The 57,671-nt window shown below is 68.2% G+C and carries 41 protein-coding genes, 2 tRNA genes and 2 pseudogenes (1 of these 45 running past the window's edge); 17 read left to right on the forward strand and 28 right to left on the reverse strand.

Annotated elements, in window-relative coordinates:
• From ABN028_RS04305 to ABN028_RS04330, 7 genes and pseudogenes are all read left to right on the forward strand, one after another.
• Positions 1-830: ABC transporter substrate-binding protein (locus ABN028_RS04305; RefSeq protein WP_349695699.1), on the forward strand; the 830-nt coding region annotated here is incomplete at its 5' end.
• A gap of 727 nt (positions 831-1,557) precedes the next feature.
• Positions 1,558-2,103, forward strand: a pseudogene (locus tag ABN028_RS35260) (SGNH/GDSL hydrolase family protein); the annotation flags it as partial.
• Between the two features lie 50 nt (positions 2,104-2,153).
• On the forward strand, positions 2,154-2,453 hold the full coding sequence (locus ABN028_RS04310) for an SGNH/GDSL hydrolase family protein (protein WP_349695700.1): 300 nt from the start codon (positions 2,154-2,156) through the stop codon (positions 2,451-2,453).
• A 697-nt stretch (positions 2,454-3,150) separates the two neighbouring features.
• Positions 3,151-5,445: a DUF4838 domain-containing protein gene (locus tag ABN028_RS04315; protein ID WP_349327752.1), complete on the forward strand. Its 2,295-nt coding sequence runs from the start codon at positions 3,151-3,153 to the stop codon at positions 5,443-5,445.
• Positions 5,446-5,733: 288 nt separating this feature from the next.
• The gene (locus ABN028_RS04320) at positions 5,734-8,520 is read left to right on the forward strand and encodes a discoidin domain-containing protein (RefSeq protein ID WP_349695701.1); all 2,787 of its coding nucleotides are present in this window, start codon (positions 5,734-5,736) and stop codon (positions 8,518-8,520) included.
• Positions 8,521-8,881: 361 nt separating this feature from the next.
• On the forward strand, positions 8,882-9,154 hold the full coding sequence (locus tag ABN028_RS04325) for a hypothetical protein (RefSeq protein ID WP_349327750.1): 273 nt from the start codon (positions 8,882-8,884) through the stop codon (positions 9,152-9,154).
• Positions 9,155-9,263: 109 nt separating this feature from the next.
• The gene (locus ABN028_RS04330) at positions 9,264-11,807 is read left to right on the forward strand and encodes an NHL repeat-containing protein (protein ID WP_349695702.1); all 2,544 of its coding nucleotides are present in this window, start codon (positions 9,264-9,266) and stop codon (positions 11,805-11,807) included.
• A gap of 643 nt (positions 11,808-12,450) precedes the next feature.
• On the opposite strand, the gene ABN028_RS04335 is transcribed toward ABN028_RS04330, so the two are convergent.
• The 3 genes from ABN028_RS04335 to ABN028_RS04340 form a co-directional block, all read right to left on the reverse strand.
• Positions 12,451-13,068 carry a site-specific integrase gene (locus ABN028_RS04335; RefSeq protein WP_349327748.1) on the reverse strand — a complete coding sequence of 206 codons (618 nt, stop codon included), beginning with the start codon at positions 13,066-13,068 and terminating at the stop codon, positions 12,451-12,453.
• A gap of 113 nt (positions 13,069-13,181) precedes the next feature.
• Positions 13,182-13,631, reverse strand: coding sequence for a tyrosine-type recombinase/integrase (locus ABN028_RS35265; protein ID WP_502879164.1), 450 nt, complete (start codon positions 13,629-13,631; stop codon positions 13,182-13,184).
• Positions 13,632-13,863: 232 nt separating this feature from the next.
• Positions 13,864-13,937: transfer RNA gene (locus ABN028_RS04340), tRNA-Ile, on the reverse strand.
• Positions 13,938-14,214: 277 nt separating this feature from the next.
• Between ABN028_RS04340 and ABN028_RS04345 the strand changes: the two genes are divergently transcribed.
• On the forward strand, positions 14,215-14,910 hold the full coding sequence (locus tag ABN028_RS04345; RefSeq protein ID WP_349327706.1) for a histidine phosphatase family protein: 696 nt from the start codon (positions 14,215-14,217) through the stop codon (positions 14,908-14,910).
• 36 nt (positions 14,911-14,946) lie between these two features.
• Here ABN028_RS04345 and ABN028_RS04350 read toward each other — a convergent pair whose 3' ends face one another.
• Entirely contained in the window at positions 14,947-15,903 is a 957-nt protein-coding gene (locus ABN028_RS04350; RefSeq protein ID WP_349327705.1) for an NYN domain-containing protein, read from the reverse strand.
• A 381-nt stretch (positions 15,904-16,284) separates the two neighbouring features.
• On the opposite strand from ABN028_RS04350, the gene ABN028_RS04355 reads away from it, so the two are divergent.
• Positions 16,285-16,443 (forward strand): hypothetical protein, encoded by a 159-nt coding sequence (locus ABN028_RS04355; RefSeq protein ID WP_349327704.1) that lies wholly within the window; start codon positions 16,285-16,287, stop codon positions 16,441-16,443.
• 50 nt (positions 16,444-16,493) lie between these two features.
• On the opposite strand, the gene ABN028_RS04360 is transcribed toward ABN028_RS04355, so the two are convergent.
• The 15 genes and pseudogenes from ABN028_RS04360 to ABN028_RS35270 all read right to left on the reverse strand — a co-directional run.
• Positions 16,494-17,168 (reverse strand): hypothetical protein, encoded by a 675-nt coding sequence (locus ABN028_RS04360; protein ID WP_349695703.1) that lies wholly within the window; start codon positions 17,166-17,168, stop codon positions 16,494-16,496.
• 334 nt (positions 17,169-17,502) lie between these two features.
• Positions 17,503-17,575: transfer RNA gene (locus ABN028_RS04365), tRNA-Asn, on the reverse strand.
• Positions 17,576-17,690: 115 nt separating this feature from the next.
• Positions 17,691-19,328 carry a M1 family aminopeptidase gene (locus tag ABN028_RS04370; RefSeq protein ID WP_349695704.1) on the reverse strand — a complete coding sequence of 546 codons (1,638 nt, stop codon included), beginning with the start codon at positions 19,326-19,328 and terminating at the stop codon, positions 17,691-17,693.
• Positions 19,325-19,894, reverse strand: a complete 570-nt coding sequence (locus ABN028_RS04375) for a hypothetical protein (protein ID WP_349327701.1) — start codon at positions 19,892-19,894, stop codon at positions 19,325-19,327. The genes ABN028_RS04370 and ABN028_RS04375 overlap by 4 nt, the downstream gene beginning before the upstream one ends.
• A 90-nt stretch (positions 19,895-19,984) precedes the next feature.
• Positions 19,985-21,055 carry an RNA polymerase sigma factor gene (locus ABN028_RS04380; protein ID WP_349695705.1) on the reverse strand — a complete coding sequence of 357 codons (1,071 nt, stop codon included), beginning with the start codon at positions 21,053-21,055 and terminating at the stop codon, positions 19,985-19,987.
• A 161-nt stretch (positions 21,056-21,216) separates the two neighbouring features.
• The gene (locus tag ABN028_RS04385; protein ID WP_349695706.1) at positions 21,217-22,833 is read right to left on the reverse strand and encodes a D-glucuronyl C5-epimerase family protein; all 1,617 of its coding nucleotides are present in this window, start codon (positions 22,831-22,833) and stop codon (positions 21,217-21,219) included.
• Positions 22,834-23,169: 336 nt separating this feature from the next.
• A complete protein-coding gene (locus tag ABN028_RS04390; protein ID WP_349695707.1) occupies positions 23,170-24,873 on the reverse strand; it encodes a D-glucuronyl C5-epimerase family protein in 1,704 nt (567 codons plus the stop codon).
• Positions 24,874-24,910: 37 nt separating this feature from the next.
• A complete protein-coding gene (locus ABN028_RS04395) occupies positions 24,911-25,921 on the reverse strand; it encodes a sugar phosphate isomerase/epimerase family protein (protein WP_349695708.1) in 1,011 nt (336 codons plus the stop codon).
• A gap of 21 nt (positions 25,922-25,942) precedes the next feature.
• Complete coding sequence (locus tag ABN028_RS04400; RefSeq protein ID WP_349695709.1) at positions 25,943-27,124, reverse strand: Gfo/Idh/MocA family protein; 1,182 nt, start codon at positions 27,122-27,124, stop codon at positions 25,943-25,945.
• 39 nt (positions 27,125-27,163) lie between these two features.
• A complete protein-coding gene (gene xylA / locus ABN028_RS04405) occupies positions 27,164-28,330 on the reverse strand; it encodes a xylose isomerase (protein WP_349327695.1) in 1,167 nt (388 codons plus the stop codon).
• On the reverse strand, positions 28,327-29,610 hold the full coding sequence (locus ABN028_RS04410) for an ROK family protein (protein WP_349327694.1): 1,284 nt from the start codon (positions 29,608-29,610) through the stop codon (positions 28,327-28,329). Before ABN028_RS04410 ends, xylA begins: the two co-directional genes overlap by 4 nt.
• Before the next feature lie 108 nt (positions 29,611-29,718).
• Positions 29,719-30,237 (reverse strand): hypothetical protein, encoded by a 519-nt coding sequence (locus ABN028_RS04415; RefSeq protein ID WP_349695710.1) that lies wholly within the window; start codon positions 30,235-30,237, stop codon positions 29,719-29,721.
• Positions 30,238-30,315: 78 nt separating this feature from the next.
• Positions 30,316-31,710, reverse strand: a complete 1,395-nt coding sequence (xylB, locus tag ABN028_RS04420; protein ID WP_349695711.1) for a xylulokinase — start codon at positions 31,708-31,710, stop codon at positions 30,316-30,318.
• Between the two features lie 53 nt (positions 31,711-31,763).
• Complete coding sequence (gene dnaG / locus ABN028_RS04425) at positions 31,764-34,046, reverse strand: DNA primase (RefSeq protein ID WP_502879165.1); 2,283 nt, start codon at positions 34,044-34,046, stop codon at positions 31,764-31,766.
• A gap of 384 nt (positions 34,047-34,430) precedes the next feature.
• A pseudogene (locus ABN028_RS35270) lies at positions 34,431-34,616 on the reverse strand (CHC2 zinc finger domain-containing protein); the annotation flags it as partial.
• 221 nt (positions 34,617-34,837) lie between these two features.
• Here ABN028_RS35270 and ABN028_RS04430 point away from each other — a divergent pair.
• The 7 genes from ABN028_RS04430 to ABN028_RS04460 all read left to right on the forward strand — a co-directional run bounded on the left by ABN028_RS04430 (position 34,838) and on the right by ABN028_RS04460 (position 44,210).
• The gene (locus ABN028_RS04430; protein WP_349695713.1) at positions 34,838-36,601 is read left to right on the forward strand and encodes an ABC transporter family substrate-binding protein; all 1,764 of its coding nucleotides are present in this window, start codon (positions 34,838-34,840) and stop codon (positions 36,599-36,601) included.
• A 146-nt stretch (positions 36,602-36,747) separates the two neighbouring features.
• Entirely contained in the window at positions 36,748-38,256 is a 1,509-nt protein-coding gene (locus ABN028_RS04435) for an ABC transporter permease (RefSeq protein ID WP_349327689.1), read from the forward strand.
• Positions 38,257-38,289: 33 nt separating this feature from the next.
• Positions 38,290-39,291 (forward strand): ABC transporter permease, encoded by a 1,002-nt coding sequence (locus ABN028_RS04440; RefSeq protein WP_349327688.1) that lies wholly within the window; start codon positions 38,290-38,292, stop codon positions 39,289-39,291.
• A complete protein-coding gene (locus ABN028_RS04445) occupies positions 39,292-40,428 on the forward strand; it encodes an ABC transporter ATP-binding protein (protein ID WP_349695714.1) in 1,137 nt (378 codons plus the stop codon).
• Positions 40,429-40,498: 70 nt separating this feature from the next.
• Positions 40,499-41,560 (forward strand): ABC transporter ATP-binding protein, encoded by a 1,062-nt coding sequence (locus tag ABN028_RS04450; RefSeq protein WP_349327686.1) that lies wholly within the window; start codon positions 40,499-40,501, stop codon positions 41,558-41,560.
• 82 nt (positions 41,561-41,642) lie between these two features.
• Complete coding sequence (locus ABN028_RS04455; protein ID WP_349695715.1) at positions 41,643-43,715, forward strand: beta-galactosidase trimerization domain-containing protein; 2,073 nt, start codon at positions 41,643-41,645, stop codon at positions 43,713-43,715.
• 111 nt (positions 43,716-43,826) lie between these two features.
• Entirely contained in the window at positions 43,827-44,210 is a 384-nt protein-coding gene (locus tag ABN028_RS04460; RefSeq protein ID WP_349695716.1) for a DoxX family protein, read from the forward strand.
• A 13-nt stretch (positions 44,211-44,223) separates the two neighbouring features.
• On the opposite strand, the gene ABN028_RS04465 is transcribed toward ABN028_RS04460, so the two are convergent.
• Positions 44,224-45,399: a M20 family metallopeptidase gene (locus tag ABN028_RS04465; RefSeq protein ID WP_349695717.1), complete on the reverse strand. Its 1,176-nt coding sequence runs from the start codon at positions 45,397-45,399 to the stop codon at positions 44,224-44,226.
• A 612-nt stretch (positions 45,400-46,011) separates the two neighbouring features.
• Entirely contained in the window at positions 46,012-46,149 is a 138-nt protein-coding gene (locus ABN028_RS04470; RefSeq protein ID WP_349327682.1) for a hypothetical protein, read from the reverse strand.
• Positions 46,150-46,409: 260 nt separating this feature from the next.
• On the opposite strand from ABN028_RS04470, the gene ABN028_RS04475 reads away from it, so the two are divergent.
• Positions 46,410-46,721: an HNH endonuclease signature motif containing protein gene (locus tag ABN028_RS04475; RefSeq protein ID WP_349695718.1), complete on the forward strand. Its 312-nt coding sequence runs from the start codon at positions 46,410-46,412 to the stop codon at positions 46,719-46,721.
• A 121-nt stretch (positions 46,722-46,842) separates the two neighbouring features.
• Here ABN028_RS04475 and ABN028_RS04480 read toward each other — a convergent pair whose 3' ends face one another.
• From ABN028_RS04480 to ABN028_RS04510, 7 genes are all read right to left on the reverse strand, one after another.
• Positions 46,843-47,850 (reverse strand): glyoxalase superfamily protein, encoded by a 1,008-nt coding sequence (locus ABN028_RS04480; RefSeq protein ID WP_349695719.1) that lies wholly within the window; start codon positions 47,848-47,850, stop codon positions 46,843-46,845.
• Positions 47,851-48,077: 227 nt separating this feature from the next.
• On the reverse strand, positions 48,078-49,325 hold the full coding sequence (locus tag ABN028_RS04485) for an NAD(P)/FAD-dependent oxidoreductase (RefSeq protein ID WP_349695720.1): 1,248 nt from the start codon (positions 49,323-49,325) through the stop codon (positions 48,078-48,080).
• A 10-nt stretch (positions 49,326-49,335) separates the two neighbouring features.
• A complete protein-coding gene (locus tag ABN028_RS04490) occupies positions 49,336-50,631 on the reverse strand; it encodes a deoxyguanosinetriphosphate triphosphohydrolase (protein WP_349327678.1) in 1,296 nt (431 codons plus the stop codon).
• A 97-nt stretch (positions 50,632-50,728) separates the two neighbouring features.
• A complete protein-coding gene (ppdK, locus tag ABN028_RS04495; RefSeq protein ID WP_502877568.1) occupies positions 50,729-53,449 on the reverse strand; it encodes a pyruvate, phosphate dikinase in 2,721 nt (906 codons plus the stop codon).
• A 138-nt stretch (positions 53,450-53,587) separates the two neighbouring features.
• Positions 53,588-54,385, reverse strand: a complete 798-nt coding sequence (locus ABN028_RS04500) for an oxygenase MpaB family protein (RefSeq protein ID WP_349695721.1) — start codon at positions 54,383-54,385, stop codon at positions 53,588-53,590.
• 150 nt (positions 54,386-54,535) lie between these two features.
• Positions 54,536-56,188: an alkaline phosphatase D family protein gene (locus tag ABN028_RS04505; RefSeq protein ID WP_349695722.1), complete on the reverse strand. Its 1,653-nt coding sequence runs from the start codon at positions 56,186-56,188 to the stop codon at positions 54,536-54,538.
• Between the two features lie 285 nt (positions 56,189-56,473).
• Positions 56,474-57,671 carry the 3' portion of an alkaline phosphatase D family protein gene (locus tag ABN028_RS04510; protein ID WP_349695723.1) on the reverse strand. 482 nt of this gene lie beyond the right edge of the window, so the window shows 1,198 of its 1,680 coding nt (coding positions 483-1,680); the start codon falls outside the window, past its right edge — the gene reads right to left on this strand; its stop codon occupies positions 56,474-56,476.

A 57,671-nucleotide genomic window follows, 5' to 3' on the forward strand; every position in this document is an offset into this window, starting at 1 on the left:
GGGAGATCATCAACAACAAGGACTTCCGCATCGGACTGTCGTACGCGATCAACCGAAAGGACATCATCAACGCGGTGATGCAGCGGCAGGCCGAACCGTGGCAGATCGCGCCGCGAAAGGAATCCACTTATTACGACGAACAGATGGCGACCCAGTACCTCGACTACGACGTGGACCAGGCGAACGAATACCTGGACAAGGCCTACCCGAAGAAAAGTGCAGACGGGATCCGGCTCGGCCCTGACGGCAAGCCGATCACCTTTCAGGTCGACGTACGCAGCGACATCACCGTCTGGGTCGACACGATGCAGCTTGTCGTCGGCAACTGGAAGGACGTTGGCATCGACGCCAAGGTCAACAGCGTCAGCGCCGAACTGGCCGTGACCCGCGGCGAAGCCAACAGCCATGACGCCGCGGTCTGGCAGGGCGAGGGTGGGCTGGACGCGGTCATCCTGGCCAACCCCTACAACTATCTGCCGACCAACCCGCCGTACTCGTTCTTCGGCGTGCCCTGGTGCACCTGGTACCGCAGCGGCGGCAAGGACGGTGAAGAGCCGCCAAAGGTGATACGAGACCAGCTGGCGATGTACGACCAGCTCAAGGCCGAGCCAGACGTTGACAGGCAGCATCAGCTGATGACGCAGATACTCGCCAGCGTCAGGGACCAGTTCCACGGCATCGGAATCGCCGCACCCACCACGTCCTACGGCATCGTCTCAACCCGAACCCAGAACTTCCCCAAGGACAACGTCATGTCCCACGGCACCGTGTGGGTCTACATGGACCCCGCCCCAACCAACCCGTGCCAATACTTCATCGAAGAGCAATAGGACTGCCTGGTGTCGAGCGGGAATGACCCGCCGCCGGGATAGTCCGGGTTGGAGTGAACACCTCGCCGTTGTCGACGCGGCAGGTGCTGTAATCGATCGGGTCGGTGTTCCAAGCGTGGAACTGGACGGGCTCGGTCGGAATGTACGAGGACTGGGCACGTGCCGGTACCCGGGCGGAGCCCGCTGATCAGAACGCCGGCGGTGCTGACCATCGCGGCCGAGATGAGTAATTGGCACCGAGCGCGGACGGCCGTTGCTTGATGGGATCGGTCGTTGGTATCCCTTCAACCCGCCGAGCGCGCACCATCGGTCGCGCACACGCCGCGAACTCCCGAGGCGACGGGCAGGCGGCGGTGAGGATTCGCAGTGGGGACGTTGAAGGGCTTTCATGGACACAGCTTGAAAGCGTGCGTCGAGTGCATATGAGGGAGGTGCATCGATGGATGCGCGGGCGCTCCGGGACCGGATCCGTGGGCAGATTCGTGGCGCTGAATGGCGTCGAGTTCGTGCGGAGGTCATCGAGCCGCCGGAAGGGCGGCCCGACCAGTGGCGTTATGGCGCCCAGCTACGCGGGATCGTTACCGAGTTCCGCGGCACCGACGATACCCCCGCGCCGGGAAGTCTGCGGCCCGGCTCGGTCCGGGTGGCTGGGCCCGCTGGCGAGCTCGCCATCGGCGAGGACGTCTTTGTCGACCAGGTGTGGGGCGCGGTGACGCGGGCCCCGGAGATGGCCGGCCCGTTCGTGGTCGACTATGACTATGGGCTGCTGCGGGTGGACGCGGTCGTCGATGCGGGTGATGGCCCCGAGGTGATTATTGGCAAGAGCCACCTCAGCAACCCGTTGCCGCCGCCGGTCCCCGCGGCGGCTAAGCACCTGGCAAACCTCTTCCTGCCCTACCACGCCAACCCGGCCGAGGCTGAGCTCCTCCCGGTTAGCCGATCGGCCGGTCTACGCTCACACCCCCAGTCGGCCCGGCTGCCCCGCTGGTCGGAATCGCTGCGCGGCGGCAGCGGCCGGATCACCTGCCTTGGTGACAGTGTGACGGTAGGCTACTCGGCCTCCTCTCCAGCCACCGCCTATCCCGCGCTGCTCGGCCGGATGTTGGCCGCGCACGGGCTGTCGGCCACGGTCACGGCGGTTGCCGTCGGTGGGTCGACGTCGACCCAGTGGCTCGGCCTCGACGACCCAATGCCCGGAACCGATTGGGATCGGGTTGCCACAAGCAAGCCCGACTTGGTCACGGTCGAGTTCGTCAACGACGCGCACCTGTCGATCCCCAGATCGAACGCTCCTACCAGCTACTGCTACGCCAGACCCACGCGTTGGGTGCAGATCTTCTGCTCGTGGAACCGCACTTCAGCCGTCCGGACTGGATGGGGGCGAGCACGATGGACCTGGTCGATGAGCGTCCCTACGTGGGATTCCTCCGGGAGTTCGCGCGGCGGCATGATGTCGCGCTCGCGTCGGTTTCGCCACGCTGGCAGGAGTTGTGGTCGCTGGGGATCCCGTACCTCACCATGCTGCGCAACGGCATCAACCACCCCGACGACCGGGGCCACGCGATCTTCGCCGAGGAGATCGCGGCCGGCCTGGGCGCCGCCCCGGCCGCCACCGGCAGCTAGGACTGGTGAATCCCTTCAAACCATCGGTGCCGAGGTCCCGACAACGGGCAACGAGTTTCGCGACGCCCTGCGGGACGGCTCCAGCCTCACCGGCGTGTGGGTGGACAACGGCAAGGTGGCGACCACCGTGAACGCCGACGCCTATGTGAGGCATCGCGTCGATGTTGCCACCGACCTCATAGCCGATCCTGCCCGAGCTCAAATACCGGCACTGGTCGCGGATCCCAGGGCCCCGCCCGAGCAAGGCGTTCCGCCGCTCGACGACGACGGTGAGCCGCGTTCCGCCGGCTCTGCACATGAGCCTTCTCTTGCTGGACGCGTTGCGAATGCTAACCGAGCAGGATGAAGCCTTGGCCATTTCTGAGACACTCCCGGACTTGAGCAGCCCGGTCGTTGTCCACAGGCCACGCACGGTGGCAGATCACGACCGGTAGTGCACCAGGGCGCTTGCGGTCGCAGTAGATGTGCTGGTCGCGTCCGTGGCAGGCGAGGGCGTTAGCCGCAGCCGCATTCTTGTCATCGGATCTGGGTTCACCCCGCCCTCCGCTTCACGGAAAGCACGCAGCTGTTGACGACCTCGCGAGCTGAGCCTACATTACTGGAGCGCTCCAATCGCGTCACCTGATGGCATGAACATCCCGGACTCGTGAGGGGTCAGACCATGTCAGATCTTGAGTGTGTGCAGTCGCCTCTATCCGTGTCACGTCGCTCCGTCCTGCGGTACGGGGCCGCAGGTGGTCTCGTCGCGGCCTTCGCTGGGATGGTCCCGCCGGGCATCTCTGCAGCTTCACCGCGAGAGGGTCTGAGCCTGGTTCACGGTGGCCGTTCGACGTACGCGGTGCTGGTGGCCAGCGACGAGCCGGCGATGGTACGGCGTGCCGCGCGTGAGCTGGCCGAGTACGCGCGCCGGGTCACCGGCGGGGCGTTCCCGCTCGTCGACGAGGACACGGCACACCCTGGCTTTCCCGACCTGTTGGTTGTCGGCGCCGGCAACTCGTACGCATCGCGCTTCGGCCCTGTCGACACGTCCCAGCTCGGCGACGACGGCTTCGCGGTGCGGACGGCCGGTAAGGACATCCTGATCACCGGCCCCGGGCAGCTCGGCACCCTCCACGGCGCCTACTGGTTCGTCGAGTCCCAGCTCGGCGTCCGGTGGTTCGCCGAGACCTCCGAGACCGTGCCGGAGACGGACGCGGTCGAGATGGACCTCGACGACCTGAACCGCGACTACGTGCCGCGATTCAGGTTCCGCCAGCTCCACTACGGCGAGACGTTCAGCGGCGAGCACCGCCACCACCTGCGACTTAACGGCCGCCGTGACATGTACGAGGTGAAGATGCCGGCGGACCTCAACGTATGGTCCGGGTACTGGCCGGAAGACCGGCCGACCTTCTTCCGCGACCTAGTGACAGACCGCTCCCTTATCTACAACGAGAACCTGCTGTTCATGAGCCCCGCCGCGCGGGAACAGGCGACCGCGACGATCACTCGGCTGATCAACGAGCGCATCGCACGTGGCGAGGACGCCTCCCTCGGCATCATCCAGTGGGACAGCGCCACGTGGCAGGCCGACCCGGACAGCCAGGCGTTCAACGACGCGCACGGCGGGGCACAGGGGGCGGCCATGTTTGACTTCGTCAACGACCTGGCGCGACGGATCCGCCGGGTGATCCCTAACGCCCGACTGGAGACCGAGGCGTACTGGTGGTCGATCAAGCCGCCGGCGGGCATGACGATCGAGGACAACGTGGTGATCACGATGTGCCCGATCATCGCCAACCGCGGGAAGCCCATCATGGATGCGGCAAACCAGCAATGGGGCGACTACCTGCAGGGCTGGTCAAAGATCTGCAAGAACATCGTGCTGTGGGACTACCAGACAATGTTTTCCAGCTACTTGATGCCGTTCCCGCAGTGGTTCGACGGCTTCGAGACGATCCGCCAGGTGGCTCGTATCCCGCAGGTGCAGGGACTGTTCATCCAGGGTGTCTGGAACACCCGGGGCGGCGACATGTCCGCCATGCGCACCTGGGTGCACTCGCGGCTCGCCTGGGATCCGACGCTGGACGTCCGGGCGACCGTGCGGAAGTTCCTCAAGGGCTACTACGGCGCCGCCGCGCCGCACATCGAGGCCTACCTGCAGACGCTGTGGGAGTCCAAGGAGGCGAACGGCGCACTGACCGAGGCTTCCAATTTCATGTCGCCGATCTACAGGCTTGATGTCGTGCGTGCGGCCGACGGCCACCTCGCGGCAGCTGAGGCGGCGGTACGCAAGGACCCCGAGTTGGTCGACCGGGTCGCTGTCGCACGATTCAACCTTGACCACGTGATCTTCATGCGAGCTCAGTCCTACGTCCAAGACCTTCAGCGCGCAGGACAGACCTGGGACATGGACCTGGTGAACCGCAAGGAGCGGGACAAACGAGTACTCTCGCTGTCGGGCATCAGCCGTGTCAACGAGGGGGGCGGCGATGTTGGGAAAGTCGTCGACGGATACAACGTGGATCCGCTCCCTCCAAGCGACGTCCCACCTGGCGAAGTGACCCCGCCGGACTCGGTGAGCGGTCTGCCTGCCGATGAATGGGTCGACTACCAGGAAGAGGTTATCCGCATCGCTGCTCCCTGGATGACCACATTGGTGATTGACGAAATGGCGTCCGATCATCGAGCGCTGCGGATGGATCCCCATGACTCGCAGTGGGGTGTGCAGTTCTGGTTCGATGCTCTACCGCAGGGGTCATCCTGGCGGCTCTTCGTGACCCTCAGAGCCGACACCGGATCGCTGGCCGCAGACACGCCCGTCGTCAACACCGGGATCCACCCGCAGGGCGTCAGCATCACGAAGACAGCCGGCGAGCTGTCCAACGGCGAATATCACGAGATCGAGCTCTCCGGCACCTACACCCACAACCCCGAGCACGTGCTCTACGTCTGGAACCTCTCACAGGTGCCCGGGATCTGGGTCGACCGAGTCTTTGCGATCAAGGCCTGATCACGATGCTCGGCTGGCTTCTTCCACTCCCTCAGCTCGATCGCTACCTCACCGAGCGGCCTTCGACTCCTCGATCCGGTCCGCAACCTGTCCTCTGACGGAAACCGACCACAACCGCGGTCGTCAGCATCGGGCCGCAGATCGTGGGCAAGCGTGTTGACCGACACCCAAAGGGAGGCGCCGAGGTCGTGTGCATCCTCCAGACCCACGACGAGCATGGCCGGCTATACGGGCCGCGTATCAAGCCAGGCGACTTCACCCGTACGGAAACGACGTAAGGAGTAGGAGATGCATACGAAACCGCGCCGTGCGGTAGCTGCGGCGTTGGTCGTCATGGCGGCGACGTGGGGGCTGGCGAACGCTCCTGCCGGCGCCTTGGCGGCCCCCTCCGAGCCCTCGCCGTCCGACGTGTCGTCCTACGCCCCGGAGGGCACGACGAATCTCGCCCCGGATGCCACAGTCACGACCTCGTCGAGCTATGAGATGCCGAGCGAGACGTGGGCCATGTCGTACCTGAATAACGAGGTGGCGGGCTCGGCGGACGGCTGGAGCACCAACCCGTACGAGAAGGTCCAGGATCCGGCGACGCCGGCGTGGGTTCAGTATGACCTCGGAGCCTCGCACCACCTTGGCCGGGTTGTGGTGTTCCCGAGGCAGAAGAGCTTCCCGGCCGACTACCGGATCGAGGTGTCGTCCGACGGTGACGACTACCGGAGCGTCTACACGAGCACCGGTAACGCGGACGATCGCGCCGAGCCGGAAGTGATCGACCTGACCGATGTCGAGGGACGTTACCTGCGGTTGTACGTCACTTTGCGCAACGGAGCCCCGAGCGGGGACGGCTATCTGGTGCAGTTGTCCGAGCTGGCCGTCTTCGGCACTCTTGCCGAGGTGATCCTGTCGATCGACAAGCCCGCCCTGCTGCTGGAGACCGGCGCCGTCGAGCCTTTGTCCTATGACGCGCGGGCCCCGGGCGGGCTACCCGAGGTGGTCTGGTCCTCGTCCGATCCCGGCGTGGCCCAGGTGGACGGGGACGGCACGGTGACCGCCGCCGCGCCGGGCGAGGCTGTGATCACCTTGGCCGCCCCGGATCTCGGCGAGTCGACCTCGATCCCGGTCGAGGTGCGGGACCACGTGGAGCGCATGGGAGACAAGTTCGAGATCTCCGCGTTCTGGCCACCGACGCCCGATCACATCAACGACATCCAGTACAGCTATCTGGGCGACGCCGGTATCGACTCGGTCATGGCGAACGACCTGCACCCGACGAAGGAGATCAACCTGGAGATGGCGCGGCTGGCCCACAAGTACGGCCTGAACGTCACGATCAACGACAGCCGCTTCGGTTCCAACCTCCTGAACCTGACCGACGAGGAGATCCGCGACCTCGTCTCCGAATACACCAACGTGCCAGGCGTGGGCGGGTTCTACATCCTGGACGAGCCGTTCGACCCGGACCCGTACGCGCGGGTGTTCAACGCCATCAAGGACGCCGCGCCCGAATACGACGCCCACCTGAACTTCCTCCCCAGCTCGGTGTACGCATCGGAGGCGGAATACGCGCAGGTGATGCAGGGCTGGCTCGACCTCACCGGTGCCCGCGGCTACCTCATGTACGACCGTTATCCGTTCGGGACGGCGGACAACAGCCTGGACTACACGGGCTTCCTGACGAACATGAACACGGTGCGGAAGGTCGGGCTGGCCAACGGGGTCAAGACGGCGCAGTACCTGCAGGCCGTCGGAATCCCCGGTGGCTTCCGCCGGCCCAACGAGACAGAGATCCGCTACGAGGCGAACATGGCCCTCGCGTACGGCTACAAGGGACTGTCGTACTTCACCTGGTTCACCCCCACGAACCGGAGCCAGACCTTCACCGACGCGATCATCACGGCCGACGGGCAGAAGACCGACCTGTTTGAGCCCGTCAAGCAGCTCAACAGCGAGATCCACGCGCTCGGCCCCACACTCATGCGGCTGGACGCCAAAGAGGTGTACCTCAACGGGCAGACCTTCGGGCAGCAGCCGGTGCCGGAGGACTTCTTTGTGCACTCGCTGTCGGACGAGGACCTGACCTTCTCGTACCTCCGCGACCGCGAGAACGGCCGCAACTACCTGATGGTGGTCAACAACAGCTTCACGCAGGAAAGGGACGTCTCGTTGCGCTTCGACGAGGCGATCGGGTCGCTCGAGGAGATCGACCGGCAGTCCGGCAGGACCGTCGGCGTCGCCCTCGATGACGGTGTGCTCGACCGTCACCTGGACAAGGGCGAGGGTGTCCTGTATGCGCTGCCTGACGGCTACGACTACGAGAACGCCCCGGTGTGGAACGCGTCGAACGAGTACCAGGCCGGCGACCGGGTCAGCCATCTGGGCAAGGTCTACCTCGCCGCGTGGTACAGCAAGAACAAGACGCCGGGCGACCCGTACGGTCCGTGGCAGGAACTCGGCATCACCGAGGACGGCGTCCCGGCCTGGACGGCATCGCGGATCTTCACCGCCGGCGACAGGGTCTCCTACCAGGGCGAGCTCTACGATGCGAAGCGGAGGACCCGTAATCAGAAGCCGGGTGACCCCGATGGTCCGTGGCAGGTGGTGTTGCCGCACTACACGTTCGACGGCGATGTGCAGGGCTGGCAGGCGGGTCAGAACGTGGTCGGGATCGAACAGGTGACCTCGATCGCGAACGGCCCCGGGCACTGTTTCTCGGGTGGCTGCCTTCAGGCGGACACCGCCGCGGTACCGGCGACGACGGTGCGAAGTGTCTACCTCGAACCGGACGAGCCCCTCGACATGTCGGAGGCGTCGGCGTTCTCGCTGGCATTCAACTCCTGGGGTTCCGTCCCCGGCGCGACCGGCTACCAGGTGATCGTGACGCTGACCGGTGCCGATGGCACGACGTTGACCAAGACGCTCCCGACGTCTGCGGACTCCTGGACGACGCTCTCGCTGGACCTGACCGGTTGGGCAGGTGCTTCGGAGGTCAGCCGAATCGAGGTCGGGACCAGCGCGGTCGGCACCGAGTACTCCCCCTGGGACAGCATGTTCCAGATCGACAGCGTGACCTGGCGGTAGCCCGACATCATGAGCGCCGGATGCCGACGAGCCTGTTGTCGACACCGTTGACTCAGTGCCACAACGGCGTCGGGGGCGCGGCCACAGGGCCGCGCCGTGACGGTTCTGGGTGGACTGCCACCAGGATCGGTGCCGGTGCTGTCGGATGACCCGCTACGGATATGGCCGCGGCTGTGCGTGCCTTTCTTCTGACCTGTCTTCGACGAGTGCCGGCACCGGCCTGGCCCACCTTGTTGGCTTGATAAGAAGCCTGGCCGCGCATGGCGTGTGACTCCTCACAGATGTGCCGCTTGGTGACTCCACCCAGGCCGGTGCCGACCGTTGTCCCTATGCCTGGAAGGAGAAACAAGGACCTATGCCCATGTTGGCAGAGGTAGTGGATGCCGTCGTTGGCGGCGACACGCACCGCGATACCCATGCTTTGGAACTAACCGCAGCGAGCGGCGTCACCATCGCCACATTGAGCATCGGCAACGACAACGCCGGTTACGCCGAGGCACTGGCATGGATCGCTGAGAACGCGCCCGGGCCGCGGGTGGTCGTGGCGTTGGAGGGCACCCGACGCTTCGGGATCGGGCTCGCGCGAGCGCTCGCAGCGGCAGGCCTGCCGGTGATCCGGGATATGGCCTGGTGAGGTGGCCGGCCTAGGACACTATCTTAGTTTCGGCCTGGACCTTATATGCAGATGGTTCTCGGTGTAGTTACTTGGCACTGGTAACCCCCTTCGTTGGAGGTCGACGACGATGTCTCGCCACACAGCCCCTCACACCGCCGGTCGATACGCCGTCACGTTGTCCGCGGTGGTCGCGGTCGTGATCGGTCTGTTTCTCCCCATCACGTCGGCTGGGGCGGCGAGTTCACCCCGCCAAAACGGCGACCTGCTGATCGTGAACCACAGTTTCGAAGACGGGCTCACCGGCTGGACGCCCAGCGACGGTCAAGGTGAGCCGCTCAAACCGGGCTGCAGCGACGTCGCCAGGACCGGCACGGCAGGGACGGTAGACGGTGCCATGGCCCTTCAATTGACGGGCCATCCACCGTGCGTCAACGTCGGCATGGTGAGCCGCCCGGTCGACGTCAACGTCGGCTGGGAGTACACCGCATACGCCGATGTCTCCGCCCAGCTGACCAGTTCGCTGGCCATCCGCTGGCTGGATGTCGATGGCAGGGTGATCAGCCGTAGCGTCCTCGACCGTGATCGGCACACCGGTACGATGCGCGTCACCGGAGCCGCACCGGCCGGCTCGACTACCGCCTCGGTAGAGGTTGGCGCCTTGGGGCGAGCGAGCTTTGACCGCGTGCTGTTCACTGCTCGAGCCACGGTGGTCGGCCCGCAGGTCAGCAAGCCGACGACCTACCTGTCCAGCACGGCCGGAGTCGACGAGAACGGAGATCCCGTCGTGTGGGGGGTCGGGTCGGGATCCGCGACCAGCCCGGCGGTGCTGGTCCAGGTCGATCCGTTGACCCAGGACACCGAGCGCGTCATCGAGCTGCCGAACGCCGAGGGCGGCTGGACCGTGAAACAGGCACCGGACGGCACCGTCTACGTCGGCACCTACGGCTCGGCGGCGCTGTGGTCCTACACGCCGGGCGACTCCACCGCGACCCGGATCGGGCCGCCCCCGTTCTCGGGCACCGACGTGTTGTACGCCATTTCCATCGACGAGAACAGCGTCGTGTACGGCGGCATTCACTCCGCTGACGGTGGGGGGATCTGGCGCTTCACCCCCGGTGAAGGATTCGGCATCATCGGCCCTCGTCCACTCTCACCGGGCGATGAATACACCCGATCCGGCGGGTACGACCCCCTCACCCGCTCCGTGATCTACGGCACAGGCACCGGGGCGAACATGATCGCCTGCTCGGTCGACGGTGCCGCCAGCTGCGTGGACCTGATCGGGCTCACCAGCCCTGAGGTACAGACGGGCAACTGGACCTACGGGATGACCGTTGACAACGGCTACGCCTTCGCCTGGATCGGTCCGGGCAACAGCGCGGGCGAGGACTATCTGGTGATCTTCGAGCTCTCGCGCGCGTCCGACGGCACCATCCACGCCAGTGTGTTGGACGAAATCAAGGGCGTGGTCTACAACGGCGCGTCGCAGATCCACGACGGGAAGGTCTACTACAACAAGGCACCGAGCCCGGTCCAGATGTTCTCCTACGACCTCGCCACCGGCACGGAAACCCACATCGAGGCCGCCTCGCCGAGCATCTACGCCCGCAGCTGGGACTTCACTGACCTGCAGGACGAGGCCTGGCCGGGCAGGACCCTGGTCGGGATGTCGTCCAACGGCACGGTCCAGCTGTACAACCCGCAGACGGGTGAGTCCATGACGAAGCGTGCGACCAACCAGCCCGTGGTGTCGATCGGGATCAATTCGATCGTCGGCGGCCCGGATGGCCGGATCTGGTCCAGCGGGTACCTCGTCGGCGGCATTGGTGCCTACATGCCGATGCGTGGCGACCAGCACCAGACCTGGAGTGTGGGTGGCCAGGCCGAGGGGATGACCAGCCATGCCGGGCGGGTCTGGCAGGGCATCTATCCGAGCGGGACGATCCAGTCGCTGGATCCGACGGCCGCGACGCCGACCCCGACCGTCAACTGCACGATCGAGCCGCACCAGAGCCGTCCGTACGGCATGCTCGGTCACGGTGACCGGATCTACTGGGGCACGATGGCCGACTATGGCGAGACCGCCGGCGCGTTCGGCTACTACGACCTGAAGGCCAAGTCCTGTACGACGGTGCCCGGGGTGGGCGACCAGACGGTGGTCACCATCGCTGCGACGGGGTCGAAGGTCTATGCCGGCACCATGATCTACGGTGGGCTCAACTCCACACCGAAGGAGGAGCACGGCACGGTTCTGCGGTACGACGAAAGCACCGGCGAAGCCGAGCGTATCCCGCTGCCGGTCGAGGTCCGCTCGGTGAACGCGGCCGTCGCGTCGTCCGACGGAACGGTGTGGTTCTTCGCCGAGGGCTGGTTGCTCGGGCTCGACTCGTCCACCGACACCTGGACTCACCGGGAGTTGATCTTCCCGGACAAGGCGCCGCGAGAGGGGGCCCGGATCTCGGCGCATTACGCCCAGATGATCATCGTGGACGGCACCGTGTACGGCAATGCCGCGGGCCGCGTGTTCGGGTTCGACCCGGAGGCGATGCTGGCCGGTGATGGCGAGATCGAGGTCGTCTACGACGGCACCGGCGGTGGCCTCACCACCGACGAGTACGGCAACCTCTACACGATCTGGAACGCGACGTCACTGCTACGGCTGGTGGTGTGAGGGACCACCGACGCCGACGCCACCCGATTAACCGCCCGGCGTACCACTCATCGCCGAACACCTCCTGACCTCGACCCAGCAACGGTTCAAGTGCCTAAACCGGTCGCGGGCACTACGTCTGAACGACGTTCGAGGTCGGCTTCCCAGGTGACGTGCCCAATCCATCTCGGGCCGCCGAAACGTCGCCGGAAGCCGAATCGGAAGGCGCCACGCACCCCCGGTGCGGTCTGCTCCTGCTCGCCTTGAGCGACAACGGTCCGCAGATGACGTCAAAGCAGACCCGTAGCTTCATGGCGGCGGTCCGGATCGCTGCAGACGGGCGCGGGGGATCTCGAGGTTTGGTCATTTGGCGGGGCTGACGGTTGAGGGCGGTTCGGCTGCGGTCCCCTGCGGTGTGGCCTCGCGACTGTCCGGGGGTGACCTCGTGTCGTGGGTACCACCATGGAGGAGAGGGGCCGCGTGTTGCCCTGTCCCATATGTGTCCCACGACCGAGGGGATGTGGCGGAAACATGCAGGTCAGACGGTGTGCGGTCGCTGCCCTGTAAATCCGCCAGCTTTGCCAACCCCCGGTTCAGACGCCAGGAGCCCTGGCGCGAGATCCAACTTCAGGAGGCGGCGAGACCGTCGCTTGATTGCAGGCCATTAGGACATCGAGTTGCGCTTCCCCTGTGGGCGCCTTGGCATGCGCGCGGACAGGGCCGCGGCCGCGCGTTGATCGGCTTCCGACGTCCAGGCTGCGTACACCCGGAGGGTCGTCGCTCCTCCCCCGCCGTGGCCGAGCCGACCAGCAACGGTACGGACATCGACCCCGGCCATGATGAGCTCGGTCGCGGAGTAATGCCGCAGCTTGTGCAGTGTGGTCTCGATACCCAGTCGTTTTGCCAACCGCTCGTACCGCTGGGTCACCGAGTCGGGGAGCAGCGGCGTGCCGTTATCGGGGTCGAGCGAGAAGACATACGGGTCGTCCGACCAGTCGAACTCCAGCGCAGCCGCCCGAGCCTTGCACCGCTGGAGATGCTCACGCAGGACTTCAACGGTCTCCGCATCTAGCACGATGCGACGCTGCTGATGAGTCTTGGTGTCCTTCTCGGTGACCTCACCGTTGTCGACGTGCAGCGCCCGACGAAGCGAAAGTACGCCGTTGGTCAAGCCGACATCAGTCCAGCGCAGGGCGCACAGCTCGCCACGCCGTGCGCCAACCGTCATCGCGACCCAGACGAATGCACCCCAGTCCGGATCCCGCTTAAACGCTTCCTCCAACAACTGCGCAGCCTCCTCTGCGGAAGGCGGCCGTGGATCCGGATGTGGCAGCGCCGGCGGCTCGGCCTGTCTCGCCGGGTTCACCGCGATCCAACGCCACCGAACCGCACGATTCAATGCCCCGCTGAGGATCCAGTGGATCTGTCGGATGCTCGAGTCAGAAGTCCTCGGCACTTGTGCCGCCGACACGCTCGCGCACACGCGCGGCATGTCTTCGGAGCCGGCGGCCGGCAAGCAGATCCTTCATGCTCGTCGCACTCGTGTGGCGCCGACGTGCGGTGCTCGACGAACCGACGCCCCGCACAGTGCTCCCGGCACCGGCGAAGGTCCGCATAGAAGGACTCCAGGATCTCGGCGTCGAGTCGCCCGACCTGCAGGCCGCCCAGAACCGGGCGAATGTGCTTGCCGATCTTCCGCTCGTATCCCTGCCGGGTGCTGGGCTCTACATCGACAACCTCGAGCCATCGGTCGATCAGCTGGCTAATCGTCGCCGTCGTCCGCGGGTTGCGCCGCTCGTCCACTTGGTTGAGCAATCGAGTGCGTGCTCGCTGAGCCTGCGCCACGTGTCGACGGTCTCCGTGAGATACATCCGCCGCTTCGTGACCGGGTCCACGCCCGAGTACACCCTGACGCGGAAGCGGCGCGACGGCAGCTCGGTGATCGACCCTCGGGTACGTCCGCCTCGACTGCGCGCCTTCGGCATGCGACGCATGCTACGCCAACTCGCACCACGAATGATGTCACGCGATCGAGCTCTAGGTCGCCGGGTAAGGCGTCTGCCCACGTCAGAAGGGGTAGGGCGGGCGGGACTCGAACCCGCGACCCAGGGATTATGAGTCCCCTGCTCTAACCGGCTGAGCTACCGCCCCTCCACACAGCGGGCGCCGGTGCCGCTCCGCTGCCGCGAGAAGAGCCTAGCCACCAGCCGCGCCGGGACCGTCGAGAGGTGCGGCGTGAGACCCGAACACCCACGGCCGGACCGGCGATCACGGCGAGGGCGGCCGGGATGACCGCCTGTATCCTTCCCGGACGCAGTGCAGCCGGTCCATCCGTGCCTGTGTACGTACCAAGATCTTCTCCCAACCTCACGCATGTGCGACCGTGTGACCCCCGTTCGGCTCGGAGTCGGATTTCGGAGGTATCGGCATGCCCTCCGCAGCAGCTGTGCGAATCCTGTACGTACGCCACGGTGAGAACCTGGCCAACACCCTCCACCAGTTGTCGCACAAGGTTGTCGACCATCCGCTCACCGACCACGGGCGCGACCAGGCCGAACAGCTCGCACGTCGCCTCGCCGACCAGAGCTGGCTTTATGACGCCGAGATCGTCAGCTCCCCGTCGCGGCGCGCCCAGGAGACGGCTCAGGTGATCGCCGCCAAGCTCGACCTCAGCATCGGCACGGACGAACGCCTGCGCGAGATCGATGTCGGCGCTCTCGACGGCCGCAGCGACCAGGAGGCGTGGGACGTGTACGCCGAGGTGCATCGTCGTTGGGCGGCAGGCGAATGGTCCCGCCGGTTCCCCGACGGCGAGAACCTCCGCAACCTCGCCAACCGGCTCCGCGCGGCGCTCCTGGGAGCGGCGACGACGGTCGGGCAGCGACCAGCGACCCAGGGAGGCCGTGACACGCCGGTCGTGTTGGTGGTGGGCCACGGTGGCGGGTTCCGGGCGGCGCTTCCGTACCTCGTCAAGAATGTCGCGGACGCCTATCCCCATGACGACATGGCCAACTGTGCCGTGACGTACCTCCGGGCGATACCCGCATCCCGGCCGTCGGTGATCCATCTGGAGGAATGGGGTGTTCCGTGTGCGGAGCTCCATCGGCTCCGGGTCCCGGACTGACCCGATCCACTCCCCCTGGACGACAGCGGCGGGTGGCTACTTGGTCGCCTTGCCGACGGTGATGTCGAACTCGCGGTAGACCCTCGCCCAGAAGCCGTCCCGCAGCCAGACCCTGGCCTCGGGATAGGGGCGCAGGGAATGGCCGAGTTCCTTCTCCGCCTCGATGAGCAGTTCGGTGTCGATCACGGTCGGCAGGATCGGCCCTGGCAGCAGGTCGCGGATGTTGTCGCGGCCGCGGGTGAGGATCCACTTCTGCGCGACGTGTTCGCCGACCTCTTCCACGGTGTTCGGATTGGGGCCGAGCTTGGAGAGCGTGGCGCCGAGTGAGTGCGTACGCACCGACTTCGCGGCCGGCGCTCGGGCGGCGAACACCTCGGCCGGCGTCGGCGCCGCGCTCGGCTGGGTGGCGTGGTGGGGCAGCGGGTGCGCCTGGCGGAAGTACGGCCGGAGCAGGTCGGCGGACAGCACCTGCACGGTGTCGGACTCCCAGACCAGTCGTTCGGCCTGGTTGCTGCCGTAGGACGGTTCCACTCCCCAGAGGTGGATCCGGACGCCGTACGCCTGGGCTGCCTCGACCGCCGACACGAGGTCCTCGTCCCCGGCGAGCAGCACAGCGTCGGTGACGGCACCGTGCCGGGCGAGTGCGTCGAGGTCGCTGCGGATCTGGGCGTCGACGCCCTTCTGCTGACCCTGCTTGTTGAGATTGCCGAGGCGTACCTTCACCATCGGCAGGGCTGCGATCACTCGCTGGTCGACGGTGGGTACGCGATCATGGGCGGCGTCGTACCAGTAGACGCGGAGAAGTTCGCCGGGCAGCCCTTCGGCGCCGTGCTTCTGCAGCACCTGGATCAGTTCGTCGGCGGCGACCCGGTATTCACGGCGTTCCCGCGCGCCGAAGAGGACCTCGCCGGCCGCGGCGTAGAGATAGCCGACGTCGACCAGGATGGCGTACTTCATCGCGAAGGCCGAGGTGGCGAGATCTGGGATTCCCACAACTGCCTCCCTCGACCCCGGGTACGGCCGTGCCCGCTCCGCCGCCCTTGACAGGTTGGCGTCGCTTCCCCGCGAGACTACACGTCGGACCTTCGTGGTCGGCAGCGGTTGCAGAGGCCGTTCACGGAACGCGCTGGATGCGCTTGGTGGGAAGGCTTGAGCTCGAACGTTGCCTGTGGCCGCCTGGAACGATCGTCGCCACGGTCGTCACGGCGGCTCTCACGGGCGTACGGGGCTTGGCGATGCAGTGAACCAGCCGACCGTCTGACGCAAGGACTTGCCGGTCGGGGGAAGGCCCGTCCATCCGCAACGGGTCCCGCCATGCCTCGCACAGAAGCCGCACGGGTCCATGTGGATCAATATGTGGGGAGCGGTTTCCATGTGGCCGAGGGAAGTCAGACGACGCTGCACGTACGGGCCGAGGATCAAGCCCTGTGGCGTCGCGCTCAGACCTACGCGCGGGAACGGCGTATCCCTATGGCCGGGCTGGTGATGCTCGCACTCCAGGAGTACCTGACCCGGCATGACACGGACGAATAGGAACGGCCCCCGCCAGGTCTGAGCGGGGGCCGTTCGATTTGTGCTGTTGCCTACTCCATCGTGGCGCAGATGATGTACGGCTGCACGTTGCCGGTACCGCTCACCACGACGGTCCAGCCACCAGCCGCCCAGCGTCCGGCCGGGTCGGTCTCGGTGGGCTCGGACACCTGGTGGACGTCGCCCGGCATCGACGCGTTGAGCACGACGGTGCCGGTGGTGTTCGCGCCGCCCCCGATGGCGACCTCATCGCCGCTGCTGCACTTCGACGTGATCGTGACTCGACCTTCGGCGTCGGTGACGTCCTTGGCGTCGGCCGACCGGCCGACAATCTCGTAGTTGGACACGCCGTCCGCACCGTCGGCACCGGCCGGACCCTGCTCGCCAGCCGGACCAGCCTCGCCGGTGTCGCCCTTCTCGCCCTTCAACTGCTCTACCGTGTCCGGGGCGAAATCCTGCATCAGGATCCTCCCGTCGCGGATCTCGCTCGACCCGACCGCGGCCTCTCCGATGTCATGCTGCCGGATCGCGTTGTCGCGAATCTCGCTGGACCCGACCCCACCCGGACCGATGTCTCTCGACTGGATGGTCTGGTCGGCGATGTCTCCAGACGTAATGGTGCCCGCCGCGACGGCTGCTCCACCTGCGAGCAGCGCTCCCCCCGCGACCAGGGCGAGCGCGGCGCCGCCGACGCCGAGGCCTCTGGCCACCTGACGAATGTTCTTCACGTGTTTCCCTCCAGTTGGGGACGGCTTGCCCGCCTTCCCGTGCATGGGAAAATCCTCACGGGCACGGCGGGTTGCATGACAGTTGTGTGACAGTGTTCGTCTCCCGGTAACAAAGCGTTGGCCCGGCGGACGGAAGGCGGGAGGTCCGCGGCCAGGGGTGTGCAGTGCCCAGACCCTCGGCGGGCCGGTGACGGTGACGGTCGGCACCGGGCTCATGAGGCGTCCCTCAAGGAGGACGCCCGAAAGGGAAGGTCCCTCGCTGGGCTACAGATTGTGGCGACGGAGAGGGACCTCTAGAGAGTCTCGACCGGGGTATGACCCCAGGTCAGAAGTGCTCCCGCGACTGGACTCGAACCAGTAACCTGCCGGTTAACAGCCGGACGCTCTGCCAATTGAGCTACGCGGGATCGCAACGCCGACGACTGCCGGCCCCGCATAGGTTAGCAGCCCTGCTTCGCCCCACCGCGCCGCCGGGCACCCCGTCGGCACAGGCCAATGGGAGGGCGTTTCGAGGCCCTGTCGTCAGCGCGATATGGCGCCGTACTCGCGCAGGATCTTGACGACCTCCGGAGCGCTGGAGAAGGCACGGACCACGTCGTCGTCGGTGACGATCTGGTGGGCGTTGGCATCGATGTAGTTCCGCAGAAGCCGGTCAAATGTGGCAGATCCGACCGTACGCCGCGCCTCGTGCAGCATCGCGCCGCCCTGCCGGTAGACCCCCGCGCCGTAGTAGTCCGGCTGACCCAGTGCGGCGTACCACCGCATCGTCTCGCCGACCCGGTTCCGCACCCGCGGCGGCACCACGAACCGCGTCTCGGCTCCGGCGGTGCCGTTGGCCAGGACCTCCGCATATTCGGCGAACGCCTCGTCCAGCCACGGGTCCCGCGCCTGGTTGTTGCCCACCAGGCCGTAGAACCACATGTGGGCGACCTCGTGCGGAACGAGCTGCGGGTACGTGCGCGGATTCACGTTCCCGAACTGGATTGCCCCGGGGAACTCGATGCCGGTCGGGATGTCGGGCGCGATCGTCACCCACAGATCGTCGTACGGAAATGGCCCGAGGTGGCCGGACAGCTCCGCGACAGCCGCCGCGGTCAGGTCGGCCCACTCCTGCGGTGTCGCCCGGGTCTTCACCTCGGCCGGTGCGCCCACGTGGATGCGTACGCCGTCCACCTCCCGCTCGGCGAGGGTCAACTGCCCGACGGTGACCGTGACGTCACGGACAGCCTCGGCGGTGAAGCGGTGAACGACACTCCCCGCCCTGGCCGCGGGCATGGTGTCGACGAGCTCGCCTGTGCCGAGGACGTCGTCCCCCTTCGGTGCCACGACGTCGAGCGTCTCGAGCTGGAACTGCTCGCTCGTCACCGTCTCACCGAAAAGGTCCACGGCGGGATCGGTCGCCCAGCCACGGCCGCGTTCCCAGGCGAGCAGCGGGTACGCAGTTGCCAGCCAGGCGGTGCCGTCCTCCGACGAGTAGCCCACCCGTTCGGGACCGTCGGCGCCGAGGGTGAGCGTGAAGGCGAGCTCGACGTTGACTGACCGGCCGGCCGCGACACAGCCCTTGACCGGCACCCTGATCAACGTGCCCGGCACACCGCGAGGCGCGCCGGCGGGCTGGACACGCGGCTCGACGATGCGGCCGTTGACCGCGACCGCGGTGACCTCGAGTCGGTTGCCCGACCGAGCTGTTTCGGGCTTGTTGGGCCAGGCGCGGAAGATCACCTCACAGGTACGCCGGTCAGGGGTGAAGGTCACGGCCTCCGTACCGCGGACGACCTGACGGTTCTTCGCGACGTCGAAGCACAGCCGGACGACCGGCCGATCCTTCCACGGCCGGGCCCGTGCCGTGCTGTCGCGCGCGCGGTTCGCCCGCGCGGGTCCCGCCGCCGAGATCACCTTGGAGTTGCCGCCGCCTCCGCCTCCGGTCGGACATGCCGACGGACCTTGGGGCCCGGGCGCCTGCGTTGGTGCGGGAGTGCCGAGTGGAGGGTCCGATGCCCGCGGGCCGAGCCGGTCCGACGACGCGGATCCGCTGGGCGTCGGGGTGGCCTGGTCGGCGTCGAGCAGTCCGCCGATGGCGCTCGGCGCACACGCGGTGACCCCAGCGACGAGCACACCGGCCGCGAGCAGGCGTCGTACGGTCGTCGCGGTCCGGCTCACGGCTCGACCTCGGCACGGACGCGGTCCAGCGCCCGCTCGGCGGCTGCCAGGATCTCCGGGTCCGCCGGATCGAGCCCCTCGTCGAACGCGAGTGCCCACACCATCCCCCCTGTGCCTGGCTCCCCTGCTGTGCCTGGCTGCCCGGCTGCACCCGGCAGCTCCGTAGCCGGCTCTCCTGCCATACCCAGATCCGCGAGCTTGGCTGGCGGACGGCGGGCGATCACCCGGACACCGAGCGGACCGCGCAGGCTGACCCGCTGATCGACGACGACGCTGGCGGTGATCCGTTCGCGGATCAGCGAGAGCAGGCGGGAGTCGGGCTCGGCGAAGCTGACGGTCCAGACCGGCAGACGCTCCCCGAGCGGCGCCGTTCCGGTGACCCGGAGGACTTCGGTGTCACGGTCCCATTCGGCGTGTTCGACCTGCTCCCAAGGAATTCGGTCGTATGCCCCTTCTGCCGTGGGAAGGAACAGCGTGCGGTCGGTGCCGACAACCCAACGCTCGGCGGCGTCACGGGATGTCGCGAGCACCCGCTCACCGCGCTCCAGCTGCAGGGAATCGGTCACGTCGCGAGGAAGACCAGGCCGGCGGCGCACCCGCTCACGGTACTGGCACTCCCCCACGGTCCCGGACGCGCGGTTGGGTCAGCGGTTGGGTCAGGCGAGATACTCCTTCAGACCGGGGGCCCAGCCACCACCGCGGAGCTTGGCGAGGGTCTTCGCCTCGATCTGGCGTACCCGCTCACGGGTCACGCCGAAGCGGCGGCCGACCTCCTCCAGCGTGTGCACCTGCCCGTCGGTGAGGCCGTAGCGCATCTGTACGACGTAGCGCTCCCGCTCGCCGAGCTGGGCGAGCGCCCGGTCGATGTGTTCGCGCATAAGAGACGACGCCGCCGCCTCCAACGGGGCGACGGCGTCGAGGTCCTCGATCAGGTCTCCGAGCTCGGATGCTTCCATCTCACCGATCGGCGTATGGAGCGAGACGGGTTCCCGGGCCAGTCGGAGGAGCTCACTGGTGCGATCGGGATCGAGCGCGACCGCCTCGGCGACCTCCTCGATGAGCGGATCCCGGCCGAGCTGTTGGAAGAGCGTGCGCTGCGCCCGCAGGATCCGGTTGATCGCGTCGACCACGTGCACGGGTACGCGGATCGCGCGCGACTGGTCGGCGATGGCCCGGGATATCGCTTGCCTGATCCACCAGGTGGCGTAGGTCGAGAACTTGTAGCCCCGGGTGTAGTCGAACTTCTCCACCGCCCGGATCAGACCGAGGTTGCCCTCCTGGATCAGGTCGAGCAACGGCAGCCCTCGACCCGTACACCGCTTGGCGACGGACACCACCAGCCGAAGGTTCGCCTCGATCAGGTGTCGCTTGGCCTCACAGCCGAGCCGGACCAGCGCCTGCAGTTCGGCTGGGGTGGCGTCAACGGTGCCGCCCTCGACGAGGCTACGTTCGGCGAACAGGCCCGCTTCGATGGAGCGTGACAGCTCCACCTCCTGCGCAGCCGTGAGCAGGCGTACCCGTCCGATCTCTCGGAGGTACTGGCGAACCAGATCGGGGGTGCGTTCGGCGAGTTCGTCGAGCGCCGGAAGCTCCTCGACACCGGTATTGACCTCCGTCGGTGCCGCTCCCGACGAGGGAGCCGCATCCGAAGTTCCCGGTGGTGCGGAGACTTCTGGGGGTGGGGTGTCGGCTCTGTGAGCCACTGACTTGAGCGCGAAGACCGGCACGGCGCAACTCCTCCCAGAGGAAGACCAGCGTGATCAGTCTGCCCGGCTGATGAGCATTACGTTGGGCGTTTGCGGATAATCGCGCAGCAATGACCAACCCCGGCCCCGCGCAGCTGTCGCGACGAGGGGCCGAGCAACCTCGACCTCGGCCGGCCCTCCGGTCAGGAGAGGTCGACCTTCGCCGTCGCCACCCACGAGCCCGCGAGCGGGCCTACCGCCACGTGACCTGCTCGTACGCCGTCGACCCAGGCCGACTTGTCGAACCACACCTCGACCTCATCGGTCGGGACGACCTCGGCGGTGTCGACGACGTCGCCTGCGGCATTGAACGTGTGGCCGACATAGGTCCGTCCGCGCAACAGCCGTGCGTACCTCAGCCCCTTGTAGTTGACCTCGGCGATCGGTCCGCGCACCATCGCACTGTCCGGGCCTTCGGCCACCCAGCTTCCGGCGAGCGGACCTGACGCCATCCGGTAGAAGATGCCCCGGTGCGCGATCCGCATCCGCCGAATCGTGGTGCCGGTGCTCCCGACCCGGACCGTCTCGTTGTCGCGGGCGAGCACGGCACCTGACTGCAGGTCGAACGTGTAGCCGACCAGGGCGTCGGCCCGGAACTCGACGACCCGCTGCTCCGCCAGGATCGGCGGCGGAGCGTCGTCGCGCAGGGTGTCGGCCATGCGGACGAACTCCGGCTTCCCGGTCATCAGCCACAGGAACACGAACTGGCTGATGTGCAGGGTGTGATAGCTGCCCGACGCGGGAGTCGCATGCGGTACGCAGTAGAGCGAGGGACGGTCGGGGACGCGGATGATGGGAAGGTAGCGCCGCATCGTCGTGATCGACCCGTCGTATAACCCCAGCGCGAGGGGCTCCTTGCTCACGCGGTAGTAGTCCCAGAGCCCGACGATCGCCGACATGTGGCCGTTGAAGACATGGTCGGACTTCGCCGGGGTCGCCTGGTACGGATACTCGACCAGCCAGAGCAGGCCGTACTTGTCGACCCTCGAGACCCACGGCTCGGTGGCGCTCGGCGGGTTGAGGAAGCTCGCGAAGGTCCGGTCGGCGGCCTCCCGCCACTGGTCGTCGTCGGTCACCGCGGCGAGGCGGCTGAAGAAGCTGAGCGCCTTGCCCTGCGCAAGACCGCTGTACCACGGCGCCCGCATCGTCTCCGCGGGGTTGCCGTGGACCCGGAAATCGAAGGTGTACGCATAGAACCACGCACCGCGCGACTCCACCCGGTGCTCGACGAGGTGCCGCGCCTGCACCAGTGCCCGGTCGAGGTAGAACTCGTCGCCGGTGAGCCGATACGACTCGAGGTTGGCGATCCCGTCACCCGCCTGGAAGTTGGGGTGGTCGTAGAACTCGCCCGCCACCTCGTGCATGCGTACGCCGTCGGCGTCACGCGGCAGGTCGTCGTCCTTCGCCACCTCGCTCCTGGGAACGTAGGGGACGGCCGCACCACTCAGGTCATGGAAGGCGAACCCGTCCCGCTGGTAGGTGAAGGGATCCTCCGCCGGCGACACCGGCCCTCCCGGCGGTGCCGACCCGTCGTCATGGCGGGCGATCCCGGCCGCGACGTCACCGGTCGGTGCGATCGCGAGGTCCCGGGTGCCGTTGTTCGTCGGCGGTGCGGGCTTGACCGGCTCCGGCGTGACCCTCGGCTGCGCGGCGGCGGGGGCTCCGTGCTCGCGCACCTCAGGCTCCGCGGCGGTCGGAATACAGGCCGCGGTGCCGACGAGGCACACGAGCGCACCGACCAGCACCATCCGACGCCGCATGAGCCCCCCAGCAGCTGCGGCCCCGGCGTACGACGGGGCTCGGCCGATCCCCACCTGTCGCCACCGACGACACGCATCGGAGGGCAGATGAGGATTCCCTCATGCGGAGGATAGTTGTGGACCGTCGGCGCTGGCGCGGCGCCTCGGCGCGGACCAGACCCTAGGTGACCGTCTAGGCCCTGTCTCCCAAATCCCGCCTGACTCGCGTCACCCCGCATCCCGGCTGGCTGCGTTCTCGTCGATCGGCGCACAAACCCAGTGCGCCTTCCTCCTCCGCCTTGCCAACCGGGCGCGGATGCGCCGCTCGCTTGACCGGCGCCATTTGGGAGACACGCCCTAGTCGAGGCGGACGTTCGCGAGTGCTACCCAGGTGCCGGCGAGCGGGCCCGCCGTGACGTGCGCCGCTGGCGCACCGTCGACCCAGGCCGTCCGGTCGATGCGGACGTCGGCGTCCTTCGCAGGGCTCGCCCGCTCGGTCGTCACGACGTTGCCCGTCCGGTCGTACCGCGTGCCGACGTACTCCCGGCCGCCCTCGAAACGCGCCCGCCGCTCGCCCCGGTACGCCAGCTCGGCGACGGGACCGCGGAGGGTCGTACGGTCCGGATCCTCGCGTACCCACCGGTCGTAGAGGGGACCGGACGCGACCCGGTAGTAGATGCCGCCCGGCTGGTCGGCGCTCCCCTTCATCCGCATCCGGCGGACCGTGGTGCCCGTCTCGGGCGTACGCAGGCTCACCCGCTCCTCGTCCAGGATCCGCCCGGTGGCGATGTCGACGTCGTAGCCGACGTGCTCGCCGGCCCTGAACTCGATGGTGCGGGACGAGGCGAGGATCGGGTACGGGTTGTCGTCGCGCAGCCGCTCGGCGAACTGGATGAACCGCGGCTCCCGCGTCATCAACCACAGCTGCGCGAACTGGTCGACGTGCAGCTGGTGATAGCCGTTGGATGCCTCCGCGCGGTGCGTGAGGCAGTACGTCGACCGCCAGTGCGGTACGCGCAGGTCGTCGACGTGTCGCCGGAGGGTCGTGATCGCGCCGTCGTACAACGCGAGTGCGGCGGGATTCCTCGTCAATCGTTCGTACTCCCACAGCCCGAAGATCCCTGACAGGTGACCGTTGAAGATCCGGTCGGAGTCGGCGAGGGTGGCGCCCCGGGGATGCTGGACGAGCCACACGAGCTGGTGGGAGTCGACGGCGACCACCCACGGCTTCTCACCACCACCGCGTGGGGCGCGTGCGGGATCCGGCGGGAGGAGGAAGCTCGCGAACGTCCGGTCCGCGGCCACGCGCCACCTCGCCTCACCGGTGACCTTCGCCAGCCGGGAGAACAGACTGAGTGCCTTGCCCTGCGACAGACCGCTGTACCACGGCGCCACAGCCATGTCGTCGGGATCGCCGTGCAGAGGAAAGTCGAAGGTGTACGGATAGAACCACGCGCCGCGCGACTCCACCCGCCGGTCGATCAGCCGGCTCCCCTGGGCCTTCGCCCGGTGGAGAAAGAAGCCCTCGCCGGTCAACCGGTGCGACTCGAGGTTCTCCAGGCCGAAGTTCGCCTGGTAGTTCGGATGGTCGTAGAGCGTGTTGTCGACCTCGATCATGCGGACGCCGTGGTCGTCGTGCGGTTCAGGGTCTCGCCTCGGAGCCGTGACGTTCGGACCGCGCGGGAGCTGCCCCGGCGCGAGGTCGTGGAACTCGTACCCGTCCCGGTGGAACGAGAACGGCAGCCCAGGCAGAGTGACGGGTCGCCCCGGTGGAGCGGACCCGTCGTCCTGGTTCCGCAGGCGGGTGTCTACGTCCGCCGACGGTGCGCGCGCGCCGGCGGGTTCGGGAGTCCGCGGCCCCGTACACGAGACCAGGAAGGAGAAACTGGCGAGTGTGCCCAGCGTCGCGCGAGTGAACGCGGCGCGGGTCAGGCCGGTGGCTGCCCCCGCGCCGCCGGGCTCGGTGGCGCACGGCAAATGACCACGCTGAGCAGGGCTGCGGTAGCCGGGACGGGTGTCGACACCCGTCCCGGCTACCGACTGCCCGCTCAGCGTGGTCATTTGCAGGCGATCGGCGGCTGGTTCCAGGACTTTTTCCTCAGCCGTCGGAGCTGAACGCGGCATCGAAGGACGCCTCGGACGGCTCGATGTCACAGAGCGCACGCACGACCTTCAACGACTCGGGCGCGCCCATGAGCCGGTCCATGCCCGCGTCCTCCCACTCCACCGAAATGGGTCCGTCGTAGCCGATCGCGTTGAGCGCCCGGAAGCAGTCCTCCCACGGCACGTCGCCGCGGCCGGTCGAGACGAAGTCCCACCCGCGCCGCAGGTCACCCCACGGCAGGTGCGAGGAGAGCCGACCGTTGCGGCCGTTGCCGACGCGACGCTTCGCGTCCTTGCAGTCGACGTGGTAGATCCGATCCTTGAAGTCGAGGATGAACCCGACCGGGTCGAGGTCCTGCCACACGAAGTGGCTCGGGTCCCAGTTGAGCCCGAACGCCGGCCGGTGGCCGATCGCCTCGAGCGTGCGGACCGTCGTCCAGTAGTCGTACGCGATCTCGCTGGGGTGCACCTCGTGGGCGAAGCGCACGCCCACCTCGTCATAGACGTCGAGGATGGGGTTCCAGCGGTCGGCGAAGTCCTGGTAGCCCGCGTCGATCAGCGCATCCGACGCCGGCGGGAACATCGCGACGTACTTCCAGATCGACGAGCCGGTGAACCCGACTACCGTGTCGACGCCGAGCCGGGCGGCCGCCCGCGCGGTCATCTTCATCTCCTCGGCGGCCCGCTGGCGGACACCCTCGGGATCGCCGTCGCCCCAGATCTTGGCGGGCAGGATGTCCTTGTGGCGCTGGTCGATCGGGTCGTCGCAGACTGCCTGCCCCTTGAGGTGGTTGGAGATCGCGAACAACTTGAGGTTGTGCTTCTCCAGGGTGTCGAGCTTGTCCCGGACGTACTTGTCGTCCTCGGCGGCCTTCCAGACGTCCAGGTGGTCGCCCCAACAGGCGATCTCGAGACCGTCGTAGCCCCACTCGGACGAGAGCCGGCACATCTCCTCGAACGGCAGATCGGCCCACTGGCCGGTGAACAACGTGACAGGACGCGGCATGTCTTTCTCCTTCTACGACTTCTACGACGTGACGGGGACCCAGCTCGAGCCGGACTCGGCGCTCGCGAGTACGGCCTCCAGGACCTGCTGCACCTGCAGGCCGTCGGCGAAGCTCGGCGCCGGATCGCTCCCGTCGCCGATCGCCGTCACGAGGTCGCGCGCCTCGTGGGTGAACGTGTGTTCCCAGCCGATGATGTGACCGGGTGGCCACCACGCCGACATGTAGGGGTGGTCGGCTTCGGTGACGAGGACGCGGCGGAAGCCCTGCGTGGCGGGGTCGTCGTCGCTGAAGTAGACCTCGAGCTCGTTCAGGCGTTCGAGGTCGAAGGCGAGCGAGCCCTTCTCACCGTTGATCTCGAGTCGCAGGCCGTTCTTGCGTCCGGTGGCGAACCGGGTCGCTTCGTACGTCGCCACCGCACCACCGTCGAGTCGGGCGATGAACAGCGAGGCGTCGTCGACCGTGACCTCGCCCCGCTCCGTTGCCGAACCCGATCCACCCAGGCCCTCGGTCTCCAGCAGGATCGGGCGTTCCTTGATGAACGTCTCGGTCAGCCCGCTCACACCGGTCACCTTCTGCCCGGTGATGAACTGCGTGAGGTCGACGATGTGCGAGGCGATGTCACCGAGCGCTCCGGAACCCGCGAGCTCCTTCTGCAGCCGCCACACCAGCGGCGCTTCGGGATCGGTGAGCCAGTCCTGCAGGTAGACCGCCCGGATCTGCCTGATCTTGCCGAGCTTGCCGGCTGCGACGAGTTGGCGGGCGTAGGCGGCCGCCGGCACCCGCCGGTAGTTGAAGCCGACCAGCGACTTCACGCCCTTGGCCGATGCCGCTTCCGCCGCCTTCACCATCTCGCGCGCCTCGTCGACCGTGTTGGCCAGCGGCTTCTCGCACAGGACGTGCTTGCCCGCCTCGAGCGCGGCAATGGCGAGCTCAGCGTGGTTGCCGCCCGGCGTACAGACGTCGACCAGGCCGATGTCGTCGCGCTCGACGATCCGCCGCCAGTCCGTTTCGTACGACCGCCAGCCGAGGGAGTCCGCGGCGGCGCGCACCTTGTCCTCGTTCCGGCCACCGATGGCGGCCATCTCGATGCGGTACGGCAGGTCGTAGGCGGCGTTCACGGTACGCCAGGCCTGCGAGTGTGCCTTCCCCATGAAGGAATAGCCGACCATGCCTACGCCGAGCGTCGGCTTGCTGTCACCCATACGTGGTCCTCTTCTCCTTACCGGATGCCGAGCCCTTGCTTACCGGACGCCGAGCAGGTGGTCCATCGCGAGCTGGTCGAGCCGCTCGAAGCCCATGCCACGGTTGGCCAGGGCATCGACGGCCGCGTCGCCCCAATCCTCTTCGCGCAGGGTCGCGTAGGTCTCGCCCGCGGCCAGAGTCGGCCGCGCCAGCTCGTCCAGCTTGGACGTACGAAGCGCCTCCTGCACCTCCGGGTCGGCACGAAACGCACGTGACCGCTCACGCAGGATCAGATAGTTGCGCATGCACCCACGCGCGGACTCCCAGACACCCTCCATGTCCTCGGTCCGTGGCGGCTTGAAGTCGAAGTGTCGCGGACCGTCATATCCTCCGGTCTCGAGGGTGTCGACCGCCCAGAACGCCCCGCGCAGGTTGCCTGCCCCGAACCGCAGGTCCTGGTCGAACCGCGGACCGTGCTGGCCGTTGAGGTCGACGTGGAAGAGCTTGCCGTGCCAGAGCGCCTGCGCGATCCCGTGCGCGAAGTTGACTCCGGCCATCTCCTCGTGCCCGACCTCGGGGTTGAGGCCGACCATCTCAGGGTGCTCCAGTTCGTTGATGAACGCGATCGCGTGCCCGATCGTCGGCAGCAGGATGTCGCCGCGCGGCTCGTTCGGCTTGGGCTCGACCGCGAACCGGATGTCGTAGCCCTGGTCGATCACGTACTGCCCGAGGACGTCGAAGGCCTCCTTCATCCGGTCGAGCGCGGCGCGGATGTCCTTCGCCGCCCCGGACTCCGCGCCCTCACGGCCGCCCCAACAGACGTACGTGGTGGCACCCAACTCCGCCGCCAGGTCGATGTTGTCCATCACCTTGCGGATCGCGAACCGGCGGACGGCCCGGTCGTTGGCGGTGAACGCGCCGTCTTTGAAGATCGGGTGCCCGAACAGGTTCGTGGTCGCCATCGGCACGACCAGCCCGGTCTCGTCGAGCGCCTTGCGGAAGCTCGCGACCGCCTGGTCACGCTCTGCGGCACTCGCCTCGAACGGGAAGAGGTCGTTGTCGTGGAAGGTCACGCCGTACGCACCGAGTTCGGCCAGTTTGCGCACGCCGTGGGCCGGGTCGAGCGGCTCGCGGACCGCGGAACCGAACACGTCCACGCCCTGCCATCCGACGGTCCACATCCCGAAGGAGAACTTGTCCTCGGGGGTCGGTGTGTAGTCGTTCATCCGATCTCCTTCTCTAGGGTTGCGTGCGCCCCACGCCGGGGTGAGAGGGCAGGCACGAGGGTGGGGTCGTCAAGGACGGGTTGCAGGGCTGAGTGCGCCGCGCCTGTCGCGGCGGCGGCGAGGCCCAGGCGGGACAGCGTGATCCGGCAGCCGCCAAGATCGGGCGCGACGACCCGCTCGGCGAGCTCGGCTTCGACCGGCTCACGGAGAAACTCGCCGACCCGGGCGAAGTAGCCGCCGAGCACGAGCACGCGGGGGTTGACCAGGTTGACGAGCATCGAGGCGCCATGGCCGAGCGCACGACCGATCTGCGCGAACGCCCGGAGGGTGCGTGGGTCGCCCGCGGTGGCGCGGGACATCAGCAGGTCCAGGCGTTCGTCGAGATCGCGGCCGTGATCGTGAACGGGATCCGCCTCGTCGGCGGCCAGCCGCAGGAGGGCACCGAGTCCGCACACGGTCTCCAGGCAGCCACGCCGACCGCAGCCGCAGCGCTCGCCGTCCGGTGCCGGTGCGACTGCGAGGTGTCCGACCTCACCGGCGTAGCCCGCACTCCCCCGGACCACCTCGCCGTTGACGACGATCCCACCGCCGATGCCGATGCCGCCCGTGAGGTAGATGAGGTCCCGGTCGGTGGCCGCCACGTCCTGGACGGCGGCGTACTCCGCGAGGGTCGCGAGGTTGGCCTCGTTGTCGACCATGACGCGCGTCCTGGGCAGCCGTCGCCGGAGCAGGTCACGTAGGGCGACATCACGCCATCCGAGGTTCGGTGCGACCCGGACCTGCCCCGAGGCGGCGTCGACCAGCCCTGGAGCGGCGACCCCGACGCCCGCGAGCACGTTGCCCGCGGTCTCCGCCTGCGCTGTCACCCTCGCGATCAGGTCGGCCGCGGCGTCCACGGTGTCCTCGACGCTCGCCGAGACATCGAGGGCCGTACGCGCCTTGGCCCGACGCTCCCCGGCCAGGTCCAGGACGACCGCGGCCAGGTAGTCGACGTTCAGCTCGAGCCCCACCGCCAGCACGCGCTCTCCGATGAGCTCGACCTGCTGCCCGGGGCGGCCGACCAGGCCGGCCTTGGTGGGCTCATGGCTGCGGACGAGACCGCGGGTGGAAAGCTCGCCGACCAGGCTGGACACCGTGGCCTTGGTGAGCAGGGTGTCCGCGGTCAGCTGGGCTCGGGTGCGAGGACTGGAGCGCAGGGCCCGCACGACGACCGCCAGATTGGCCCTGCGTACGGCGCCCTGATCCGCCCTCCCGAGGAGGCGCGTCGGCGCATCTGTCACCCAGCCGCCTCCCAGGTCTGACAACCGCCTATTCGTTCAGGTCCCGAACAAACTAGACCTGTCGACGAGGCGGGTCAAGACGGGCGGCGCCGGGTCGGCGGCGCCTGCTCAAACCGACGACGGTTCGCGGATCGGCTCCCGCGTGGATGAGTGTTCGTCCACCGTGGAGTCGCGCACGGACTCCTCACGCGCTGATCGTTCCCGCTCCGACTGCTCACGCACGGCCTCTTCACGCGCGGCCTGCTCACGAGTCGATCGATCCCGCTCCGACTGCTCACGCACGGCCTGCTCGCGTACCGGCGAAACCCTGGACTCCTGGCGCACCGGCGCCGGCCGCTGGGGTGCGGGTCGTGGATCAGGTTCCCACCGGCCCGGGTCGGACGTCAGCCCGAGTAGATAGGTGATCGTGCACTCGAGTGCTCGCGCGAGCTCTGGAAGCTTCGCGACGTCGAGGCCGGTGCCGTGCTCGAGGCTGCTCAGCGCCTTGTTGGTCGTGAGCATGCCGAGCCGGGCCAACCGGCTGACCACCTGCTTCTGCGTGAGCCCGAGATCGCGTCGGCGCTCACGGAGCCGTTGTCGTACGACAAGACGGCGACGCGCACCAGCGCCGCCCGGAACTATCGCCATCGTCCCTCCCCGAACGGCACCATCCCCATTCAGGAAGGGGACCAATCACGGACGGACCCCCCGCGCGCGCCGTCGCCACTATCCGTGCATGGCCGTCCGGGCGTTCGCGTAGGCGGCACGGATCTGCGCGCCCGCGTCCGGGTCGACGTCCCGGGTACGTTCGGCGACGCTCTCCGCGAGAGTCCACTCCGGCGGTGCCGCGCCCCCGGCCAACGCCCAGGCCGCCTGCCGCGCCGCACCCAGTGCGACGTACTCGGCCGGCGTCGGCACCGTGACCGGGCCCCCGAAGACCAGCGGCGCAACGGCCTGTACGACCGGTGAGCGGGCAGCACCACCGATCAGCAGGATCCGGCGTACGACCACACCCTGGTCACGCAGGGCGTCAAGCCCGTCGGCGAGGCCACACAGCATCCCCTCGACCGCGGCGCGGGCGAGGTTCTCCGGGGTCATGGCGGAACGGCGCAGGTTGTGCAGGGAACCCGCGGCGTCAGGCAGATTGGGCGTACGTTCGCCGTCGAGGTAGGGCAGAAGGACCAGGCCACCGGCGCCAGGTGCGGCGGCCAGCGCCAACCGGTTGAAGCCTTCGATGTCCGTGCCCAACATCGCCGCGGTGGCGTTGATCACCCGCGCGGCGTTGAGGGTACAGACGAGCGGAAGGAACCGGCCGGTGGCATCGGCGAAGCCGGCGACGATGCCCGACCCGTCGGTGGTCGGCCGGTCGTGTACCGCGAAGACCGTGCCGCTGGTGCCGAGCGACACGACCACGTCGCCCGCGCCGATGCCGAGGCCGAGGGCAGCGCCCATGTTGTCGCCCGTGCCGGCCGACACGAGCGCACCACTGGAGGTCTCCCCCGCTGTCTCTGCCGGGCCGAGGACCGTGGGCAGTTCCGGCGTACGACCGAAGGCGAGCTCCAGCAGCTCGGTCCGGTACTCGCCTGTGACCGGTGACCAGTACAACGTGCCGGACGCGTCTCCGCGGTCGGTGGCGGCGGTGGTCGGACGCCCGCAGAGCTGCCAGGTGAGGTAGTCGTGGGGAAGCATGACCTGGGCCACCCGGTCGGCGTTCGCCGGCTCGTGCTCGGCCAGCCAGGCGAGCTTGGTGACGGTCATGCTCGCGAGGGGTACGGATCCCGTCGCGTCGGCCCACGCCTGCGGTCCGCCGAGCTTTTCGATCAGGTCGGTGGCGGCCCCGGCGGAGCGGGTGTCGTTCCAGAGCAGCGCCGGCCGGACCTCGCTGCCGGACTCGTCCAGCGTGACCATCCCGTGTTGCTGCCCGGCGACGCCGACGGCCGCCACGTCGTCGAGCAGCCCGTCGCCCGCCTCCTGGAGAGCGGCCCACCAGGCGTGGGGCGGACACTCGGTTCCGTCCGGATGGGGTGCTGCGCGCTCCGCGAGCACCGCACCGGACTCCGCGTCGCAGACGACGACCTTGCAGGACTGGGTGGACGAGTCGATCCCGGCAACCTTCGGCATGCCCAAAACCTAGCCGCCGCGCCGATCAGGCGACCAGCCGCCGGTGACAGGCGTCAGTCGAGGCCACCGATGGCGCGGTCACGCAGGGCCCGACGGTGCTGCTCGAGCGCGACCAGTTCGCCGAAAAGCTTGTTGTAGGCCTCGGTCTGCTCGACCGGGTTCATCCGCTGCAGGCGGGACTTCACGTCGGCGATCTGCCGGGCCGCCGCCAGCTCCTGGACCCTGGCGAGCAGCGAGCTGGCGTACCGCTGGTCCGGTCCCGCCGTGGCCCGGAGGGGTTCGACGGCCAGGGCCGTCACCAGGGCACGTACGCCGTCGTCGACAGCCTTGTCACCGACCCCGGCCACCCAGGCGTCACCGCCGGCCGAGGTCCCCGCGCCGCCGGCCGCCGCCATCGCATGGCGCACGGCCACGTAGCCCGGATGGGTGAACACCTCGTCCTCGAGCGAGTCGAACGCGGGACCGGCGAGCGTCGGAGACTGCATGACCAGCTTGAGCAGCTCCCGCTCCACCGTCAGGCGCGGGTCGTCGCGGTCGGGCAGCGGTGTGGCGGGGACGTTCGGGCGCTCCGGCGGAGCCGCACCCCGGACCCGGGCGGTCCCCCGGCCCTGACCCTTCCGACCGTCGTTCTCGCCCGCACCCATCGCTCGCCCGACCTCGGCGCGGACCTCCTCGACCTCCAGCCCGAGCAGGCCGGCCAGCTCGCGGGCGTACGCACCGGCCTTGGCCTTGTCTCGGACGGACCTGAACAGCGGGGCGGTCGCCCGCAGTGCGTCGATCCGGCCGTCGGCGCGGTCGAGGTCGTAGCGGCGCAGAACGTTGCCGAGGACGAAGCGGTAGAGCGGCACCCGACGGGCGATCAGGTCGCGGACCGCGGCGTCACCGTGTGCCAGGCGCAGGTCGCACGGATCCATGCCGGACGCCTCGACCGCGACGTAGGTCTGGGACACGAACTGCTGGTCACCGTCGAAGGCCCGCATCGCCGCCCGCTGACCGGCCTCGTCGCCGTCGAAGGTGAAGATCACCTCGCCACGGAACTCGTCGTGGTCGAGGAGCAGCCGCCGCAACACCCGCCCGTGGTCCTCACCGAACGCGGTACCGCACGTCGCCACCGCGGTGGGCACGCCGGCGAGATGACAGGCCATGACGTCGGTGTAACCCTCGACGACCACGGCCTGCTGTCGCCGGGCGATCTCGCGGCGGGCCAGGTCGACGCCGTACAGCACCTGGCTCTTGTGGTAGATCGGTGTCTCCGGGGTGTTGAGGTACTTCGCCTCCACCCGGTCGTCGTCGAAGAGCCGGCGGGCCCCGAATCCGACGACGTCTCCGGCGAGCTCACGGATCGGCCAGACGAGTCGGCCGCGGAACCGGTCGTAGCGGCCACGTGCACCGGTGGCGACGAGGCCGCTGGTGACGAGCTCCTCGTCGGCGAACCCGCGGCCGCGCAGGTGCGAGAGCAGCGCTCCGGGTCCGCGTGGCGCGAACCCGATCCCGAATGTCTCGGCCGCCGCCTTGTCGAACCCGCGCTCGGACAGGAACGTCCGCCCGGCGGCGGCATCAGGCGAGTCGTGCAGCTGCTCGGCGTAGTAGTCCGCGGCCGCCTTGTGCGCCTCGATGAGCCGCGCCCTGCTGCCGTGCTCCTTGCGTTCGGGCCGACCGCCGTCCTCGTACCGCAAGGTGATGCCCGCCTGCGCGGCGAGGCGCTCAACCGCCTCCACGAAGCCGAGGCCCTCGATCTTCTGCAGGAACGAGATGGCATCCCCGCCTTCGGCACAGCCGAAGCAGTTCGATGTCAAGATGTTATCGGCGAGCGCGAAGGCGTGGCCGTCCTCGACCTCGGCGCAGAAGACCTCCTCCACCCGGTCGGTCGGTTCGACGGAACGGACCACCCAGCCGCGCCGGACGTACTCCTTGTGCGTGCTCTGAAAGCGCCGCCGGTGTTCGTCAAGGAGGAAGAACTCGTCGGTGAGATCGTCGTTGACGAGGTGGACGCGATAGAGGGCGCTCGGCTCGCGTCCGGGGAACCCCTCCCGCATCTGCATCGTGATCCCGTACGTGCCGATGCCCAGGCGCGTGCAGACGGTACGCACGAACTCGAGGTTCTCCCGCTTGGCGGAGTTCAGCATCACGGTGCCGTCCTTCGCCACGCAGCCGTCCGCCGCGAAGTAGCCCGCCAGCCAGCCGTACAGATACGGGACCGATTCGTCGAGGGACGGCAGGGACTTGAAGAACCGCGGCAGGTGATGCACGAGCAGGTTGTCGCCGTCGGCGCTCACGTAGCTGTTCGGAAACCATTTGAGGAGCTCGTTGTCCTTGGGCGGGCACAGCTTCGCCATGGCGCCCGTGCCGTTCAGAGTTCCGTCACCGTACGTGATTCCGTGCGCGATACCGAACGGCGAGGGCGTGGTCTGACGGATCCGCGACCTGGGATAGACGTACGCAAGTCGGTGCCCGGGACGAAGGTCCGTCGTCAACGCCTCGCGGGTCGACTGCAACGTCTTGCCGGATCGCACGAACCAGCGGTGCCCGTCGGTCGCGTACAGCTCCTTGACCTGCTGGTTCCGCGTCAGCGTGATCTTGAACAACCGCTGGACGCCGTACGACCGGAAGGGCGCCTCAACCCAGTCGGCGTGCCGGCCCAGCACCCGATGCACGCCACCTGCAAGCCCCCGGATGGGCCGCGGACCGTCCCATGTGAGCACCTCCGTCTCACCGGCAAGACAGTGGAACGCGCCGAGCTGGGGGCGGACGTTGAACGACGGAGACTTCTCGTCGTGGAAGGGACACAGGCCCTTCATCGACCCCGCACCCGCGGGCCGCAAGGTGACGTACTGCGACACCACCTCGTCGATCCGCGTCCGTTCGCGGACCAGCGCGATGTCGTCGTCGCGGATCCGGCCGGCCATGTTCGCGAGTCTACGGCTGGCGGACCCGCCGGCTACGCGCGGCACACGGCCGGCGGCGATCACAGCTCACCTGTGGCGTGCCGGCATCGTTTCCGTAACACTCCGCCCGCAACCACTTGCCAGCATCCATGGCCCGGTGGTCATCTTTTGCCACCCGACTTCGCCGGGCACATCGCGGCGGCATCGGATGCCTCTACCGAACAATCACAGGGAGCTATGCCGTGCGGACTAATCGGAGACGCAGCCGACTTGTGGGGCTGGGTGCAGGGGTCGCGCTCTTCCTCGCTGCCTGCGGCGGGGGTGGTGGCGGAGGGGATGACACCGGTGGCGACGAGGGCGCGGGCCCGAAGGCGCCGGCCGCGGTCACCATCACCCACACCTTCGAACAGGAAATCGACGCTTACAACGGCAACACCGCTGAGAACAACGCCAGCAAGAACAACATCGTGCTGCAGCGCGTGCTCACCGGCTTCTGGTACTTCGACGACAAGGGCGAGGTCGCTCCCAACACCGAGTTCGGCACGTACGAGAAGACCTCCGACGACCCGTTGACGATCGAGTACTCCATCAACCCGAAGGCCACCTGGTCAGACGGCACGCCGATCGACTGCGACGACGTCCTGCTGTTCTGGGCCGCGAACTCCGGCAAGGTCGGCAAGGACCTGTTCTCGACCTCCGGCACGACCGGCGTCGAGCTCATCGAGGTCCCCGACTGCGCCGCCGGGGACAAGGACTTCACGTTCCGCTATTCCGAGCCGTTCGCCGACTGGGAGGGTCAGGGTGGACCCGGCGCCGCCGACCTCATGCCGGCCCACGTGGTCGCGAAGCAGGGTGGGCTCAGCGAGCAGGAGTTCATCGACGCGGTCAAGAGCCAGGACGACAAAGCCCTCGCCAAGGCGGCCGAGTTCTACAACTCCGGTTGGGTCATGGAGCCGGGCAAGTTGGCCGAGGAGTCGCTGATCCCGTCGTCTGGTCCGTACAAGCTCAGCAAGTGGGACGCCGGTCAGTCGATCACGTTGACCGCCAACGACAAGTACTGGGGCGACCCGCCGGCGGTGAAGAACGTCGTGATCCGCTTCATCGTGCAGGACGAGCAGGTGCAGGCTCTGCAGAACGGTGAGGTCAACATCATCGAGCCGCAGACCAACCCCGACCTGCTGAACCAGCTCGAGTCGGCTCAGGGCGTCAAGGTCGAGACAGGTACGCAGTACCTCTATGACCACCTCGACTTCAACTTCAACAAGAACAACCCCTTCTCGGACCGGAAGCTGCGCGAGGCGTTCACGAAGTGCGTACCCCGCGAGCTGATCGTCGACAACCTGATCAAGCCGGAGCAGGCCGACGCGGAGCCGATGGACGTCCGCAACGTCGCGCCGTTCGATGCCCGCTACGAAGGGGTCGTCGAGGCCGCGCAGATGGACGCGTACGCCGAGCCTGACATCGAGGGCGCGAAGGCACTGCTCGCCGAGACGGGCAACGAAGGCATGGAGGTCAAGGTCGGATACAACACGCCGAACCCGCGCCGCACCCAGGTCGTCGAGCTGATCGCGGACTCCTGCGGCAAGGCTGGCTTCAAGGTGGTCGACGCTGGTGCGGAGAACTTCTTCGAGGCAGACGGTGACCTCGCGACGAACCGGTTCGACGTCGCACTGTTCGGTTGGGCCGGGTCGTCGCTGGTGAGCGGTTGGGCGTCGACCTTCACCACGCCGACCGCCTGCACGCCGTCCGGCAAGGGCAACAACAACGGCTGCTACTCCAACCCGGAAGTGGACAAGCTGATCAAGGAGCTCAACGCCACGCTCGACTCCGAGGAGCAGGCCAGGTTGATCGGCGAGGTCGAGCGGATCCTCTGGGAGGACCTGGTGACGATTCCGCTCTACTCGCAGCCGGCCCTGTCCGCGTGGACGGACACGCTGACGAACATCACGCCCAACCCGTCCCAGGCGTCGATCACCTGGAACATGGACGAGTGGTCCATGTCCTGACGCTGACGACACAGCCGCAGAACTCAATGTGAGACAGGCGTACGGGGACGGAGCTCCAAGCTTTCCGTCCCCGTACGTCTGAGATGCCGAAGATATGCGTGGGATGCCGAACATACGCGTGGGATGCAGAAGAGGAGCAGCAAGCCGTGACCGCCTTCATCGCCCGCCGACTGATCATCTCCTTCTTCGTTCTGCTGGCCGCGACATTCCTCGTCTACACGTTGACGGCGCTCTCCGGCGACCCGCTGGCCGATCTCCGGCAGGACCAGACCCCGCAGCGGGAAGAGAAGATCGCCGAACGCACCGAACGCATGCAGCTCGACGTCCCCATCCCGCTGCGCTACGTCGGCTGGCTCACCGCAGTGGCCCAGGGTGACTTCGGCACGGCCCGCAACGGGGTCGAGGTCGGAACCCTGCTGGGGCAGGCGGTCTCGGCGACGCTGCAGCTCGTGCTCGCGGCCACCGTGCTCGCCATCATCTGCGGTGTCATGGTCGGCATCGTCACCGCGCTCCGGCAGTACACCGGATTCGACTACACCGTGACCTTCGCGTCGTTCCTCTTCTTCTCGCTGCCGTCGTTCTGGGTCGCCGTGATGCTCAAGCAGTACGCCGCGATCGAGTTCAACAACTGGCTGCGCGATCCCACGATCCCCCTGGCCGTCATCGTCGTCCTCGCGCTCGTCGCGGGGGTGGGGTGGGCGGCGGTTCTGGGGGGTGACCTACGGCGCCGGGCGGCGGCGTTCGCGGTCGCGGCCGCCACGACCGGTGGGATTCTCGCGTACCTGTCCTTCACCCGCTGGTTCGCCGATCCCCGACTGGGCTTCGCGGTGGTCCTGGTCGTGTCTTTGGCGGCGGGCCTCGGCGCCACGACGTTGTTCGCCGGACTCCGCGCCAGGGACCCACTGGTCGCCGCACTCACCACCGCGGTCCTCGGTTCGGTCCTTTCCCTCGCACTCGATCCGGTCCTCGCCGACCCGACCTGGTTGCTGCTCATCGGACTGGCGCTCGTGACGGTCGTCGTGAGTGCGGCGATCGGTTACGTCCTCGGCGGACTGCAGCGCCGGCAGGCAATGTCGGCCGCGGTGCTCACCGGGTTGTTCTCGGCCGGGCTGATCTTCTTCGACCACTTCCTGCGTGCGTTCTCGGGCTACAGCGACCTCGTGCTGGGGCGGCCGATCTCCACCATCGGTGCGCGGACCCCGAACTTCGAAGGCGACTTCTGGCAGCTGACCTGGGACGCCACGGGTCACATCGCGTTACCGAGCATGGCGCTGGTGCTGATCTCGTTCGCGACCTACACGCGGTACACGCGCGCGAGCATGCTCGAGATCCTCAACCAGGACTACGTACGCACGGCACGGTCGAAGGGTCTCACCGAGCGCAGCGTCATCGTCCGGCACGCGTTCCGTAACTCGCTCATCCCGATCACCACCCTGATGGCGTTCGACTTCGCCGGCGTCGTCGGCGGCGCCATCATCACCGAGGAGGTCTTCGGCTGGCAGGGCATGGGGCGGCTGTTCAGCGAAGGGCTACGGGAGGTCGACCCCACTCGGGTGATGGCGTTCTTCATCGTCAGCGGCACGGCCATCGTCGTGTTCAACATGATCGCCGACATCGCCTACGCCTACCTCGACCCCCGCATCCGCTTGTCCTGACCAGGCCGTACGAATGGAGCAGAGGAGGCGCCGATGACGACAGTGACCAAGGCGGACCCGCCGACCGGGCCGGGCTCGGGCGCCGGCCCCGACGAGGCGCAGGGTATGGCCGTCGTCGCACGGACGCAGGGGCAGATGATCCGGCGCCGGTTCTTCCGGCACCGCGCGGCCCTCGCCGGAATGGTCCTGCTCGGCGCCATCCTCGTCCTCTCGTTCAGCTCCATCGGTGTCGGCCCGATCCCCGGATGGTGGGACACGCCGTACTCCGCCACCGCCCCGGTGGTCGACGGTGGCCGGCCGACGCTCAGCGTGGTCCCTCGATTCCTCGGCGGAGAAGGGTTCCGGTTCGGCGAGCATCCGCTGGGCCAGGACAACGTCGGCAAGGACTACTTCGCGCTGACGATGCGCGGCGCGCAGCAGTCGATCACCATCGCGTTCATCGTGGGTCTGGTCGCCACCGTCGTGGGCAGCACGGTGGGCGCGCTCGCCGGCTACTTCCGCGGGCGGTGGGAAACCGTCCTCATGCGCTTCACCGACGTGATGATCACCATCCCGCTGGTCGTGATCGCCGCCGTCGTCGGACGGATGGCGGGCAACTCCGGGATCATCATGCTCGGCGTGGTCCTGGGCCTGGTGGTGTGGACGCAACTGGCCCGCCTCGTGCGCGGGGAGTTCCTCTCGCTCCGCGAGAAGGAGTTCGTCGAGGCGGCACGCGCCGCCGGCACCCGCCCGCTGCGGATCATCTTCCGCCACATCATGCCCAACGCCATCGGCGTCATCGTGGTGAGCGCGACGCTCACCATCGCGAGCGCGATCCTGCTCGAGACGGCGCTGTCGTTCCTCGGCTTCGGCGTCCAGAAACCCGACGCGTCACTCGGCACGCAGATCAGTGAGTACCGCGCCGCGATGCTGACCCGCCCGTGGCTCTTCTGGTGGCCGGGAACGTTCATCATCGCCATCGCGCTGGCGGTCAACTTCATCGGCGACGGCCTGCGGGACGCGTTCGACCCCCGACAGAACCGGGTGCGTGAGTAGATGACGAGTGCCTTCGATCGCGGCAGCGAAGTACTGGATTTCGGCTCCGACGATGCGCCACAGGACCCGCACGTGGTCACCGGACTCGCCGACACGCGCCTGCCCTCACGGGAGGAGATCCTGCGGGTCGAGGACCTGACGGTGAGCTTCCCGACCGACGACGGCCTGGTCCGGGCCGTGCGGGGCGTGTCGTACGCCGTGCACGAACGCGAGGTCCTCGGCATCGTCGGCGAGTCCGGGTCGGGCAAGTCGGTGTCGTCGATGGCGGTCATGGGACTGCTGCCGAAGTCGGCACGGATCACCGGCCGCGTCCACTTCCGTGGCGAGGACGTCCTCACGATGTCCCCGCGGCGCCGGCGCGGCCTGCGTGGCCGGGCGATCGGGATGGTCTTCCAGGACCCGATGACCGCACTCAACCCGGTACGCACGATCGGCGACCAACTCGCCGAAACCGTACTCTCCCACCAGGTGATGTCCCGCAAGCAGGCGTTCGCGCGGGCCGAGGAGATGCTCGACCTCGTGGGCATCCCGCAGGCACGGACCCGGCTGCGCGCCTATCCGCACGAGTTCTCCGGCGGTATGCGGCAGCGGGTGATGATCGCGATGGCGGTGATCAACCGGCCGGACGTCATCATCGCCGACGAGCCGACCACCGCCCTCGACGTGACGGTGCAGGCCCAGATCCTCGAGAAGCTGCTCGAGGTCAAGGACGCCGTGGGCGCCGCGATCATCCTGATCACCCACGACCTCGGGGTGATCGCCGGCATGGCTCACCGGGTGCTCGTGATGTACGCAGGGCGCCCGGTCGAGATCGGCGACACCGACAGCGTGTTCTACCGGCCGAGGATGCCTTACACCGCAGGGCTTCTGGGCTCGATCCCCGCGCTGGACGTGGCGAGCGGCGAGCGGCTGCGCCCGATCAAGGGCAGTCCACCCTCGCTCATCAGCCTGCCCTCGGGCTGCCCCTTCCAGCCGCGCTGTCCGCTGGCCGACGAGGTCTGTCGTACGTCGGAGCCGGACCTCACCGCGACCGACGACGACGGGCACCGGGCCGCCTGCCACCACTGGTCGACGCTGGCCGGGAGCGACGATCCGACCGCGTACTTCCGTACCGAGAGCGAGGCGTCGACCCCATGACTGTGCTACCCGCCGGCCCCCCGCGCTCCGCTCCTCGCTTCGCTGCGATGCTCACGCGGGAGGCCGGCTCATGACCGCGACTCCCGCGCACGCAGCCACGGTGGTCGGCCGCCGGGCCGAGGATCCGACACCACAACCCGGGGGCGACCACCTGCTCGAGGTCACCGACCTGGTGATGACGTTCCCAGTGCGTGGCAGCGGCTTCCTCCGTCGCGTTGTCGGGCAGGTCCACGCGGTGAGTGGGGTGTCGTTGTACGTCGACGCGGGCGAGACGCTCGGAATCGTCGGCGAGTCCGGCTGCGGCAAGTCGACGACCGGCCGGGCGATCCTGCAACTGCACGTGCCCACGTCGGGCTCGGTCCGCTTCGCCGGCAAGGAGCTGACCACCCTGCCCAGGCGGGAGATGCAGGAGGTGCGGCGCGACGTCCAGATCGTGTTCCAGGACCCGTACGCCTCCCTCAACCCGAAGCTTCCGGTCAACGACATCATCGCCGAACCGTTGAAGGTGCACCGCCGCTGGCGTGGTGGCGGCGGGCCGGCCAGGGTCGCGGAGCTGCTGGAGCTGGTCGGGCTCAACCCCGAGCACGGCAACCGCTACCCACACGAGTTCTCCGGCGGGCAGCGGCAGCGGATCGGCATCGCGCGCGCCCTGGCCCTGGAGCCGAGGCTGCTGGTGCTCGACGAGCCGGTGTCGGCGCTGGACGTCTCGGTGCAGGCGGGCGTGGTCAACCTGCTGGAGGACCTGCAGGACACGCTGGGTCTTGCGTACCTCTTCATCGCCCACGATCTCTCCGTGGTCCGGCACATCTCCGACCGGGTGGCGGTGATGTATCTCGGCAAGGTGGTCGAGACCGGAGTGCGCGACGATCTCTACACCCGGCCGGCCCACCCCTACACGCAGGCGCTGCTCTCGGCCGCGCCCACGGCTGACCCGGCGGTCGAGCGGCGCCGGGAGCGGGTCATTCTCACCGGCGACGTACCGAGCCCGATCGATCCGCCGAGCGGGTGTCGCTTCCGGACCCGCTGCTGGAAGGCGCAGGAGGTCTGCGCGAGCGAAGAGCCTGCCCTCGTCGACCGGGGCAACGGTCATCCGGTCGCCTGCCACTTCGCCGAGGTCGCCGGCGTCCTCTGAGCGCCCGCCGGTCGGTGCGGCGATGACCGATTGTGAACGTCGTGCTCCGTCCTCGCCGTCCGTGCGTAGCAGGATGGGGCCCATGTCGACGACCAGCCGCTGGTGGCATCAGCCCTTTCGTACGCATCAGACGAACCTCCGCGAGATCGACGCGGGCCTCGACGTGGAGCAGGTACTCGACCACATCCAGGACATCGGGGCCGACACGTGGCTGCTCAACACCGCGGGCATCGTGTCGTTCTATCCGTCGCGGCTGGCGTTCCAGCATCCGAGCCCATGGCTGGCCGAGCGGTCCAGCGGCGACCTGATCGGCGACGCGGTCGAGGCCGCCCACGCCCGCGGGGTCCGGGTGCTGTCCCGCGTCGACTTCTCGAAGGTGCACGCCGACCTCGCCGAGCAGCATCCCGACTGGTGCTTCGTCAGCGCGACCGGTGAACGTCAGATCTACAACGGGCTCTGGAGCACGTGCCCGAGCGCTCCGTACTACCAGGAGCGGTCGGAGGAGATTCTCGGCGAGATCCTCGACACCTATCCGGTCGACGGCTTCTTCTTCAACTGGTTCAACTTCAGCCAGCGCGACTACACCGGCCGCAACCACGGGCCGTGTCACTGCGCGCACTGTCAACGGCGCTTTGACGAACGCTACGGCCGGCCGCTGCCGACCCGTGCCGACTGGGACGATCCGGCGTACGTCAAGTGGCTGGAGTACACCCGCGAGACGCTCGGCGACCTCGCCGGCCGGGTGCGGAAACTCATCACCGGCAAGAATCCCGACGCCGCGCTGATCCTCGCCCACGATCCCGACATCGCGTTCTACGAGGCCAACAACGCCGTCGACCGGCCGCAGCCGCTGTGGATCTACGGCACCGGTGAGTTCCTGCGGACCAGTCGGACGGCGGCGCCCGACAAGCCGGTGTGGGTCAACTCGGTGATGTTCATCGACATGCCGTACCGGTTCGTTCCCGAGCAGGAGGGGCACCTCGGGCTGTACTTCGCCCAGACGATCGCGCACGGCGGCAACCCGTCGGCCTACCTGGTCGGCACTCCTGACCGGCTGCCCGCGACGAGTTTCGACATCGTCCGCGACGTCTTCTGCTTCCACCGCGACAATGCGCGCTTCTACACCGATGTCCGATCCGCCGCCGAGGTGGGCGTGGTGTCGTCGGTACGCAGTGGAGAACGCTACGGCGGGCCGTCCGGCGTCGACAAGGTGCGCGGCGAGCTCCGGGGCGTCTACCGGGCGCTGGTCGAGTCCCACGTGCCCTTCGACATCGTGCCGGATCACCTGCTCGTCATGGACGCCCTCGACTCCACCCTGCGGCGTTACAAGGCGCTGGTCCTGCCGAACGTCGCGGTGCTCTCCGACGACCAGGCCAAGGTGCTGGACCGTTACGTCGAGACCGGCGGGGGGCTGGTGGCGACGTACGACACCGGGGGCTTCGACGCCGCCGGGGCCCTCCGTCCGGGAATCGCGCTGCGGAGCCTCGGTGCCGCCACCGTCATCGACCGGAGAGAAGCTCCGGGAGCGATGCGGTCGGCCTACCTGCGGGTGACGGATCCGGGCGACCTGCCGGGAGCGACCGAGGGCGACCTGGTGCTCCTGGACCGGGCCTACCTCTATGTCGAGCCGAGGCCGGATGCGGTGTGTTCGTTCGGCCTGGTGCCGCCGTCGCGCTACGGCCCGCCGGAGAAGTGCTACTGGGACGTCGAGACCGACCATCCAGGGCTGCTCTGGCACCGTCACGGCTCCGGGCGGACGGCCTACATTCCCTGGCCGATCGGTGGGCTCTACGACGACCTCGGCCGGCCCGAGCACCGCGACATCCTGGTGCACGCACTCGATGAGGTGGGTGGCGGCCGGCAGCTTTCGACGGACGCTCCTGCCCATGTCGAGATCGTCGTGAGTACGCAGGACGACCCGCACCGAACGCTGGTCCACCTCATCAACTACTCGGGCCAGCGGGGGCGGGCGTTCGGGCCGCCACTGCCGATCCACGACATCCAGGTCGAGCTTCCCGGCGTCGCCACCGTGGCGGCTGCGACCTCGCTCCGCCGGGGAATGCCGCTCGAGACGTCCAGGACGGCTGCTGGCGCGGTCACCTTCACGCTGCCCCACCTCGACCTGTTCGATCTCGTGGTGCTCGACCACGGATAGGGCGGCTGCCCCATCGGCGGAGCGCTGTCACAGATGCCTCCACCGTCTCGTCCTCTGCCTGAGAAGACCGGGCACCCGCGCCCGGTCGCAGGTTTTGGGAGGACTCGTCGGATGAACACGGCGCTCTGGATCGCTCAGATCCTCTTGGCAGCACTGTTCCTGGTCACCGGCATCGCGAAATCGACCATGTCGACCGAACGGCTGCTCGCCACCGGACAGACCGGAGCAGCGGCCTTTCCGTTGCCGGTCGTACGGCTGACGGCGATCTGTGAACTCATCGCCGTGGTCGGGCTGATCGTCCCGCGCCTCGTGGACATCGCGCCGTCACTCACCGGCTGGGCCGCGGTCGGCCTCGCCCTCGTCATGGTGGGCGCGATGATCTCGCACAGCAGGTTGGCGATCACGCAGGCCAACTCGGCGGAGTGGCGCAACGTCGCGGCGAACGTCGCGATCTGCGCGGTCTGCGTGTTCGTCGCGGCCGGCCGGCTCAGCTGACCTCGGTCCGGAGTCACCGCCACCAGGAGGAGCCTGGTCGGAGGAGTTCGCGCACCAGTGCGTCGTAGGTCCGAACGGAGCGGCGCACCTCCTCGAGGTCGACGTACTCATCCACGATGTGCATCGCCTCGACCGCCCCCGGACCCGTGACCACACAGGGAATCCCGGCCGCCCGGAAATGGGACATGTCGCAGCTCACGCCCAACCCGCCCACCTCCACCGCAAGGCCGGCGTCGACAAGGCCGCGTTGACAGCTCACGACGAACGGATGGCCGGTCGGCGTTTCGGACGGGCCGCCGGTGGTCGGCGCGAAGCCCACCACCTCGGCATTGACGGGTGCGTAGTCGGTGTTGAACTGCGTGAGGAGTTGCTCGATCTCCATGAGCGCGTCCTTCTCGGTCTCGCCGGGCACCAGTCGCCGATCGAAGGTGAGCCGACACCGTTCCGGCACCGAGTTGGACGCCTCGCCGCCTTCCACAAGGACCGGCGTCACCGTGGGCGCACCGACCAGCGAGTGGTCACGTCCGGAAAGGACACCCGCGTAGTCACCGATCAACTCGATCAGCGCGGCCGCGTGCACGATCGCGTTGGCACCCTGGTCCGGCGCCCCTGCGTGCGCGGCCCGTCCGGTGACCTCCACGACCGGGCAGACCGAACCCTGGTGGGCGGTGAACAGCCGGCCCCCTGTCGGTTCGCCGACGATCGCACCGTGCGCGTGGTGCTTTTCCAGCAGCCGTCGTACCCCCGTACTTCCGGCTTCCTCGTCGATGACGGCGGTGTAGACGAGCGTCCCGGAGAGTTGCCCCGCTTCGCCGCGGTCGCGCACGCAGAGAGCGGCGACTGCCATCGCGGCCACGCTGGCTTTGGCGTCGGCCGTGCCGCGTCCGTAGAGCCGGCCCTCCTTCTGTACCGGGGCGAACGGCGACATCGACCATCCCGGTCCGGCCGGGACCACGTCGAGATGGGAGTTCAACATCAGCGTGGGCGTCGCCGAGCCGAACTCCAACCGCGCAACAAGATTGGCGCGTCCCGGTTCGATCTCCTCGACCTCGACGTCGAATCCGTTGCGGCCCATGATCTCGGCCAGCAGCGCAGCGGCCTTGCCCTCGTTGCCCACCGGGTGTGCGGTGTCGATGGAGACGAGATCGGTCAGCAGGCGTACGACATCAGGGATGGTCTCGGCACTCATGTCGTTCTCACGAGGTCTCCGCCAATCCGGTCCTGACAGCCGCCCCCGTGATCTCCGCGGGCAACCGCCCGCATTGTCCAATGCGTACCCAGAGCGTCGGCTCGGCGAGCGCCGTTGCCCGCCGAGTTGGTCAACCGTGCCACAGATCCGTACGGAGCTGAAGCCCGGTCGCCTTGTTTCGTAGGGTTATCCGCAGCTGGCAGAGAACACACCGGACTGTGCGCTGTCGGCAAACCTCACCCGCTATGCGACACAATTCCTTTTGCGTGTGGTTATGGGCCCGACCTGATGAGGACGGGCCTGAGCAGTGTCGACCGCGACCACAGGCGAGTACCGCGCCGGAAGTATGCCGATCAGCCAACAAAACTGCCAGTTCCCGATTCAGGCCTGGAGGCAATAGTCGAGGCTGACCGCCTGCTGCGGGTCTCTGACCTGGTTCGGCTCGCTGCCGACCGGCGGATCGCGGTGGTCGACCGGCTCGGCGAAGCCAAGGCTGCGGGGTTCTCCGGCACGTCCGCATGGTTGCGCACCGGTGGCCGGATGAACGGCTCCGCAGCCGCGACCCACCGGCGGAACGGGCGCGAGTTCGGGCGGCTCTCCGCCACCGTCGACTCACTCGCTGCCGGGACGATCTCCTATTCGATGGCGACCGCGATCATCGCCGCCACTGAGGTCCTCACCGACGCCGTCACCGCCGAACTCCTCGTCCTCGTCAACGCCGAAACCCTCACCGACGACAGCGATGAGCACCAGGACAGCGGGTCAGGCGACACCGGTCAGGCGACACCGACACAGCAGACAAACCCGGCACAGGTGAAACTGACAGCGACAACGGACCCGTCGCCAGCGCCAGCGAAGCGGGCCGAGGCTACGGCTGGACCGGCAACGGTTGTCCCATCTGCGGACGCCGCACCAACCGCGAGGTACCCGGACTACTCCTGTCGACCGGCCACCCACTCCCGGCACCGCATATCCGCCGGCTGGCGAGCACCTCAAAACTCACCCGCATCGTGCTCAACGCACCCAGCCGGGTCCTCGACCTCGGCTCCACCGTCCGCCTCGTCCCACCCTGGATGCGCAAGGCCGTCCTCGCCACCTACGACACCTGCGCCTACGACACCTGCCCCATCCCCGCCACGTGGTGCGAAATGGACCACGTTCACCCCTGGGCGATCCACCACAGCACCAAACTCGACGACATCGCACCTGCCTGCGACCATCACAACCGCGACCGCGCCAAAAACCCCCACAGCTACAGGGCCCAACGCCGATCTGACGGCCGCTGGCACATCACGTCAGTCACCCAGCGATACCGCAGCTAGAAGTTGTCGAACGGAACGAACACCTCCCGCAGTGAGAAAGATCGCCCGGTGCCGCACGTGAAGCCGGCGCTCCCTAACGACCTCGGCGGCCCGCCACACCGGCCACCGAGGTGGCCGGCGCTCACGCGGGTTGATCGGCGAACCGGATGTACTTGCGCAGGATGATCGGCCACTCGGCGAACTTGTTCCGCCAGGCGGCGTTGCCCGGCACCCAGCCGCCATGCTCAAAGTCGACGACCGTGCCGTCGGCATCGTCAGTGAACGTGACGGTCAGCCGGCTGGGGTAGTCCGGATCCTGCGCCAGCCAGAAGTCCTGGGCGTAGACCCGCGGCGGATCCCACGCCGCAACCCGACCCCAGGATTGATCGGGATACCTGTCGAAGGTGAACACCACGGCACCACCGACCCGCGGCTCTAGCCGCACACCCGTGTACGCCTCGGGATGGGCGTTGTAACCCGGGCCCCACCACTCGCCCATCCGAAGGGTGAAGATCTCGAACGCAACCGGTGGCGAACAGGAGACGCGCAGCCGATGGCGCCAGGGTGCGGCGACGGTGTCGACCCGGGCCGGTTGGTCGACCGGCTGGTGGAAGACGAGCCGATTGTGGAACGGGTCGATGACTGCCAGCGTGAGACCCCGCTCTTCGGACTCGATCGCCGGGTTCAGCGGGTAGTCCTTGCTCTGCAGCTCGTCGTGCAGGGCCCGGACGTCCAGGGTCGTGAGGAGCACGCCGATGCCGGGACTCCCGTCGCCGTGGTGCTCACTCAGATGAAGCCGGACGTCACCGCGGGAGACCTGGGCGTACATCGGCTGGTGATCCTCGAAGCGATGTTCCCAGTCCCTCCCGAAGCCGAGGTAATCGCAGTAGAACGCGTACGCCTGATCAACGTCGAAAATGCGGATGATCGGCACCGCATCGACGGGATCGCCCGGCTTCGGCTTACGCCGGTCGGTCCGGGCGGCATCGGGCAGCGACCCGACGAGCGTGTTCCAGTCCCGGGCTCCGAGCTGCCGGGCGGTGAGTTCCAGGGCTGCGCTGTGACTGATCGTCGTGCCGTCGGCGGCAAGCGCGGTGCGCAGCCGCCTCGCCATCGCTTTGACATCGTCGGCAGCAAGGAGGTTGATCATCTCGAGTCCTCTCGCGGTACGCGATCAGGCGCCTGCGTTGCTGGTCGTCCGCAGAAGAGTTCGAGTGATCAGCGGTCCCATGCACGATGACGGGCATTCACCAAACCTCGGGATCGAGGCGCAGGCGGCCGGCTGCCCTGGCCAGTTGGCAGTCTAATCCCGCAGCCTGCGAAAACCGTGGTCGCCCGGCGACCTGTCCAGTGGACAGGTCAGTTCAGCTGGTCAGTTCAGCTGGTCAGGTCGCCGAGGGGAACTTGCGGATCGGCCAGGCGGGCGCGGTCGACAACGCTGCCCGAGCGGATGAGGGCCTGGATGTCGTCCTGCACGTCCCAGACGTTGACGTTCATCCCGGCCACGACCCGGCCACCCCGCAGCCAGAAGGCGACGAACTCCCGCGCCCTCGCGTCCCCGCGTACGACCACCTCGTCATAGCCATCAGGCCCGACGTCGCCGGCGTACTCCATCCCGAGGTCGTACTGGTCGGAGAAGAAGAACGGGATCGCGTCGTACACAGCGTCCGAGCCCAGCATGGACCTGGCGGCAGCGGGACCGCCGTCGTGCGCGTTGGCCCAGTGCTCTACCCGCAGCGTGCGTCCGAAGACCGGTGACTGCCACCGGACGACGTCACCGGCCGCGAAGATGTCGGGATCGGATGTCTGCAGCCGCGCATCGGTGACCACACCGTGGGCGACGTCGAGACCAGCGGACTCCGCCAGCTCGGTGTTGGGGGTGACGCCGACACCGACGACCACGACATCGGCGGGCACCTCCTCACCGTCGCCGGTGACGACAGCTGTCACCGTCGCGCCGCCAGGACCGTCACCGCGAAACGCGGTCACACTGTGGCCAAGGCGGAGGTCGACGCCGTTCTCACGATGCAGGTCGGCGAACACCTCACCCATCTCACGCCCCAGTGCCGCGAAGAGCGGAGTCGGCTGCGGCTCGATCACGGTCACGGCGGCACCCGCGGCACGGGCGGCAGCTGCCGTCTCGAGGCCGATCCAGCCGGCACCCACCACGACGACCCGGCGGTCGGCCGCGAACGCCGCACGCAACCGGTTCGAGTCAGCGAGGGTCCGCAGGTACAGGACACCGTCGAGGTCGCCGCCTGGAATCTTCGGCCGGCGTACGGAGGAACCGGTCGCCAGCAGCAGCTTGTCGTAGGACAACCTGGACCCGTCGGAAAGCTCCACCTCGTGCGCGTCCCGGTCGATCAGCAGCGCGCGGGCACCGAGCCGCAGCTCGATCCGCTGCTCGTCGTACCACCCCTGCTCGTGGAGATACACCGCGGACGGTTCGTCGTTGCCGAGCAGCACACCCTTGGACAGCGGCGGTCGTTCGTAGGGAAGTTCCGCCTCCTCGCCGACCAGCACGATCCGGCCGTCGAAACCTTCCGAACGCAGGGCCTCGGCGGCTCTCGCCCCGGCCACGCTGGCGCCGACGATGACGAACGTCTGAGAGGTGTTGTCTGCCATGCAGCCGAACCTACCGCGTCAGCTCGGCATGCAGTGCGACCGCGGAGGCGTCGGTGAGCGAGGCCACCTGGTCGATGATCACCCGCAGCCGGGCGGCATCGTCGGCGGCCGCGCTGAAGTCGTCCTGGAACGCGTGGTCGAGCCCGCGGGGCGCCTGCAGTCGGAGCGCCGCCACCAGTCCATGGACGATGTCGCGTTGTTCGGACAGGAGCGCCATCCGCTCACCTGAACGCATCACGTAGCGGGCCGCGATCCCTTTGAGGACGGCGATCTCGACCCTGGTCTCGTGCGGTACGACGAGGGAGGCGTGGTAGCGGGTCAGCGGCCCCGTGCCGAAGGCGGCATGGGTGGCACGTTCAGCGGCGACGCAGAACCGGCCGATCAGCTGGCTGGTCATGTCCTTGAGGACCGCGAGGGAGCGGCGCCGGCCGTCGTAGTCCCCATCCGGCCAGTAGCCGAACCGCCGGAGTCGGCCATAGGCGGCGTCCAGTTCGGCGTCGTCGCAGCCGGGGAGGTACCAGTCGCGGACGACGTTCCAGACGGTGCCGCGCTCGGCCGCGTCGGTGAGACGCGTCAGCGAGATTCGGCCGGAGACCACTCCGTCCTCGACGTCGTGGACGGAGTAGGCCACGTCATCGGCGAAGTCCATGACCTGCGCCTCCAGGCATCGTTGCTCGCCGGCGACCCCCTTCCGCAACCAGCTGAACACCTCGAGATCATCGGCGTACACGCCCCACTTGCCGCTGATCTCCGCCGGCCCTTCGCCGCGTGCCCAGGGGTACTTCGTGGCCGCGTCGAGGGTGGCTCTGGTCAAGTTGAGGCCGGCACTTCGCCCGGATCCCGCCCCTGCCTCGCCCGGTCCCCCAGCGAAACTCTTGGCCTCCAACCGGGTGAGCAGGCGAAGCGTCTGGGCGTTTCCCTCGAATCCGCCGATCTGGCTCGCCACCTCGTCGAGGGCGGCCTCGCCGTTGTGGCCGAACGGTGGATGTCCGAGGTCGTGGGCGAGGCTTGCCGTGTCAACGACGTCAGGGTCGCAGCCCAGTGCCTGCCCCAGCTCGCGCCCGACCTGGGCGACCTCGAGCGTGTGCGTGAGCCGGGTGCGTACGAAGTCATCCGTTCCGGGCCCGATGACCTGCGTCTTCGCGGCGAGACGGCGCAGCGCAGCGGAGTGCAGGACCCGGGCTCGGTCGCGGGCGAACGGGGTACGTCCGGCGCTCTTGGGCGGCTCGACGACCCAGCGCTCGATGTCGGCCGGGCCGTAGCCGAGGCTGCTTTCGGCGGTCGAACGTGCAGGTGGGGAAGGCATCGCCGCCGACCTTAGATGACGAGCTCGAAGGGAAGTCGCCTGACTCGCGAGTCACCTGAGGAATTAGTCAGCCGGTCGCCCGTGAGCTCACCGTGCCTCAAGCCGTTCCGGTCGAGGCGTCAGTCTCTGCGAGGACAGCCGCCCGCCCCGCCTCCAGCCGGGCGACAGGCACCCGGAACGGCGAGCAGGAGACGTAGTCCAGGCCGACCTGGTGGAAGAAGTGGACCGACACCGGGTCACCGCCGTGCTCACCGCACACGCCGATCTCGAGGTCGGCCCGTGTCGCCCGGCCCTCCGCGCTGGCCAGGCGCACCAACCGACCGACCCCCTCGACGTCGAGCGACTCGAACGGCGACACGCCGAAGATCCCCCGGTCGAGGTACGCCGGGAAGAACTCGCTCTCCACGTCGTCACGGGACAGGCCCCACACGGTCTGCGTGAGGTCGTTCGTACCGAAGGAGAAGAACTCCGCAGCCGAGGCGATCCGACCCGCCGTCAACGCCGCACGCGGGAGCTCGATCATCGTCCCGATCGGGATCGGCAGGGTGAGGCCCCAGCGTTCCAGGACCTCGTGGATCGCGCGGAGAGCTTCCTCGCGCATCAGCTCCAGCTCCTGCACGGCGCCGACCAGCGGGATCATGATCTCGACCCTGGGATCGCCGCCGGCCTGGGCACGGGCGGCGGCCGCCTCCGTCAAAGCCCGCACCTGCATCGCGTACAACCCGGGGACGACCAGGCCGAGGCGGACGCCACGCAGGCCCAGCATGGGGTTCTGTTCGTGCAACCTGCGGACCGCGGTGAGCATCCGGCGGTCGGAGCTGGCCGGGCCACCGGACCCACCTGGCTCTCCGCCGCGCGACTCCGCCATCGCCACCCGGACCGACAGCTCCGTCAGGTCGGGCAGGAACTCGTGCAGGGGCGGGTCGAGCAGGCGTACGGTCACCGGCAGTCCGTCCATGGCCTCCAGTACGCCCGCGAAGTCCTCCCGCTGCAGCGGCAGCAACGCCGCCAGCGCCTCCTCCCGTTCCTGGTCGGTCTCGGCCAGGATGAGCCGCTCGACATACCCGCGTCGCTCGCCGAGGAACATGTGCTCCGTACGACACAGGCCGATCCCGCCCGCACCCATCGAGCGGGCGCGGATCGCGTCGGGTGGCAGGTCGGCGTTCGCCCGCACGTCCAGGCGGCGCCGGGCGTCCGCGATGGTCATGATCCGGTGGACGGCTCGAACCAGGTCGTCGGCTTCGCCGCCGGCGGGGTCCAGCTCGCTCTCGAAGTACCGCATCACCGGCGAGTCGACGACAGGCACCTCGCCCAGGAAGACTTCTCCGGTCGTTCCGTCGAGCGAGATCACGTCGCCCTCGCGCACCTCGACGCCGCCGCGTGCGGTGAAGAACCGCCCCGACGTGTCGACCTCGAGCTGGTCCGCACCGCACACGCACGTCTTGCCCATGCCGCGTGCGACGACCGCAGCGTGCGAGGTCTTGCCGCCTCTGCTGGTGAGGATGCCGCGCGCCGCGATCATGCCGTCGAGGTCGTCCGGTGTCGTCTCGCGGCGGACGAGGATGACGTCCTCGCCGGCGCGCGCCCTCTCCACCGCCGTCGCCGTGGAGAACACCACCCGGCCGACGGCCGCACCTGGCGAGGCGTTCATCCCGCGGGCGATCCGGTGCCGTTCGGCACCGCCGTCGAAGCGCGGGAACATCAGCTGGGCCAGCTGCTCGCCGTCGACCCTGCGCAACGCCTCGTCGTCGTCGATCAGTCCCTCGTCGACGAGCTGGGTGGCGATCCGGAACGCCGCGCCCGCGGTCCGCTTGCCCACCCGGGTCTGGAGCATCCAGAGCTTGCTCCGTTCGATGGTGAACTCGATGTCGCACAGGTCACGGTAATGACCTTCGAGCGTCGACATGATGGCCAGCAGTTCGTCGTAGCAGCGGCGATCGATGTGGGCCAGCTCCGTCAGCGGCAGGGTGTTCCGGATACCGGCCACGACGTCCTCACCCTGCGCGTTGGGCAGATAGTCGCCGTAGATGCCGCGCGCGCCCGATGCCGGGTCACGGGTGAACGCCACACCGGTGCCCGAATCCCCGCCCAGGTTGCCGAACACCATCGCAACCACGTTGACCGCCGTGCCGAGGTCGGCCGGAATGCTTTCCTGCCGGCGATAGGTCACCGCGCGTGGCGCGTTCCAGCTGTCGAATACCGCTCGGACGGCGGCGTCGAGTTGGTCACGTGGATTCTGCGGGAATTCATGTCCGGTCTCGTCTTCGACAATGCGTTTGTACGCCGCCACCAGGTCTCTCAAGGCGTCGGTGTCCAGGTCGATGTCGTGGGCGGCCCTTCGTTCCGATTTCGCCTTGTCGAGTGCGGCATCGAATCGGGCGCCGTCAATACCGAGTACCGTCTTTCCGTACATCTGGAGGAGCCGGCGATAGGAGTCCCACGCGAAGCGTTCGTCATGAGCGCGTGCGGCCAAGCCGTGGACGGAATCGTCGGTGAGGCCGATGTTGAGAACCGTGTCCATCATGCCGGGCATGGAGAACTTCGCACCCGAGCGTACGGAGACCAGCAAGGGATCGCGCGGGTCGCCGAGAGTCCTGCCCAGCGTTCTTTCCACCGCATGAAGGTGTGCGGTCACCTCGTCGTGGAGTTCGAGCGGTTCTTTTCCGGTTTCGAGGTAGACGCGGCAGGCTTCGGTGGTGATCGTGAATCCAGGGGGTACCGGCAGACCGAGCCTGGTCATCTCGGCGAGGTTCGCGCCTTTCCCGCCGAGAAGGTCCTTCATGTCCTTGTTGCCGTGGGAAAAGTCATAGGTGTACATGACACGCAACCCCCTCTGCGCCGCGGCTGCGGGTGCACACAACGGCTCAGCAGCTACGACAGTAATGCCAGGAGAATGCGCTGCCGGATCTTTTCGACGAGCCAGTGCGGAAACAACCGGCGGCCCGAAAGGAGAAGGTCAGGCTTGGGTGGGAATCTCCGGTCGGGGCAGAATGCCGGTCGCCTGGCGCACCATCCGCAAGGTGGCCGTGGTCGCGAGGTCGCTCGCCGGCAGCGCGGGTACACCGTAGAGCCGCCGCGCCCACCCCGGCAGCGAGGAGAACGCGAGGACGTTGAGCGACGGAACGCCCAGTCGCAGGGGCGCCAGTTTCCACGGCAGCGGCGGATGGAAGCTGTGGACCAGGCCGCGCCGGGCTTCGGTACATGCGTACAACTTCGGGCGGATCTCGGCGAAGAAGTCCGCAAGAGCAGCGCGGGAGGCCGGCGCGTCCTCACCCGGTATTCCGATCACCTCGGCGGCACGGCGGCTCTCCGCCACGTAGGTGTCGGCGTCGGCGTCGGTGCGGAGTGCTCCGGATCGCCGCGCGATGTCGACGTAGGAGTCGATCTCCGCGCAGTGGACCCAGAGCAGGCCCCCGGGTTCGTCGAGTCGGAAGGTCTCACCGGTGTCGGGGTCGTAGCCGGTGAGGGCCGCGTGGATGGCGCGGACGCGGGCCGCCGCGCGTTCGACCTCGGCGGACGCGCCGTAGGTGCGGACCGTCACGAACTCGGCCGTACGCAGGAACCGCGCCCACGCGCGCTTGCGGTCGAAGAGCGCGGAGTTCTGGTAGGTCGCCCGCATCACCCGCGGATAGAGCGACTGCAGGTAGAGAGCCCGGAGTCCGGCGACCCAGAGGATGGGCTCGGTGTGCACCCGCCAGGTGACCGACCCCGGCCCGAAGAGTCCGGTGTCGGTGCGACGGGCGGTCCTTCCCACGGTGTCGACACTACCGCCGTCTGACCAACCGCCGTCGGGCCAACCGCCGTCCCGACCAACCGCCGTCCCGACCAACCGCCGTTGGATGAGGGCGCCCCTTGCGTGAGGGCGCCCTCATCCAACGGGAGCGATCGGTCCCGCTCCCCCACGTCACGGGCGTTCGGTCTCCCACGCCACGGTGTCGGCGATCACCTGCGCGGGATCAGCGTCGGCCGACCGCGCCCGAACGGCCGCGCTCGGTGGCCGGTCGGCCACCTGGTGCAGGCCAGGTTTGCCGTCCTCGATCGCGAACGACGCCCGCGTGAAGACCTCCGCCCCCGGCTCCTGGACGTACGGCAGGCAACGGAAGTCCGCGCGCATCTCCTCCGGCGTGATCGTCGTCCGCACGTAGCCGCGCAGGTTGTTGTAGAACCGCAGGTGCGGGTTGATCTGCAGGAACGGATGGTCGCCCGGGATCGAGTCCGCCCCGTTGCCGCCGGACGTGATCGAGCTGCACACGAGCTCGGAGCCGACCGGGGTCGAGGTCGGGTCGTCGTAGTCCAGCTTGAGGTCGCTCGCCCAGTGCGCGTGCACGTCGCCGGTGAGCACGACCGGGTTGCGGACGCCGGCGTCAACCCAGCCTTGCGTGATCCGCTGCCGCGAGGCGACGTAGCCGTCCCAGGCGTCCATGCTGGTGACCTTCGCCGGACCGTTGTTGTTGTCGCGTTGGGCGAAGAAGACCTGCTGACCGAGCACGTCCCAGCGTGCGCGCGACCGGTGGAACCCGTCGATCAGCCAGGCCTCCTGCTCCGCGCCGGTGATCGACCGCGACGGGTCGACCGCCGCGGGGCAGTCCTTGTAGCCGTCGCCGCAGCCCTGGTCGTCGCGGTACTGCCGGGTGTCGAGCAGGTGGAACGTCGCCAGCCGACCCCAGCTGATCCGCCGGTAGAGCTGCAGGTCGATCCCGCGCGGCACGGACGAGCGGCGCAGCGGCATGTTCTCGTAGTACGCCTGGAACGCCGCCGCTCGCCGGGCAAGGAAGTTCGGCTGCGGGATCTCCGGCTTCTCGTACACCTCGTCGGCCCAGTTGTTGTCCAGCTCGTGGTCGTCCCAGACGACGAGCCAGGGTGCGACCGCGTGTGCGTCCTGCAGGTCCGGGTCGGACTTGTACTGCGCATGCCGCTGCCGGTAGTTGGCCAGCGTCTCCGTCTCCGGGCCCTCGTGGTCGCGCGGGTTCCCGCCCGGTGCGACGTACACGCCGGCCTGGTATTCGTACTGGTAGTCCCCAAGGTGCAGTACGAGGTCGGGGCGATCCTCGGCAAGTCTCTTGTACGCCGTGAAGTACCCGTGCTCGTACTGCGAGCACGACACGAACGCCATCGCGAGCGACGACACCAGGCTGTCCGGCGACGGAGCGGTCAACGCCCGCCCGACACGGGACACGAAGCGACCCACCCGGAAGCGGTACCAGTACTCACGGCCGGGTTCCAGCCGTGTCACCTCCACATGCACGGCGTGCGCCGACGACGGGCGGGCGCTGACCGAACCCGACCGGACGACCCGACGGAACCGCTCGTCGGCCGCCACCTGCCACTGCACGTCGATCGCGGCGTCCGGCATGCCGCCGAGCCCGTCTTCGGCGACGGGGTTGACGGCGAGCCGGGTCCAGATGACGAATCCGTCCGGGCCCGGGTCACCCGACGCGACTCCCAGGGTGAACGGGTCCAGGGTGACGGCGGTCGGCCGCGCCGCGTTCGCCACCTGGGGCAACGCGAGAGAAGTTCCGGCGGCGAGTCCACCGATCAGCAGGATACGGCGACCCACGTCATGGGGCGTGTGGTCATGCTGGGGCCCATCGTGTTCGGGCACTGAGCACCTCCGCGAGATTGGCTCGGAGTGCTCAGCATCGGCGGGCAAGATCCCCAGCACATGGCGTGATCGTGAGGCGCCGGCGACGACCAGATGACCGGTTGGCTGCGGTGCGTCCACTTACGGACGTCCGACGTCTCGAGCTCGACCGGGCAGCCCACGCACGGGGACGATGCACGGCACTTCCCCGCGATGCACGGTGAATGTGCCGTGCATCGCGGGGACGGCGGGGTGGCCCACTCAGGTGTAGCGCCTGGTCTCCTCGTAGACGGTGTAGTCGATCCACTCCTGTGGAGTGTCGGGCGCGGAGGCCGCACGCACCGGCGTCGGGTTGTCCGCGACCTGGTGCAGCCCCGGCTCTCCGTCCTGGACGACGAACGACGCGCGGGTGAAGGGCGTCGCGCCCGGCTGGCTTACGTACGGCACGACCTGGTAGTCGCCCTGCATCTGGTCCGGGGTGACCGTCAACCGCACGTAACCCCGCAGGTTGTTGTAGAACCGCAGGTGCGGATTGATCTGCAGGAACGGGTGCTCGTTCGGGTCAGAGTCGAAGCCGTCACCGCCGGAGGAGATGGACGTCGTCACGAACTCCGAGCCGACCGTGGCCGACGTCGGGTCGTCGTAGTCGAGCTTCAGGTCGCTCGCCCAGTTGGCGTGGACGTCGCCGGTGACCACGACGGGGTTGCGCACTCCCGCGTCAACCCAGCCTTGCGTGATCCGCTGCCGCGAGGCGACGTAGCCGTCCCACGCGTCCTGGCTCGTCACCTTGACCAGGCTGTCGGCGTTGTTGTCACGCTGGCCGAAGAACACCTGCTGGCCGAGCACGTCCCAACGCGCCCGCGACCGGTGGAAGCTCTCGATCAGCCAGGCCTCCTGCTCCGCGCCGGTGATCGACCGCGCCGGATCGACCGACGCCGGGCAGTCCTTGTAGCCGTCCCCACATCCCTGGTCGTCGCGGAACTGCCGCGTGTCGAGCATGTGGAACGACGCCAACCGCCCCCACTGGACCGTTCGGTAGAGCTGCATGTCGATGCCGACCGGGATCGACCTGCGGCGCAGCGGCATGTTCTCCCAGTACGCCTTGAACGCGGCCTCTCGCCGGGGCAGGAACACCTCCGGCGGCTGCAGGTGCGGATCCTGCGGCACCTCGTCGGCCCAGTTGTTGTCGATCTCGTGGTCGTCCAGAACGACGAGCCACGGTGCCGCCGCGTGCGCGGCCTGCAGGTCGGGATCGGTCTTGTACTGCGCATAACGCTGCCGGTAGTTGGCGAGCGTGGTGGTCTCCGGCCCGGCGTGCAGACGCGGGCGACCGGCGACACCCGCCGACTCGTACTGGTAGTCGCCGAGGTGCAGCACGAGGTCGGGCATGTCGTCGGCGATGCCGCGATGGGCGGCGTAGAAACCCGACTCGTAGTGCTGGCAGGACGCCATGCACACC

This window comes from Actinopolymorpha sp. B17G11 (genome assembly GCF_040196095.1).
Lineage (GTDB): Bacteria > Actinomycetota > Actinomycetes > Propionibacteriales > Actinopolymorphaceae > Thermasporomyces.

Excerpts from the sequence above, each read along its gene's own strand:
- ABN028_RS04320 (WP_349695701.1), top strand. The coding sequence starts at position 5,734 with ATGCATACGAAACCGCGCCGTGCGGTAGCTGCGGCGTTGGTCGTCATG.
- ABN028_RS04325 (WP_349327750.1), top strand. The coding sequence starts at position 8,882 with ATGTTGGCAGAGGTAGTGGATGCCGTCGTTGGCGGCGACACGCACCGC.
- ABN028_RS04330 (WP_349695702.1), top strand. The coding sequence starts at position 9,264 with ATGTCTCGCCACACAGCCCCTCACACCGCCGGTCGATACGCCGTCACG.
- ABN028_RS04345 (WP_349327706.1), top strand. The coding sequence starts at position 14,215 with ATGCCCTCCGCAGCAGCTGTGCGAATCCTGTACGTACGCCACGGTGAG.
- ABN028_RS04385 (WP_349695706.1), bottom strand. The coding sequence starts at position 22,833 with ATGCGGCGTCGGATGGTGCTGGTCGGTGCGCTCGTGTGCCTCGTCGGC.
- ABN028_RS04390 (WP_349695707.1), bottom strand. The coding sequence starts at position 24,873 with ATGACCACGCTGAGCGGGCAGTCGGTAGCCGGGACGGGTGTCGACACC.
- ABN028_RS04395 (WP_349695708.1), bottom strand. The coding sequence starts at position 25,921 with ATGCCGCGTCCTGTCACGTTGTTCACCGGCCAGTGGGCCGATCTGCCG.
- ABN028_RS04400 (WP_349695709.1), bottom strand. The coding sequence starts at position 27,124 with ATGGGTGACAGCAAGCCGACGCTCGGCGTAGGCATGGTCGGCTATTCC.
- xylA (WP_349327695.1), bottom strand. The coding sequence starts at position 28,330 with ATGAACGACTACACACCGACCCCCGAGGACAAGTTCTCCTTCGGGATG.
- ABN028_RS04415 (WP_349695710.1), bottom strand. The coding sequence starts at position 30,237 with ATGGCGATAGTTCCGGGCGGCGCTGGTGCGCGTCGCCGTCTTGTCGTA.
- xylB (WP_349695711.1), bottom strand. The coding sequence starts at position 31,710 with ATGCCGAAGGTTGCCGGGATCGACTCGTCCACCCAGTCCTGCAAGGTC.
- dnaG (WP_502879165.1), bottom strand. The coding sequence starts at position 34,046 with ATGGCGAAGCTGTGCCCGCCCAAGGACAACGAGCTCCTCAAATGGTTT.
- ABN028_RS04440 (WP_349327688.1), top strand. The coding sequence starts at position 38,290 with ATGACGACAGTGACCAAGGCGGACCCGCCGACCGGGCCGGGCTCGGGC.
- ABN028_RS04445 (WP_349695714.1), top strand. The coding sequence starts at position 39,292 with ATGACGAGTGCCTTCGATCGCGGCAGCGAAGTACTGGATTTCGGCTCC.
- ABN028_RS04450 (WP_349327686.1), top strand. The coding sequence starts at position 40,499 with ATGACCGCGACTCCCGCGCACGCAGCCACGGTGGTCGGCCGCCGGGCC.
- ABN028_RS04455 (WP_349695715.1), top strand. The coding sequence starts at position 41,643 with ATGTCGACGACCAGCCGCTGGTGGCATCAGCCCTTTCGTACGCATCAG.
- ABN028_RS04460 (WP_349695716.1), top strand. The coding sequence starts at position 43,827 with ATGAACACGGCGCTCTGGATCGCTCAGATCCTCTTGGCAGCACTGTTC.
- ABN028_RS04465 (WP_349695717.1), bottom strand. The coding sequence starts at position 45,399 with ATGAGTGCCGAGACCATCCCTGATGTCGTACGCCTGCTGACCGATCTC.
- ABN028_RS04480 (WP_349695719.1), bottom strand. The coding sequence starts at position 47,850 with ATGATCAACCTCCTTGCTGCCGACGATGTCAAAGCGATGGCGAGGCGG.
- ABN028_RS04485 (WP_349695720.1), bottom strand. The coding sequence starts at position 49,325 with ATGGCAGACAACACCTCTCAGACGTTCGTCATCGTCGGCGCCAGCGTG.
- ABN028_RS04490 (WP_349327678.1), bottom strand. The coding sequence starts at position 50,631 with ATGCCTTCCCCACCTGCACGTTCGACCGCCGAAAGCAGCCTCGGCTAC.
- ppdK (WP_502877568.1), bottom strand. The coding sequence starts at position 53,449 with ATGTACACCTATGACTTTTCCCACGGCAACAAGGACATGAAGGACCTT.